45 protein-coding genes, 1 tRNA gene, 1 pseudogene and 1 riboswitch are annotated in these 46,625 nt (G+C 63.0%); of the genes and pseudogenes, 26 read left to right on the top strand and 21 right to left on the bottom strand.

Annotated elements, in window-relative coordinates; genetic code table 11:
* The 3 genes from IVB47_RS30040 to IVB47_RS30030 form a co-directional block, all read left to right on the top strand.
* A partial coding sequence (locus IVB47_RS30040) for a HAMP domain-containing sensor histidine kinase (protein ID WP_247466851.1) occupies positions 1-764 on the top strand: 764 nt, incomplete at its 5' end.
* Positions 761-1,150 carry a response regulator gene (locus IVB47_RS30035; RefSeq protein WP_247466848.1) on the top strand — a complete coding sequence of 130 codons (390 nt, stop codon included), beginning with the start codon at positions 761-763 and terminating at the stop codon, positions 1,148-1,150. The genes IVB47_RS30040 and IVB47_RS30035, both read left to right, overlap by 4 nt.
* Positions 1,147-2,397, top strand: coding sequence for an adenylate/guanylate cyclase domain-containing protein (locus IVB47_RS30030; protein ID WP_247466845.1), 1,251 nt, complete (start codon positions 1,147-1,149; stop codon positions 2,395-2,397). Before IVB47_RS30035 ends, IVB47_RS30030 begins: the two co-directional genes overlap by 4 nt.
* 220 nt (positions 2,398-2,617) lie before the next feature.
* Here IVB47_RS30030 and IVB47_RS30025 read toward each other — a convergent pair whose 3' ends face one another.
* Both IVB47_RS30025 and IVB47_RS30020 read right to left on the bottom strand, forming a co-directional pair.
* On the bottom strand, positions 2,618-3,280 hold the full coding sequence (locus IVB47_RS30025; RefSeq protein ID WP_247466842.1) for a LysE family transporter: 663 nt from the start codon (positions 3,278-3,280) through the stop codon (positions 2,618-2,620).
* Between the two features lie 536 nt (positions 3,281-3,816).
* A complete protein-coding gene (locus tag IVB47_RS30020; RefSeq protein ID WP_247466839.1) occupies positions 3,817-3,969 on the bottom strand; it encodes a helix-turn-helix transcriptional regulator in 153 nt (50 codons plus the stop codon).
* Between the two features lie 101 nt (positions 3,970-4,070).
* Here IVB47_RS30020 and IVB47_RS30015 point away from each other — a divergent pair, with 101 nt between their 5' ends.
* Together IVB47_RS30015 and IVB47_RS30010 are read left to right on the top strand one after the other, a co-directional pair.
* Positions 4,071-4,904 (top strand): patatin-like phospholipase family protein, encoded by an 834-nt coding sequence (locus IVB47_RS30015; protein WP_247466835.1) that lies wholly within the window; start codon positions 4,071-4,073, stop codon positions 4,902-4,904.
* Between the two features lie 13 nt (positions 4,905-4,917).
* Positions 4,918-5,808 carry a nucleotidyltransferase gene (locus tag IVB47_RS30010; protein ID WP_247466832.1) on the top strand — a complete coding sequence of 297 codons (891 nt, stop codon included), beginning with the start codon at positions 4,918-4,920 and terminating at the stop codon, positions 5,806-5,808.
* A gap of 792 nt (positions 5,809-6,600) precedes the next feature.
* Here IVB47_RS30010 and IVB47_RS30005 read toward each other — a convergent pair.
* From IVB47_RS30005 to IVB47_RS29980, 6 genes are all read right to left on the bottom strand, one after another.
* On the bottom strand, positions 6,601-7,269 hold the full coding sequence (locus IVB47_RS30005; RefSeq protein ID WP_247466829.1) for an ATP-binding cassette domain-containing protein: 669 nt from the start codon (positions 7,267-7,269) through the stop codon (positions 6,601-6,603).
* Complete coding sequence (locus IVB47_RS30000) at positions 7,266-8,009, bottom strand: ATP-binding cassette domain-containing protein (RefSeq protein WP_247466826.1); 744 nt, start codon at positions 8,007-8,009, stop codon at positions 7,266-7,268. The genes IVB47_RS30005 and IVB47_RS30000 overlap by 4 nt, the downstream gene beginning before the upstream one ends.
* Positions 8,009-8,965, bottom strand: a complete 957-nt coding sequence (locus IVB47_RS29995; protein WP_247466823.1) for a branched-chain amino acid ABC transporter permease — start codon at positions 8,963-8,965, stop codon at positions 8,009-8,011. Before IVB47_RS29995 ends, IVB47_RS30000 begins: the two co-directional genes overlap by 1 nt.
* Positions 8,965-9,843 carry a branched-chain amino acid ABC transporter permease gene (locus IVB47_RS29990; RefSeq protein ID WP_346730820.1) on the bottom strand — a complete coding sequence of 293 codons (879 nt, stop codon included), beginning with the start codon at positions 9,841-9,843 and terminating at the stop codon, positions 8,965-8,967. The genes IVB47_RS29995 and IVB47_RS29990 overlap by 1 nt, the downstream gene beginning before the upstream one ends.
* Before the next feature lie 76 nt (positions 9,844-9,919).
* Positions 9,920-11,263, bottom strand: a complete 1,344-nt coding sequence (locus tag IVB47_RS29985; RefSeq protein ID WP_247466817.1) for an ABC transporter substrate-binding protein — start codon at positions 11,261-11,263, stop codon at positions 9,920-9,922.
* A gap of 641 nt (positions 11,264-11,904) precedes the next feature.
* Positions 11,905-11,979: transfer RNA gene (locus IVB47_RS29980), tRNA-Gln, on the bottom strand.
* 255 nt (positions 11,980-12,234) lie between these two features.
* Between IVB47_RS29980 and IVB47_RS29975 the strand changes: the two genes are divergently transcribed.
* Positions 12,235-14,013, top strand: coding sequence for an acyl-CoA dehydrogenase (locus tag IVB47_RS29975; protein ID WP_247466814.1), 1,779 nt, complete (start codon positions 12,235-12,237; stop codon positions 14,011-14,013).
* A 91-nt stretch (positions 14,014-14,104) separates the two neighbouring features.
* Here the strand turns inward: IVB47_RS29975 and IVB47_RS29970 are convergent, their stop codons facing one another.
* Positions 14,105-15,346: an MFS transporter gene (locus IVB47_RS29970; RefSeq protein ID WP_247468125.1), complete on the bottom strand. Its 1,242-nt coding sequence runs from the start codon at positions 15,344-15,346 to the stop codon at positions 14,105-14,107.
* A 247-nt stretch (positions 15,347-15,593) separates the two neighbouring features.
* On the opposite strand from IVB47_RS29970, the gene IVB47_RS29965 reads away from it, so the two are divergent.
* From IVB47_RS29965 to IVB47_RS29930, 8 genes are all read left to right on the top strand, one after another.
* Positions 15,594-16,355: an enoyl-CoA hydratase-related protein gene (locus tag IVB47_RS29965; RefSeq protein WP_027516571.1), complete on the top strand. Its 762-nt coding sequence runs from the start codon at positions 15,594-15,596 to the stop codon at positions 16,353-16,355.
* A gap of 79 nt (positions 16,356-16,434) precedes the next feature.
* Positions 16,435-18,093 carry a bifunctional metallophosphatase/5'-nucleotidase gene (locus IVB47_RS29960; protein ID WP_247466811.1) on the top strand — a complete coding sequence of 553 codons (1,659 nt, stop codon included), beginning with the start codon at positions 16,435-16,437 and terminating at the stop codon, positions 18,091-18,093.
* Between the two features lie 134 nt (positions 18,094-18,227).
* Complete coding sequence (locus IVB47_RS29955; RefSeq protein WP_018456262.1) at positions 18,228-19,157, top strand: histone deacetylase family protein; 930 nt, start codon at positions 18,228-18,230, stop codon at positions 19,155-19,157.
* Positions 19,158-19,229: 72 nt separating this feature from the next.
* The gene (locus IVB47_RS29950; RefSeq protein ID WP_027516568.1) at positions 19,230-19,481 is read left to right on the top strand and encodes an exodeoxyribonuclease VII small subunit; all 252 of its coding nucleotides are present in this window, start codon (positions 19,230-19,232) and stop codon (positions 19,479-19,481) included.
* Between the two features lie 598 nt (positions 19,482-20,079).
* Positions 20,080-22,008, top strand: a complete 1,929-nt coding sequence (dxs, locus tag IVB47_RS29945) for a 1-deoxy-D-xylulose-5-phosphate synthase (protein ID WP_027568725.1) — start codon at positions 20,080-20,082, stop codon at positions 22,006-22,008.
* A gap of 32 nt (positions 22,009-22,040) precedes the next feature.
* Entirely contained in the window at positions 22,041-22,595 is a 555-nt protein-coding gene (locus IVB47_RS29940) for a nucleoside 2-deoxyribosyltransferase (protein WP_247466808.1), read from the top strand.
* Positions 22,596-22,622: 27 nt separating this feature from the next.
* Positions 22,623-23,357, top strand: coding sequence for a TlyA family RNA methyltransferase (locus IVB47_RS29935; RefSeq protein ID WP_247468123.1), 735 nt, complete (start codon positions 22,623-22,625; stop codon positions 23,355-23,357).
* Complete coding sequence (locus IVB47_RS29930) at positions 23,350-24,597, top strand: methyltransferase (protein ID WP_247466805.1); 1,248 nt, start codon at positions 23,350-23,352, stop codon at positions 24,595-24,597. The genes IVB47_RS29935 and IVB47_RS29930 overlap by 8 nt, the downstream gene beginning before the upstream one ends.
* Here the strand turns inward: IVB47_RS29930 and IVB47_RS29925 are convergent.
* From IVB47_RS29925 to IVB47_RS29915, 3 genes are all read right to left on the bottom strand, one after another.
* Complete coding sequence (locus IVB47_RS29925) at positions 24,594-25,196, bottom strand: hypothetical protein (RefSeq protein ID WP_247466802.1); 603 nt, start codon at positions 25,194-25,196, stop codon at positions 24,594-24,596. The two genes, IVB47_RS29930 and IVB47_RS29925, sit on opposite strands and share 4 nt — an antisense overlap.
* Positions 25,197-25,442: 246 nt before the next feature.
* Positions 25,443-26,075 (bottom strand): hypothetical protein, encoded by a 633-nt coding sequence (locus IVB47_RS29920; RefSeq protein WP_027568720.1) that lies wholly within the window; start codon positions 26,073-26,075, stop codon positions 25,443-25,445.
* 175 nt (positions 26,076-26,250) lie between these two features.
* Positions 26,251-27,135, bottom strand: coding sequence for a DUF1194 domain-containing protein (locus IVB47_RS29915; protein ID WP_247466797.1), 885 nt, complete (start codon positions 27,133-27,135; stop codon positions 26,251-26,253).
* A 269-nt stretch (positions 27,136-27,404) separates the two neighbouring features.
* Positions 27,405-27,482: riboswitch (Fluoride riboswitch) on the top strand.
* A gap of 136 nt (positions 27,483-27,618) precedes the next feature.
* On the opposite strand from IVB47_RS29915, the gene IVB47_RS29910 reads away from it, so the two are divergent.
* The 5 genes from IVB47_RS29910 to IVB47_RS29890 all read left to right on the top strand — a co-directional run bounded on the left by IVB47_RS29910 (position 27,619) and on the right by IVB47_RS29890 (position 31,716).
* Positions 27,619-28,827: an MFS transporter gene (locus IVB47_RS29910; protein ID WP_247466794.1), complete on the top strand. Its 1,209-nt coding sequence runs from the start codon at positions 27,619-27,621 to the stop codon at positions 28,825-28,827.
* A 28-nt stretch (positions 28,828-28,855) separates the two neighbouring features.
* Positions 28,856-29,239: a fluoride efflux transporter CrcB gene (crcB, locus tag IVB47_RS29905; RefSeq protein ID WP_247439028.1), complete on the top strand. Its 384-nt coding sequence runs from the start codon at positions 28,856-28,858 to the stop codon at positions 29,237-29,239.
* Positions 29,240-29,376: 137 nt separating this feature from the next.
* Positions 29,377-29,682 (top strand): ATP-dependent Clp protease adapter ClpS, encoded by a 306-nt coding sequence (clpS, locus tag IVB47_RS29900; protein ID WP_027568716.1) that lies wholly within the window; start codon positions 29,377-29,379, stop codon positions 29,680-29,682.
* 552 nt (positions 29,683-30,234) lie between these two features.
* Positions 30,235-30,486: a hypothetical protein gene (locus tag IVB47_RS29895; protein ID WP_247466791.1), complete on the top strand. Its 252-nt coding sequence runs from the start codon at positions 30,235-30,237 to the stop codon at positions 30,484-30,486.
* Positions 30,487-30,546: 60 nt separating this feature from the next.
* Complete coding sequence (locus tag IVB47_RS29890) at positions 30,547-31,716, top strand: HWE histidine kinase domain-containing protein (protein WP_027568714.1); 1,170 nt, start codon at positions 30,547-30,549, stop codon at positions 31,714-31,716.
* A gap of 44 nt (positions 31,717-31,760) precedes the next feature.
* On the opposite strand, the gene IVB47_RS29885 is transcribed toward IVB47_RS29890, so the two are convergent.
* The 4 genes from IVB47_RS29885 to fabI all read right to left on the bottom strand — a co-directional run bounded on the left by IVB47_RS29885 (position 31,761) and on the right by fabI (position 35,638).
* Entirely contained in the window at positions 31,761-32,951 is a 1,191-nt protein-coding gene (locus IVB47_RS29885) for an adenylate/guanylate cyclase domain-containing protein (protein ID WP_247466788.1), read from the bottom strand.
* 80 nt (positions 32,952-33,031) lie between these two features.
* Positions 33,032-34,120, bottom strand: coding sequence for a chorismate synthase (aroC, locus tag IVB47_RS29880; protein WP_247290978.1), 1,089 nt, complete (start codon positions 34,118-34,120; stop codon positions 33,032-33,034).
* Positions 34,121-34,208: 88 nt separating this feature from the next.
* Complete coding sequence (locus IVB47_RS29875; RefSeq protein ID WP_247439021.1) at positions 34,209-34,808, bottom strand: histidine phosphatase family protein; 600 nt, start codon at positions 34,806-34,808, stop codon at positions 34,209-34,211.
* A 14-nt stretch (positions 34,809-34,822) separates the two neighbouring features.
* Entirely contained in the window at positions 34,823-35,638 is an 816-nt protein-coding gene (fabI, locus tag IVB47_RS29870; protein WP_027568710.1) for an enoyl-ACP reductase FabI, read from the bottom strand.
* A gap of 172 nt (positions 35,639-35,810) precedes the next feature.
* On the opposite strand from fabI, the gene IVB47_RS29865 reads away from it, so the two are divergent.
* A complete protein-coding gene (locus IVB47_RS29865) occupies positions 35,811-36,299 on the top strand; it encodes a sigma-70 family RNA polymerase sigma factor (RefSeq protein WP_007594679.1) in 489 nt (162 codons plus the stop codon).
* 106 nt (positions 36,300-36,405) lie between these two features.
* Positions 36,406-37,176 (top strand): anti-sigma factor, encoded by a 771-nt coding sequence (locus IVB47_RS29860; protein WP_027568709.1) that lies wholly within the window; start codon positions 36,406-36,408, stop codon positions 37,174-37,176.
* 325 nt (positions 37,177-37,501) lie between these two features.
* On the opposite strand, the gene IVB47_RS29855 is transcribed toward IVB47_RS29860, so the two are convergent.
* Together IVB47_RS29855 and IVB47_RS29850 are read right to left on the bottom strand one after the other, a co-directional pair.
* A complete protein-coding gene (locus IVB47_RS29855) occupies positions 37,502-38,467 on the bottom strand; it encodes a J domain-containing protein (protein WP_247466784.1) in 966 nt (321 codons plus the stop codon).
* 109 nt (positions 38,468-38,576) lie between these two features.
* Positions 38,577-38,978, bottom strand: a complete 402-nt coding sequence (locus IVB47_RS29850; RefSeq protein ID WP_027516547.1) for an RT0821/Lpp0805 family surface protein — start codon at positions 38,976-38,978, stop codon at positions 38,577-38,579.
* 113 nt (positions 38,979-39,091) lie between these two features.
* Between IVB47_RS29850 and pdxH the strand changes: the two genes are divergently transcribed.
* Together pdxH and IVB47_RS29840 are read left to right on the top strand one after the other, a co-directional pair.
* Positions 39,092-39,733, top strand: coding sequence for a pyridoxamine 5'-phosphate oxidase (pdxH, locus tag IVB47_RS29845; protein ID WP_027568707.1), 642 nt, complete (start codon positions 39,092-39,094; stop codon positions 39,731-39,733).
* A gap of 72 nt (positions 39,734-39,805) precedes the next feature.
* Entirely contained in the window at positions 39,806-40,558 is a 753-nt protein-coding gene (locus IVB47_RS29840) for an SDR family oxidoreductase (protein ID WP_007607375.1), read from the top strand.
* A 121-nt stretch (positions 40,559-40,679) separates the two neighbouring features.
* Here IVB47_RS29840 and IVB47_RS29835 read toward each other — a convergent pair whose 3' ends face one another.
* Both IVB47_RS29835 and IVB47_RS29830 read right to left on the bottom strand, forming a co-directional pair.
* Positions 40,680-40,898, bottom strand: coding sequence for a hypothetical protein (locus IVB47_RS29835; protein WP_027568706.1), 219 nt, complete (start codon positions 40,896-40,898; stop codon positions 40,680-40,682).
* A 186-nt stretch (positions 40,899-41,084) separates the two neighbouring features.
* Positions 41,085-42,062 (bottom strand): magnesium transporter CorA family protein, encoded by a 978-nt coding sequence (locus tag IVB47_RS29830; protein WP_247466781.1) that lies wholly within the window; start codon positions 42,060-42,062, stop codon positions 41,085-41,087.
* 335 nt (positions 42,063-42,397) lie between these two features.
* On the opposite strand from IVB47_RS29830, the gene IVB47_RS29825 reads away from it, so the two are divergent.
* A complete protein-coding gene (locus tag IVB47_RS29825) occupies positions 42,398-43,084 on the top strand; it encodes a L,D-transpeptidase (protein WP_027568704.1) in 687 nt (228 codons plus the stop codon).
* A 37-nt stretch (positions 43,085-43,121) separates the two neighbouring features.
* On the opposite strand, the gene IVB47_RS29820 is transcribed toward IVB47_RS29825, so the two are convergent.
* On the bottom strand, positions 43,122-44,219 hold the full coding sequence (locus IVB47_RS29820; RefSeq protein ID WP_247466777.1) for an extensin family protein: 1,098 nt from the start codon (positions 44,217-44,219) through the stop codon (positions 43,122-43,124).
* 65 nt (positions 44,220-44,284) lie between these two features.
* Here IVB47_RS29820 and IVB47_RS29815 point away from each other — a divergent pair, with 65 nt between their 5' ends.
* Positions 44,285-45,913, top strand: coding sequence for a fatty-acid--CoA ligase (locus IVB47_RS29815; RefSeq protein ID WP_247466774.1), 1,629 nt, complete (start codon positions 44,285-44,287; stop codon positions 45,911-45,913).
* 170 nt (positions 45,914-46,083) lie between these two features.
* Positions 46,084-46,625 (top strand): annotated as a pseudogene (locus IVB47_RS29810) (DUF1499 domain-containing protein); the annotation flags it as partial.

Raw genomic sequence — 46,625 nt, 5'->3', positions numbered from 1 at the left:
TCGCGCACGAGATCAAGAACCCGCTCAACTTCGTCAACAATTTCGCGGCGTTGTCGGGGGAACTGATCGGCGAGTTGAACGACGTTCTGAAGCCGGCGGAGCTCGATGACAGGACACGCGAGGAGATCGACGAACTCACCCTTATGCTCAAGGGCAATCTGGAAAAGGTCGTGCAGCATGGCAAGCGTGCGGATTCCATCGTCAAGAACATGCTGCTGCATTCGCGCGAAGGCTCGGGTGAGCATCGGCCCGCCGATATCAACGCGATCGTCGAGGAAAGCCTCAATCTTGCCTATCACGGTGCGCGCGCCGAAACGTCCGGCTTCAATATCACGCTCAAGCGCGAGCTCGATCCGGCTGCCGGCCAGGTCGATCTCTATCCGCAAGAGATTACCCGTGTCTTCCTCAACCTGATCTCGAACGGATTCTACGCGGCGACCAAGCGCAAGGAAGCCGGCGACGAGGGCTTCGAGCCGGCCTTGAGCGCGGCCACCAAGAGTTTGGGCAACAAAGTGGAAATCCGGATTCGCGATAACGGCACCGGGATTCCGCCCGAGGTAAAGGAGAAGATGTTCAATCCCTTTTTCACCACCAAGCCGGCGGGCGAAGGCACCGGCCTCGGACTGTCGATGAGCCACGACATCATCGTGAAACAACACGGCGGCACCATCGACGTCGCGACCGAGCCCGGCGCATTTACCGAATTTATCATCACTCTGCCCCGAGGCGGAGCGGCACAAGCCAATTTTGGAGGCAAGAATTGAGCGTTTACATACTCGTCGTCGACGACGAGCCCGACGTCGAAGCCCTGTTTCGCCAGCAGTTCCGCCGCGATCTGAAATCCGGCCGCTTTACCATGGAATTCGCCCCGTCGGCGCCGGCGGCGCTGGAGCGTGCCGCGGAAATTAAGGACCCGTCGCTGATCCTGATCCTGTCCGACATCAACATGCCCGGCATGAGCGGGCTTGAGATGCTGCCGAAGGTACGCGCGGAGCGCCCCGACGTTCCCGTGATCATGATCACGGCCTATGGCGACACCGAGACACGCCGCAAGGCGATCGAGAACGGAGCCGTAGGCCTTTTGACCAAGCCGATCGATTTCGCGCTGCTGCGCCTTGAGATCGATAACCGCCTCGGCCAGGCCGCATGACTGCGACCGTCCTCGTTGTCGATGATGAGCCCGATCTCGAGGCCCTGGTCCTGCAGAAATTCCGACGGCAGATCCGCAACGGCGCAGTGGCGTTCGTATTCGCCCACGACGGCATCGAGGCTCTCGCCTCGATCGAGCAGCACCCGCATGTCGACATGGTGGTATCCGACATCAACATGCCCCGGATGGACGGACTGTCGCTGCTGGCCAAGCTGCAGGAAGCCGAGGACAAGAAATCGACCATCATCGTCTCGGCCTATGGCGACATGAGCAACATCCGCACCGCCATGAACCGCGGCGCATTCGATTTCCTGACCAAGCCGATCGATTTCGGCGATCTCGAAATGACGATCGAGAAGACCATCCGCCATGTCGAGGCGATGCGCGAGGCCCGCCGCCGCCAGGCCGAGGCCGAGCGCGCACATGCATCGCTGTCGCGGTATTTTTCGCCGCAGATCGCCAGCCGCCTGGCGGCGGTCGGCGACAGCGACGGCATGGAGGTGCACTGGCGGGAGGTCGCGACCATCTTCACCGACATCACCGGCTTTACGTCACTGGTGGAAACGGTGGCGCCGGATGTGCTCGGCGCACTGCTCAACGAATATGTCGGCGGCATGACCGACGTGGTGTTCGCCCATGAAGGTACGGTCGCCAAGATCATCGGCGATGCGATCCAGGTGCTATTCAACGCGCCGGGCGACCAGCCGGACTATGCCAGACGCGCCATTGCCTGCGCCCATGACCTGGACATCTGGGCCCAGGCGTTCCGCGACCGCTGGAAGGAGAAAGGCGTCAGTTTCGGCGCGACGCGAATCGGCGTCCACGCCGGGCCGGCACTGGTCGGCAATTTTGGCGGCAGTCGTTTTTTCGACTACACCGCGTACGGCGACACCATCAACACGGCTGCGAGGCTTGAGGCCGCCAACAAGCATCTCGGCACCCGCATTTGCGTGAGCGCCGCGGCGGCCGACAGCGCCGGCAATTTCCAAGGGCGGCCCGTCGGCAATATCTCGCTGCGCGGCCGCAGCGAGCCGCTTCGCGCGTTCGAACCGCTGCAAGACGCCCGCTTCAAGACGACCGCCAACGCGCAATATGGCGAGGCGTTCGCCAAGCTCGAGGCTGGCGACGCCGCGGCGATGCCAGCCTTCGCGGCGCTGGTCGGCTTACACGCCGACGACGCGCTGGCCGGATTTCATCTGAAGCGATTACTCAATGGTGCTAAAGGCGCTCGGATTCAACTAGACTAGAACCGGCCGTGTCGGTCTACGTGGGCTGAGACACATCGGATATGGCACGTTTGCCTATTTGCATCATGCAAGTTGGTCGGAGTTCACGCAAACGGGATATCGCCTTGATGTCCGCCGGGAGCCAAACTCAGAAGTCCGAGTGACTAGCCCTGAAGTCGCCTTTGTCCCACAACTAGACTCCTGCGCCGAAGCAATTTTGGCCTGTTATTCGATTACCTCATCAACGCGTGCCAGGCCGTGGGTCGGAGCGCGCACCACCTTTAGCCAAAGCCGCGCACCACGATCCGAGCCACGTGAAGGCACCGAGCGTGACGAGTGACAGCCCGGCCAGCCTGCCGCAGAGCGCGAGCAGGTTCGCGTTCAGTCGAGCCCGCGCCGCTGCCGCGAATCCGCTCAGGGTGATCCACCATGCGACCGAGCCCAGAAACACGCCAGCTACCATCATCGAAGAAGATTGGCTTCCAAAAGTCTGCAGTGCCGCGAAGAATAGTATCGGCGTCAGCGGGTTGGTCAGTCCAATGATGATCGTGCTCAGGTAGGCATGCGACAGCCGTATGCTGTCGAATTTTGAGCCCTTTTCCAGGGCGATTGTCGTTCGACCAGCTCTAGCTGCCAATCCCAGCAGGATAGCTGCCGAAATCAAGCCGAGGGCCACCGCATGGGCGTCCAACCAGGGCTTTGCAATGGCGCCGAGGCCGGCAACAGCCGCTGCACCATAGGCAACATGCACGGTTGCAGCACCCAGCCCTGTCAGCAGACCGGCCGCAAGGCCCGATGTCAGCGTGCGTTGGATGCACAATATGCCGATCGGCCCGATGGGTGCGGCGACCGAGAAACCTATGCCGGCGCCGGCGAGCAGCGTCGCAGCTGAACTGGACAGCATATGGACGTGCGATCAACGCATGGGTGTTGCGGCCATCTTAACCAGTCTATGCTTCAGGAGGACTGGCTCCCAGAAGAATCTGACCGCTTCGCTCCGCGCCTCGTATTCGCAAATTCCGATGTCGAACAGGTATTCCGGTCGTTCTCTCAGGTCAGCAGCGAGTTGCGCCCTGAGACGCGCGCGCCGGCACCACATCGCCAAGATCGAGAGTGGGGCCTGCAGTAGCCGGCCAAGATTGTAAAATGAAGCCTTCTCTGCAGTCACCACAGAGGAAATCAAGACATCAGACATGACAATACCTCACCGCAAACAGATGATTTCGAAATGAATGAATCCGTCTCACCTCGCAGTGAGCGGCTTCGGGACAACTGGGCTTACAAAACGCGTGACCAGCTTGGTCGGCTCGTTTCGCCGTTGGACATTGCCGCGTGTGGCGCTGATCGGCCGGCAACACATCAATGCTATCGGGCATTCGCTGCGCCCACATTATCAATTCTGATTATGCCGTTGAATTATTCGGGTCGCTGGTTCTGTCGCTATCGCGAACTCTCGCCACGCACGGCAGATATCCCGCCGAGCAGGGCAACAACGTCGGTCTGCCGCTGACAGCCGGTCTTTTCCAGCACGCCACGAACCTGCACGCGGACCGTATTGGGCGAAACGCCATTGTCGCCCGCCAGATCTTCCACGGTTTTCCCGGCAGCAAGGCCGCGGGCGACGCGGGCTTCGGCTCGATGGCGGCGGGGCCAAGGGCTTCTATTCGCTCGGCGCGCTCCGAGAGATTGAAGGCATGGTCGAGAGCACGCTCGACAAGCGCTTTGACCTGATATTCGGGACCAGTACCGGCGCCATCATTGCCGCGCTTCTCGCGCTCGGCAAAATCGTCGATGAGATCCACGCGCTCTACAAGTCGCATGTCGTCTCGGTGATGGCTGAGAAGTCGAGGGCGGCCAAAACAGCCGCGCTCGCAAAACTCGCCGTCGAGGTGTTCGGCGATAAGAAGTTTGATGCGGTCACTACCGGCGTTGGCATTGTCACGACGAAGTGGCTGAACGAACGGCCGATGATTTTCAAAGGCACCATCAAGCAGGCACATGGCCGGACCGGCACGTTCGTGCCTGGCTTCGGGTGCACCATCGCAGATGCGGTTCAGGCGTCCTGTTCGGCCTATCCGTTCTTCGAGAAGAAGACCGTGACGACCTCGCTCGGGGACTTCGAGCTCATCGACGGCGGATTCTGCGCGAACAATCCAGCGCTTTACGCTCTGGCCGACGCGACCATTCCGCTCAGCATCCCTAGGAAAAACATCCGCGTGGTGAGCGTTGGCGTCGGCGAGTATCCCGAGCCCAAGGCAAAGTTTTTTAGCAAGGGGAAGTGGTTGAAGTATGTGCCGAGTGTGACGCTCTTGCAAAAGACCCTGGAGATAAACACTCAATCGATGGATCAGCTCCGCGTCATTCTGTTCAAGGATGTCGAGACGGTCCGCATAAATGACGCATACACGACGCCGGAAATGGCGACCGACCTATTCGAACACGATTTGAAGAAGCTCAATATTTTGTGGCTTCGCGGGCGCGAATCGTTTGCTAAGCACGAAACGACGTTGCGAGATTATCTTCTTTGACAGGGGTAGTGTGATGGCGATACCGGAAGCCCAGCTCGACAGTTGGGACAGCCTTGGTGCTGTGAAGCAGTCTCGCGACACGTATGCTTCGTTAAAGGGCGCGCTAGAGGATTCGAAGGCACCATACTCGTCGCGAAGCTTCGAAACGTTTTTGCAGGGCTCATACGGCAACGACACAAATGTCTTTGCTGACAGTGACGTTGATATCGTGATGAAATTGACCTCAGTTTTCTATTACGACTTGTCGCGCATGACCGACCCTGAAAAGGCGACATACGATAAAGCATATGCAAACGGAGAGTACGACTTATCGACGTTTAAGAGCGAAACCGTCGCGTGGCTGAAAAAGAATTACGGAGAAAAGGTCACCCCTGGAAAGAAGGCCATCTTCATTCCGAGCTCCGGCAACCGGCGCGACTGCGACGTACTCGTGTGTGCCCAGTTCCGCCGCTATCACAAGTTCCTGAGCACGAGCGACCAGAAGTATGACGATGGCATTTGCTTCTTTCTACCGGGCAACGTGCGGATCGAGAACTTCCCGAAGCAACACTCGGCCAACTGCACCGAAAAAATGGACCAGACAAACCAGTGGTTCAAGCCGACCGTGCGCGTGTTTAAGAACATGCGGAACCGGATGATAGAGCGGGGCGAGCTCGCCGAAGGAATCGCCCCGTCGTATTACCTCGAGGGGATGCTCTACAATGTTCCCGCCGATAAATTCGGCGGTAGCTATCAAGACACGTTCACAAACTGCTTCAATTGGCTCGTCGAGGCAGACAGCACCAAGCTCGTCTGTGCGAGCTACATGCACTGGCTCGTGCGTGATGGGGAACAGACTTCATGGCCCGTTGCGAACTTCAAAGCCTATCTCGCCGCGGCTAAGAAGCACTGGGAAAAGGGTTAGGCTGTCGCGCGTCTTTTTTGCTCTCTACGCTTATCGCGCATCCACCCTTGTTGTACTCGTTGCGCCAAAAACGGAATGAAAAATCGGCGGATTTTAACGCGGCTTTTGGTCAACGTTTTCTACAATCCGGGCTCCGAAGGCACGAAGTTTGATTACGTCTGCCGTAGGTCGCCCGCATCCATCCCGCTCGGGTTTGACGCGTCGAAATCCCCACATCGGTTTGCGATCGAGTGGATCCTTGCGAGATCCGTTGGCTGGTCGATGGCGAACAGGTTCATCGTCGCGTCGTTTGGAATCCGACTCCTATTCCGCATCTCCCTATGGCGCTGCACGTCAATACCTAGCCTACGCGATCGGGACAGCTCGCCGGCCGACTTGCGCTGCGCCAACTTCCCGCGGCCGCGATAATTCGCGAGATCGCCGTGAATGCATTCGGCGCCAATGAAGACTTCATTGAGCGGCGGGCCACTCCTTCGGTCTCAGCTGCACTGGCGCCGGTAGCTTCCAGTTCCGTCCCATCATCGTAGCAGTCGTAGAAGCGATGGCAGACGCCACGCAGGACGCCGCCCGGAGACCCTATAGCGTTCCTTCGGCGACACCCAGAACGCGCACCGCCCCACCATTGCGACAGCGAAAGCAAACGCTGTGTCAAGGGCCAGATCAGATGCCCCGGTAAGCTTTCTCTCAAAGGCTTATCAGTTGTGACTCCCGCCCACACGTGGCAGAGCGGACGCTGTTTCAGTAAACCGCCGAGGTCTGCTTGGGCCGCCGGCTCCTCCACCGCGTCTTCAATTAGCTTGGCGCCCCCTCGATCTCACCTCTTTCAATGGTGAGCGTCACGTCGGCAAAGGTCTCGAGCAGCTTTGGATTCGACTCGGTGATCAGCAGCGTAATGTCCTTATCCTGCGAACGAAGCCGCCGGAGTGCTTCCGCATATCGCTGCGCTAACACAGGCGCGAGACCCTGAAATGGCTCATCCAGGATAAGCAGCCGGGTACCAAGCATGAGCGCCCGCCCAAGCGCCACCATCTTGCCTTGGCCGCCCGAGACCGATCCCGCCGGACGTTTGGCAAGCTCTTTGAGTTCCGGCAGCACCGAATACGCTCGCTCCAGCCGCCGCCGCGTCTCGTCCGGATTCAGCTTGGCGACACGACCGGGAAGCAAAATATTTTCTTCAACAGTGAAGGCGGAAAACAGACGCCGGTCCTCAGGCGCGTAGCCAAGACCCAGCGACGGCCGGCGATGCGGCGCGATCGGTCCAAGATCTTCGCCGCTTAGACGAACGGTGCCGCTCGCTTTTGTGAAGCCCATGATAGTGCGCACGGTCGTGGTCTTGCCCGCGCCGTTTCGCCCGATAAGCGCTGCGCTCACACCCCGCAGCAGCGAGAAACTCACATTTCGCAATACAGGCGCGTCCGCAATCGCCACGTTGACATTCTCGAAACTCAGCATCGGTGTCATAACCCGATCACCTGTTCCCGGACCTTCGGGTCCGCCAGAACCTCAGCCGGCGTCCCAACTTTCTGGATCTTGCCGACATTCCACACGGCGACTCGGTTGGCGTAGCGCTCCACCATATCCATGTCGTGCTCGACGAAAACCGAGGTGACTTTCTCCTTTGCCAGCGCCGAGGTGAGAATGTCCATGATGGCGAGTTTCTCTGATGACGCGACGCCCGAAGTCGGCTCATCCATCAGGAGGAGCTTTGGCTTCAGCGCGAGCGCGAGTGCAATATCGACCAGTTTGCGTTGCCCCTCGGGCAGTTCGCGCGCCGTTCGTTCCGCATACGATTTTACACCGACGAGATCCAGCAGCCGCTCCATTTCCGGCACTTCCGGCATGAGAGAAAGAGCCTGGAAACCAGACGGACGGCCTCGCAGGGAGGCGGCCGCGATCAACATGTTCTCCATCACGGTCTGGTCGAGGAACAGCTGTGGAATCTGGAACGCGCGGGCAATGCCGAGCCTGGTGATCGTACGCGGTAGCTGCGCGGTGATGTCGTGGCCAAGAAAGGTAACGGTGCCGGCTTGCGGCCGGAGATAACCAGTCGAGATGTTGAGGAACGTCGTCTTGCCGGCCCCGTTCGGCCCGATGATCGCAAGGTTTTCGCCTTCGAGGACGTCGAGGTCGATGCCATCGGCGGCGATGACGCCGCCGAACCGGATCTTGATATTCTTGGCGGAAAGCAGGACGTTGGCCATCAATGCCCTCCCCGCCCGGATTGACCGTAGCGCTGACGGAGGCCGATAAGGCCGTTCGGCGCGTAAAGAATGATGACGATCAGCACGACGCCGAGAATGAGCTGCCAAGAGTCCGCCAGATGCGCCGCGGCATAGAACCGTACGCATTCGAACATCGCCGCGCCTGCAAACGCACCGAAAGCATGGGCGCCGCCACCGAGGATCGCGATGAACACGAACTCGCCGGACTTGGTCCAGAAGCCGAATTCGGGGGTCGCGATCTGCTGAATGATCGACACCAGCGTGCCGCCTATACCGCCGAGAAATGCGGAAAACACGTAGCCAATGAGCAGCACGCGCCGCGCCGACATACCAAGATATTCAAGCCTGGTTTCGTTGGATTTCATTGCCCGCAACATGTGACCGAGCGGGCTGTCGAGATAGCGTTGCACGCCGTAGAAGGCAGCAATCGCGACCAAAAGGCTCACGTAGAGAATAACGTATTGGAACGTCTCCGGCGTGAACGAAAATCCAAACAATCCAGGACGGGCGACCCGGATGCCGTCCGCGCCGTTAGTATAGTGGAACATTTTCTCGAGCAGTGACCACAAGACCATGGAGAATGCCAGGTTCAGCATTCCAAAAAAAATCTCCCTGTAGCGAACCACGAACAGGCCGACGATCAGGCCAAAAACGGTGGAGGTTATTCCTCCCAGCGCGAGAAAGATCAGGATATCGCCGCCGCCGATGTACTTGCCCCAGAACGCCGCGGTGTAGGCGCCGGTGGCGAAGAACATGGCGTGTCCGAACGATACTTGCCCCGCCTGCAGCAACAGGACGATGCCGAGCACCACGATGCCCTTGGCGAGAATGAGCGCGAATAACGTCGCCCAGCTCGCGACGAAGAGCGGCAGTACCGCGCTGGCCAGAAAGAAGATGATCGCGACTGCCGTGATCGGTTTGATGCGGCCCGCCATCAGATTTTTCTCACCTGCACCGTACCGAACAGTCCGAACGGACGCACCAGAAGCACCAGCACCATCAGCAGATAGGGTACGAGAACTTCGAACTCCGGCTGCAGATAGATGACGAAGGCGCGCGTCAAACCGATCATGAGGGCCGTAAGGGCGGTGCCCTCGATCTGCCCCAGACCCGCAGTGGCTGCCACCGCGAACGAGAGCACGATCATGTCGGCCCCCATGCCGGGCACCAGCGAAGTGGTCGGCGAGGCAAGCGCGCCGCCGAGGGCCGCCAGGCTCGCCCCGATGATGAACGTAATAGAGTAGACGCGTTGGGCGTCGATGCCGATGGCGGTTGACGCCTCCCGATCCTCAGTGACCGCTAAAATCACGGCTCCCGCAAGAGTTTTCCGCAAGAAGTAACGCAGTCCGAACAGCGTCGCGACTGCCACGCCCGGAAGCAGGATGACCTGGTAGGACGTATAGTTCACGCCGAATACGCTGATGTTGGGCAACAGCTTCAAGGGCTCAGCAGCGAAGATTGGCTGCACGCCCCAGATCAGACGCTGCAGATTGTCCATGATCATGAAGGCCGCGAAGGTGATCAGGAGCTGCAGCACGTCGTCTCGTCCGTAAAGCGGCCGCAACAGGAAGCGCTCGATGAAACCGCCGCACACGACGCCTATGACGATGGAGGCAATCAGCAATGCGGGATAGGTAAGCCAGGGCGACACCTGCGCGATCACGAGGCTCAACGTCGCGGCGAGATACGCGCCAAAAGCGTAAAGCGACCCGTGCGCGACATTCACCACGCGCAGCACACCGAAAATCAGGCTCAGCCCGACGGAAACCAGGAACACCAGGGCGGCGTAACTGATCCCGTCAAGGACCGCCAATATGGCGAGAGTCGAATTCATGGAGACCTTCAGGAAAGCCGTCCTCCGGCTTTTGCCCGGAGGACGGTGATCTGGCCTACTGCTTGAAGGTCGGAACGTCCATTTTAACGAATTCCGGCTTGAGCGTCTTCAGCCACTCGACCGAGCGCACGCCCGCCGGATTGGTGATCACCTTCGGATCAAAGATCATCATGTTGTCGAGCAGCTTGAAGTCATAGCCCGGGAAAGACTTGGTGACGCCGACGAGCTGCGCTTCCAAACCTTGGTTGTCCTCGGGCCTCAGCGTGATCGGCCGGCCGAAACCGGTCGCGAACTCGGTGCCGGAAGTTGCGTCTACGACCTGCTCCCGTGTCGGCCAGTTGCCGCCATTGGCCTTGATCGCCTTGTCATAGGCAGCTTGCAGCGCCGTGAAAGCCTGCGCCATGTGGTAGACCGGGTAAATCGGCCAGGCGCCGGTCTTTGCCTTGAATGCCTCGGCAAAGGCCTTGAAGGCCGGATCGTTCTTCTTTTCAGGATGCAGGAACCAATGATCGCCACGCGCGCCGACGATCAGGCCTTCCGGCAGATCCTTGCCCAGTCGCTGGATCGAAGATTCGCCGATGCCCAACACGAAGGTCGACTGTTGCAGCAGGCCGCGTTGACCGGCCTGACGGACCAGCGTGTCGAGATCGCCGCCCCAGGAGGTGGTTAGAACGACATCCGGCCGCAATGCCAGTAAGCGCGAAACTTCGGTGGAATAGTCAGGCGCACCGAACTTCGGGAAAAGCTCCGCCACCACCTGAACGTCGGGTTTCATCGCCTTCAATGCGGTAGAGAAGATCTCCCAGCTTTCGCGGCCCCACGCGTAGTCCTGATTGACGACCGCGATGGTCTTGAAGTCGGGCTTTGTCTTAAGGAGATAGACGAGCACCGCCAGCATCTCCGGCGTGCCGTTAGCCTGCGTGCGGAAATTGTAGCGATACTTCTTCGTCTCCAGAATAGAAGCCGCACCGCAATCCCACATGAAGTTCATGACTTTGAGGTCTTCGGCGACCGGTACAAGCTGATTGCAGCTGCCGGAGGAGATGGAGGCGAAAGTCGCGTCGACCTTTTCGTCTTGCACCATGCGCCGGTAGTTCGAGACCAACGCCTCGCCCCCGGCGCCTTCGTCGATGAAAGACAGTTTTACCGGTACACCGCCGATCCCGCCCTTCTTGTTGAGGTCTTCTGCAATCATCTCGGCCGCGGCTTTTGCCGGTACGCCGAATACGGAAGCCGGTCCCGACAGGAAAGTGGTGATACCGATCTTGATTTCCGGCGGCTTGCTCTGCGCAAGCGCAGCGCCCGTAGAAGCTGTGATGGCTAGACCGGCTGCAACTGCGGCTTTCAGCAAACGCATTTGAATCTCCCCATTTTTAACTTGCGTTGACCGGGCGGCCATCGCGATTTTTCTTGCCGCGACGCTACTTATAATTCTGGAGTATTGCCAGCACTTACTAGTTGCTGGTGGGAAGGGCTTCTGCGGCTCGACAGTACATAATGAGATTGGTTCAGCATGCTCATGAACCTTACCGACCGTCCCACTTGCCCCCACTCGGAGCGGTTATCGGCTGCGAAGCGTCAATGCGCGTTTGGCTACGTATGCCTCTGGAGAGAGAAGCGATGAATTTAAAGGGTGTGGTTGCACGCGCTTTCAAAGCGAACGCGCTCGCATCACCACTGCCCCTGTGAGCCCTGCCGCGCATGCGATAGCGATCGTTCGACAGAGCCATTTAGCAATTTCGAGTTCCGTTTTCCGCTTCTGCAGAACAGCTGTCGCCATCGCATAGCCGATAGTCGTCGAGCGGTTTGACCGGTCAAAATTCACTGCCACCCCCACTGTCCAGTGGTGATCGAACCGGTCTCTGCCAATCGTCTCCAGGAAAAGGTAATTTCTGCGGTTTGGGCTGGAGACTTTCGACGACTTCTCGCCAAGGTTGCCGGTTTCCGAGGACCAGAGACTTTAGAGAGCCGCACGAAAAGCCTATAAAACGCGGCACTTTCAGCCAATACGGTCCCACTCTCTATAGTTGAGTGACTGCTTGGCTGGGGCGGGAGGGATCGAACCTCCGAATGGCGGAATCAAAATCCGCTGCCTTACCACTTGGCTACGCCCCATCAGGCCTTCGGGAACGGCGACGACACGAGCGTCCGCGGATTCCCTCGAGTGGTGCCGGTCTATAGGGAGAGGCGCGGCATTTCAACCGCCCGGAGGGGCAAAATACCACAGGCGCCGGTGACGCCGCGCCATGCCTTATATGGGCGCTACGCCCCCCGCTCCCGACAGGCGTTCCGCCACCCCCTCCCGACAGTTGAGACCTCCGCCGTTTCATGGGAATACGACGCCAAGACCTGTCTCTCCGGGAGTGAGCCATGACCTACCGCGCGCCGATCTCTGACATGCTGCTGTCGCTCAACCACGGCGCCGGCCTGAAGGCTGCCATGGAGGCCGGCCATTACGGCGATTTCGACGGCGATATCGTGAGCGCCGTGCTGGAGGAAGCCGGCAAGTTCGCAACCGACGTGCTGGCGCCGCTGAACAAGGTCGGCGACGAGCACGGCATCAAGCTCAGCGACGGCAAGGTCACGACCGCGCCGGGCTGGCCGGATGCCTACAAGCGCTGGACCGAGGGCGGCTGGAACGCGGTCTCCGGCCCCGAGGATTTTGGCGGCCAGGGCCTGCCGCTCGCCATCAACGCCGCCTGCACCGAGATCTGGAGTGCCGCCAACGTCGCCTTCGGTCTCTGCCCGCTGCTGACGGCGTCGGCGATGGAGGCGCTGGACGCGCACGGCAGCGACGAATTGAAGAAGATCTATCTCGAGAAGCTCGTCTCCGGCGAATGGACCGGCACGATGCAGCTGACCGAGCCGCAGGCCGGCTCCGATGTCGGCGCGCTCCGCACCCGCGCCGAGAAGCAGGCCGACGGCACCTATCGCATCAAGGGGACGAAGATCTTCATCACCTATGGCGAGCACGACATGACCGACAACATCGTGCATTTCGTGCTGGCGCGACTGCCGGACGCGCCCGCCGGCACCAAGGGGATATCGCTGTTCCTCGTTCCCAAATTCATGGTGAACGAAGACGGCTCGCTCGGTGCGCGCAACGACATTTTCGCAAGCGGCGTCGAGCACAAGCTCGGCATGCATGCCTCCCCCACCTGCACCATGACCATGGGCGACCATGGCGGCGCGATCGGCTTCCTGGTCGGCGAAGAGAACCAGGGCATGCGCTGCATGTTCACGATGATGAACCAGGCCCGCCTCGGCGTCGGCCTCGAAGGCGTCGGTGTCGCCGACCGCGCCTATCAGCAGGCATTATCGTACGCACAAGAGCGCAAGCAGGGCCGCGCCCTCGGCAACAAGGGTGACGGCTCCGATCCGATCTTCGTGCATCCCGACGTCAAGCGCATGCTGATGCGGATGCGGGCGCAGACCGCGGCGGCGCGCACCATCTGCTATGCGACCGCGGTCGCGATCGACGTCTCGACACGCGCCAGGGATCCGAAGGTCCGCGCCGACGCTGCCGCGCGCGCGGCGCTGCTGACGCCGATGGCCAAGGGCTATTCCACCGACATCGGCAACGAGGTCGCCTATCTCGGCGTGCAGGTGCATGGCGGCATGGGCTTCATCGAGGAGACCGGCGCGGCGCAGCACTATCGCGATGCCCGCATCACCGCGATCTACGAGGGCACCAACGGCATCCAGGCCATCGACCTCGTCACGCGAAAGCTCGCGGCCAACGGCGGCGCATCGGTGTGGGCGCTGCTCGACGAGCTCTCGGCCATCGTGAAGCAGGTCGAAGCCTCCAACGATCCCGCCTTCGGCACCACCGGCGTGAAATTGCGCGAGGCACTGGAGGCGCTGACGCGCACCAGCAAATGGCTGCTGGAGCGGGTTGCGTCCGCGCCGAACGAGGCGCTGGCCGGCGCGACGCCGTATCTGCAGCAGTTCGGCGCCACGCTCGGCGGCTGCATGCTGGCATCCGAAGCGCTCGCCGCGAAATCCCATGGTATCACGGACGCCGCGCGCTACGTCTCGCTGGCGCGCTTCTTCGCCGAGAACATTGCCGTGCAGGCCGGCGCGCTCGAGCGCACCGTGACGGAGAGCGCGGAGTCGGTCGCGGCGGCGGATGCGGTGCTGCTGGGATAGCTGCGATGCGTAGCCTGGATTGAGCGCAGCGCAATCCAGGATTCGTGCCACGAGCGATGACGGCCCCGGATTGCGCTGCGCTCCATCCGGGCTACGAAGCCGCGAGCTTCGTGCGTCTCCCCGGCCGCCACAGCACAACGGCCGTCGCCACCAGATCTAGCACCACGCACATCGCAAACGCGCTCGTGTAATCGCCGGTTACGCTGCGCACAAGACCGACGATGCCGGGGCCGAAGGCACTGACGATGCCGCTGATCGAGGTGCCCAGTCCCATCGCGGCGGCGAAGGCGCTGGCGCCGATCTCGCGCTGGATGATCAAAGGCGGGAACGTGATCATGTTGCCGATCGAGAAACCGTAGACGGCGCAGCACGCGAGCAGCACGGTCGGGTTCGTGGTTTGCAGAAGCACGAACAGAGCCGCCGCCTGGCTCGTCATCGATGCCGCGCAGGCGAGCCGCGGATCGAGCCGGTCCACGAACAGGCCGAGCGACAGGCGCCCGACCACCGCCATCGCCGCCATGATGGTGACGGCAAGGCCCGCACTGGCGCGGCCGATCAGCGGTTCGAGGAACGTCACCTGGTGGATGATGAATCCCATCTGCGCCAGCAGCGCGATCGCGATCGGCAGCACCATGGTCCAGAACGCCGCGTTGGCGAGCAGCGTCTTGCGCGAGTGAACCGCAGGCACGGCGGTGCCGCCATCGAATGAATCCCCGCCCGGCGTCGGCGGCATTTCCGTCGGCCAGCCTGTGAAGATGACCACCACCGGCAGCACCAGCACCACCATCGCCAGCGTGGCTGCCAGCATCGCGGAACGGAAGCCGATGCTGCCGCTCAGCGTCAGCAGCAGCGGCACGAGCACGATGCCGCCACAGGTCGCGCCGCTGTAGGCGAGGCTGAGCGCGAGCCCGCGGCGCCGTTCGAACCAGGAGTTCAGCACGGTCGCGATCACCACCGTGCCCATGCCGGTCCAGCCGACCGACATCAGCGCATAGGCGAGGTAGAGCTGCCAGGGCGTCTGCAGCAGCGCCAGCAGCACCGTCGAAGCGCCGAGCGCCGACAGTCCGCACAGGATCAGCGACCGCAGCCCGATGCGGGCGAGCAGATCGTCGGTGAAGATGACGAGCACGGCAGTCAGGAGAAAGGAGAAGGTGCTGGCTGCGGAGACCAGCGTGCCCGGCCAGCCATGGGCGCGCTGCAGTTCGGCGAGATAGACGCCCTGGCCGTACAGGCCGAAGCCGAACATGAAGAAAGCCATCAGGAAGCAGGCCAGCACGACGCGCCAACCGCGATAGTGCAGCGAGGATTCGTCAACACGCGTAGCGGCAATCATCAATCGGGCAATCGGCCAAATGGAACGGCGCGAGGCGATCGTGCACCACAACCAGGGGTTTTTCAAATGAAAAAGGTAGCCGATTGTTGCAACGCGCAGCACGGCGGGGAGCGTGATGCGCCCGTCTCACGCGAATTCGGTCTCCAAAAGGTCGAGCCAGCGCATTGGCACGCCTGCAAGATGATGTAGGCTGACGTTTCGCGAGTCTAGCCAATGTCAGTGTCGCGGCGACCGCAGGGGCCCCTTCATGCCGAATGGCAACATCATCGTCACCGAAGAGCGCGGAACGCGCGTGATCACCCTGCGTCGCCCGAGCAAGAAGAACGCGATCACGCAGGACATGTATCGGGAGATGAGCCGCGCGATCGACACCGCGCAGAACAATCCCGACATCCGCTGCATGATCATCACCGGCGGCTCCGGCGTGTTCACCGCCGGCGACGACATCGACGATTTCATGCACGCCGATACGTCGCGCCCCGAGACGCTGTCCGACGGCGCCAAGTTTCTCTATTCGCTCGCACTCAACGCCAAGCCGGTGATCGCGGCCGTGGACGGCGCGTCGATCGGCATGGGCACCGTGATGCTGTTCCATTGCGACTATGTGCTGGCCTCGAACGCGGCGACCTTCTCCGCGCCCTACATCCATCTCGGGCTCGTGCCGGTCGGCGCGTCCAGCCTCTTGATGCCGAATACGATGGGCTACCAGCGCGCCTTCGCCATGCTGGTGATGGGACGGACTTTTACGGCCGCCGAAGCGCATGCCGCCGGCTTCGTCAACACCGTGGTCTCGCCGGGGCATACCGAGGTCGAGGCGCGCAAGGTGGCGCGCGATATCTGCAGGCTCCCCGCCGAAGCGGTCGCGACCTCGCGCAAACTGCTGCGCGTCGCATCCGAGGAGCTCACCCGCCGCATCGATCAGGAGGCCCATTTGTTCGGCGAGCGGCTGAAGTCGGAAGAAGCCACCGCTGCCTTCAATGCGTTTGCGAACAGGAAGAAGAAAAAATAGGCTGTCGTCCGGCGCATCGCCGCGGAATGACGGCGAGAACTTTCGTGAAATCTTCGTGCGGAACGACTAGTCTGGTTCCATGCGACATGTTCTCCGCCTGACCGTCTTCTCGCTCGCGCTCGCCGCCCTGCCCGCGTCCGCCCAAACCGCCGCACCCGTCGAGCTGCGCATCCTCGCGATCAACGATTTCCACGGCAATCTGCGCCCGCCGCCGGGCGGCATCCGGATCAGCGATCCCGAGGACAAGTCCAGGAAGGTGATGGTGGCCGCCGGCGGTGCCGAATACATGGCGACGCTGGTGAAGCAGCTGCGCGAGGGCCACAAGAACACGATCTTCGTCGCCGCCGGCGACCTGATCGGCGCGAGCCCGTTCCTGTCGGCAATGTTCCACGACGAGCCTTCGATCGAGTCGCTCTCGATGATGGGGCTCGCGATCAGTTCGGTCGGCAATCACGAATTCGACGAGGGCAAGACCGAGCTGTTGCGGATGCAGAACGGGGGTTGTCATCCCGTCGACGGCTGTCAGGGGCCGCATCCCTTTACGGGCGCCAAATTCCACTATCTCGCGGCGTCCACCATCGAGACCACGACCGGCAGGAGCGTGCTGCCGCCTTACGAGATCAGGGAGTTCGAGGGCATCCCCATCGCCTTCATCGGGCTCACCTTGAAGGAGACCGCGGGCATCGTCTCGCCATCGGGCGTCACGGGCCTCGAATTCCGCGACGAAGCCGAGACGGTGAACGCGCTGGTGCCGCAGCTGAAGGCGCGCGGGGTCGAGGCGATCGTGGTGCTGATCCACCAGGGCGGCGAGCCGGCCGGTGACTACAATGAATGCCCTGCCATCACCGGGCCGGTCGTCGACATCGTGAAGAAATTCGATCGCGCCGTCGACGTCGTCGTCAGTGGCCACACCCATCGTGCTTATGTCTGCGATATTGACGGGCGGCTCGTCACCAGCGGCGACAAATACGGTACGCTGGTCACCGCGATCGATCTCAAGCTCGATCCGGCAACGCGCGACGTCGTCAGCGCCAAGGCCGAGAACGTCCTCGTCGCCAATGCCTCGCTGCCTAGGGATCCCGAGCAGACCGCACTGATCGATGCCTACGACAGACTTTCGGCGCCGATCGCCAATCGCCCGGCTGGATCGGTGACGCAGACGCTGTCACGCGTGCCGAACGAGGCCGGCGAAAGCGCGCTCGGCGACGTCATTGCGGACGCGCAGCTCGCCGCGACCCGGGACTCCAGGGATGGCGGTGCCGTCATCGCGCTCACCAATCCCGGCGGCATCCGCACCGACATCGTTCCAAAGGAGAACGGCGCGATCACCTTCGGCGACGTTTTCGCCAGCCAGCCGTTTCGCAATCGGCTCGTCACCATGACGCTCACGGGCAGCCAGCTCAAGGACATGCTGGAGCAGCAATGGCTCGATCCGAAGCGGCCGCGGATTCTCCAGGTCTCGAACGGGTTCAGTTACGCCTGGGATGCGGCGAAGCCGTACGGCGAGCGCGTGATCAACGAGAAGATGACGCTCAATGGCAGACCGATCGAAGCCGGAAGCGGCTACCGCGTCACCCTCAACGATTACCTCGCCGTCGGTGGCGACGGCTTTACGGTCGCCAAACAAGGCACGGGGCCGCAATATGGCGGCTACGACGCCGATGCGCTGTTCGCGTTCTTCAGGGCGCACGGACCGATCGGGCCGCTGCCGCTGAGCCGCATCCTGCGCGTGAATTGATCCGGATCAAACGGACCGGTCCGGGACCACCCTTTGCCATTCCCGGGGGAACGCATAGATTGGGTTTTGCATTTGCGTTTTGGCGCCGGATGCGCCAAGCGACGTCGAGAGCCCGCATCCCATGAGGCCGACTGATGAGTACGCTTCTCCTCTCCCACAAGGCCTGCCTCGACCACGTCACGCCGCCGGGACACCCTGAAAGGCCGGACCGCCTGCGCGCGGTGGAAGAGGCGCTGTCGCATGAGCGCTTCCAGTTCCTGGTGCGCGACCAGGCACCGGAGGGCGATCTCGACCTCGTCACGCTCTGCCACAACGAGCACTACGTCACGGAGCTGCGCCACATCGCGCCGACCAGCGGACAGGTGTATATCGATGGCGACACCTCGATGTCGCCGGGCACGTGGGAAGCGGTGATGCGCGGCGTCGGCGGCGCGGTCGCGGCGACCGAAGCGGTGATGGCCGGCGAGCATCGCAATGCCTTCGTCGCGGTGCGCCCGCCCGGCCACCACGCCGAGATCGGCAAGCCGATGGGCTTCTGCTTCTTCGACAACGTCGCCATCGCCGCGCGCCACGCGCAGCGCAAATACGGCATCAAGCGCGCGGCCATCGTCGATTTCGACGTGCATCACGGCAACGGCACACAGGACATCTTCTGGTCGGACCCGACCGTGATGTACTGCTCGACGCACCAGATGCCGCTGTTTCCGGGCACCGGTGCCAAGAGCGAGCGCGGCGACCACGACACCATCGTCAACGCGCCGCTCGCCTCCGAGGACGGCGGGCCGGAATTCCGTATCGCGTTCGAGAATTTGATCCTGCCGCAGCTCGAAAAATTCAGCCCGGAGCTGCTCGTCATCTCTGCCGGCTTCGACGCGCATTATCGCGATCCGCTGGCGTCGCTGAATTTGCGCGCGGAGGATTATGCCTGGGTGACGCGCAAGCTGATGGACCTCGCCGACAAGACCGCCGGGGGGCGCGTTGTTTCTGTGCTCGAAGGCGGCTACGACCTGCAAGGACTGAAAGAATCTGTTACGGCGCATGTCGGCGCCCTGATGGGCGCCTGACGCACCGCCACATTGCGCCCGCAAAACTTTGCTTTCTCCGACGTGAAGCGAATCGGGCAATCGGAAACTTATATGGCCGAAAATACCCAAATCGACGTCTCCAGGCTGACCTTCGAACGCGCCATCGAGGAGCTCGAAACGATCGTGAAGCGGCTCGAGGACGGCAAGGTGCCCCTCGAGGAATCCGTGACGATCTACGAGCGCGGCGAGGCCCTGAAGCGCCGCTGCGAGGAGTTGCTGCGCCAGGCTGAGGCGCGCGTCGACAAGATCACCACCGATGCCAGCGGCCAGGCCACCGGCACCGCGCCGCTCGACGTCCAGTAAGGGCCGCCTTCAAAGCCGCCCATCCCACGCATCGGCCACCCGCAATTTTTCATGATCGCACGCCCGTGTCGGGCCGCTGCGGCTGCTTTGATCCTGGGAACCGGGGCCCAGGAAGAACATGGAACTCCCTCAAGAGGGCCCGTCGTCTCCTGAACCCCGTCTAAAGCAGCTTCTCACACCCCAAAAACCTGCCGAGGAACCGAGCAAACTTGGAACTCTTGCGCTGGCGCCGGGATTAACCACTCTGGCCCGGGGGTTGCAGGTGCATGCCCGTAATCGGCCCAGCGGGTTGGCTTTGGCCCAAGCTTTGGTGTAAAGCTGCGCGGAGTGTGGCTTTTTGTAAGCCTTGCGTAGGCACTGATTGCCGACGACAAGCGCTTCAAACTGCTGATGAATTGGCTGGGATGGACGAAGCCGATCTAAGTGACAGGGATCACAGAGACTGAACCGGAGAGCACTTAAGCTCACCTAAGCTTGAAGACGGGGCTTTGCCCCATGCAGGTGGCTCCGACGGTTTAAGGACTCGCGCTGCGCCGATATTGAGCAAACCCATCGCGCACCGGAACGATCTTCCGGCGCTGACAAATTGGAAATCGCCGTGAACGCATATAGTAAAACGCCGCTTCTCGACACCATCCGGACGCCGGACGACCTGCGCAAGCTCAAGGTCGAGCAGGTTCGCCAGGTCGCCGACGAGCTGCGTCAGGAGACCATCGATGCCGTCTCGGTGACCGGCGGTCATTTCGGCGCAGGCCTCGGCGTGGTCGAGCTCACCACTGCGATCCATTACGTCTTCGACACCCCGCGCGACCGGCTGATCTGGGACGTCGGCCACCAAGCCTATCCGCACAAGATCCTCACCGGCCGGCGCGATCGCATCCGCACACTGCGCACCGGCGGCGGTCTGTCCGGCTTCACCAAGCGCAGCGAGAGCGATTACGATCCGTTCGGAGCCGCGCATTCCTCGACCTCGATCTCCGCCGGCCTCGGCATGGCGGTCGCGCGCGACCTCGCTGGCGGCAAGAACAACGTTATCGCCGTCATCGGTGACGGCGCGATGTCGGCGGGCATGGCCTATGAGGCCATGAACAATGCGGGTGCGATGAACTCGCGCCTGATCGTCATCCTCAACGACAACGACATGTCGATCGCGCCGCCGGTCGGCGCGATGAGCGCCTACCTGTCGCGGCTCTACTCGGGCAAGACCTACCGCACGCTGCGCGATGCGGCCAAGCAGATCAACAAGCGCTTGCCCAAGATCATCGCCAGCCGCGCCAACCGCGTCGAGGAATATTCCCGCGGCTTCATGATGGACGGCGGCACGCTGTTCGAGGAGCTCGGCTTCTACTATGTCGGCCCGATCGACGGTCATAACCTCGACCATCTCCTGCCCGTGCTGAAGAACGTGCGCGACATGGAGACCGGCCCGATCCTGGTTCACGTCGTGACGCAGAAGGGCAAGGGCTACGGCCCGGCGGAAGCCTCCGCCGACAAGTACCACGCTGTGGTCAAGTTCGACGTTGCGACCGGCACCCAGGCCAAGTCCAAGCCGAATGCACCGGCCTATCAGAACGTGTTCGGCCAGAGCCTCGTCAAGGAAGCGGAGAAGGACGACAAGATCGTCGCCATCACCGCGGCGATGCCCTCCGGCACCGGCGTCGACATCTTCAACAAGGCGTTCCCGGACCGCACCTTCGACGTCGGCATTGCCGAGCAGCACGCAGTGACGTTCGCCGCCGGCCTCGCCACCGAAGGCTACAAGCCGTTCTGCGCGATCTACTCGACCTTCCTGCAGCGCGGCTACGACCAGATCGTGCATGACGTCGCGATCCAGAGCCTGCCCGTGCGCTTCGCCATCGACCGCGCCGGCCTCGTCGGCGCCGACGGCGCCACCCATGCCGGCTCGTTCGACAACGCCTATCTCGGCTGTCTGCCGAACATGGTGATCATGGCCGCGGCCGACGAAGCCGAGCTGGTGCACATGGTTGCAACGCAGGTCGCGATCAACGATCGTCCGAGCTCGCTGCGCTATCCGCGCGGCGAAGGCCGCGGCATCGAGATGCCCGAAGTCGGCATTCCGCTCGAGATCGGCAAGGGCCGCATCGTCCGCCAGGGCAGCAAGATTGCCCTGCTCTCCTTCGGCACGCGCCTTGCCGAATGCGAGAAGGCCGCCGACGAGCTCGCAGCCCACGGCCTTTCGACCACGATCGCGGATGCGCGCTTCATGAAGCCGCTGGACACCGAGCTGGTGCTCAAGCTCGCGCGCGACCACGAGATCCTCATCACCATCGAGGAAGGCTCGGTCGGCGGTTTCGGCTCGCATGTCGCGCAGTACCTGAGCGATCAGGGCGCGCTCGACAGCGGCCTGGTGCGGTTCCGCACCATGGTGCTGCCCGACGTGTTCCAGGACCACGACACCCCGGCGGCGATGTACGGTCGTGCCGGTCTCGACGCCAAGGGCATCGTCGCCAAGGTGTTCGAGGCGCTCGGCAAGGACGTCAAGGCCGAGACGGTCAAGCTCGCCTGACAGCGAGCTTCGACCTTCCGCGAATCAGCTCGATGAAAATCTATCTGGCAGGCCCCGACGTGTTCCTGCCAGATGCGGTCGAGATTGGCCGGCAGAAGGCCGCGATCTGTGCTGCGCACGGCCTCACCGGCCTCTATCCCCTCGACAACGAGATCGACCTCGCCGCTCCCGACGCCTCGCGGCAGATCTTCTGCGGCAACGAGGCGATGATGGATGCGGCCGATACGATCATTGCCAACCTCACGCCGTTCCGCGGCGCTGGCGCCGATCCCGGCACCGTCTACGAGCTCGGCTACATGGCCGGCCGCCGCAAGTTCTGCCTCGCCTATTCCAATGACGGCGCCGCCTATGCCGACCGCCTCAGTCGCTTCATGGACGTGACGTCCGAGGACGGGCGGCTGGTCGACGCGCAGGGGCTGACGGTCGAGGATTTTGGCCTCGTCGACAATCTCATGATGATCCACGCGCTGGAGCTGCATGGTTGCCCGCTGGTGACGCCGGCGCAGATGCCGATCGACGTCTGGCACGATCTGGCCGCGTTCGAGGCTTGCGTCCGGATGGCGGCCGCGCGATTGATCGCTACATAAGCGCCTCAGGCGTCTTTCGGAGAGATGATGTCCCCTGCCCGCAAGCGCGCGGATGTTCTGCTGGTCGAGCGCGGCCTGTTCGAGAGCCGGGCGCGGGCGCGCGCGGCGATCGAGGCCGGGCTCGTCACGGCCGACGACAAGCAGGTCGCAAAGCCGTCAGAGACGATCGCCGAGGACGCCGTGATCCAGGCCGAGCCCGCGCACCCCTACGTCTCCCGCGGCGGGGTCAAGCTCGCCGACGCACTGGAGCGCTACCCGATCGAGATCGAGGACCATGTCTGCCTCGACGTCGGCGCGTCCACCGGCGGATTCACCGAGGTGCTGCTGGCGAATGGCGCAAGTCTCGTCTTTGCCGTCGATGTCGGCACCAGTCAGCTGCATCCCTCGCTGCGCGGTCACTCCAAGATCGTGTCGATGGAAGAGACCGACATCCGCGCCTATGACGGCAAGCGTTTGCCGGCGCGGCCGGATGTCGTCGTGATCGACGTCAGCTTCATCTCGCTCAAGACGGTGCTGCCCGTGGCGCTGTCGCTGGCGGCCGCGCCGATGAGCCTGCTGGCACTGATCAAGCCGCAATTCGAGGCGGACCGGAAGCACAACAAGAAGGGCATCGTCCGCGACGCCGCCGTGCACCGCGAGATCTGCGACGACATCGCCGCCTTTGCGGCCTCGCTCGGCTGCACCGATATCGAGGTGTTCCCGTCGGCGATCACCGGCGGCGACGGCAACATCGAATTCTTTATGGGCGCGCGCCGTGGTTGAGCGCGTGACGATCGATCACGTCGGCCATCGCGGCGACGGCGTCTCGCTCGACGCTGGGGAAGCCATCTATGTGCCTTACACGCTCGGCGGCGAGACTGTCGAAGTCGATCATGTCGTCGGCAATCATCCTGACCGCCGCAAGCTGCTCGCGGTGGATGTCGCCAGCCCCGAGCGCGTCACGCCGTTCTGCCCGCATTTCGGCGTCTGTGGCGGCTGCGCGATCCAGCACTGGGCGAGTGAACCGTATCACGCCTGGAAGCGCGGCATCGTGGTCGAGACCCTGGCCCAGGCCGGCATCGACTGCGAGGTGGCGTCGCTGGTCGATGCCCACGGTGCGGGACGCAGGCGCATCACGCTGCACGGGCGGTTCGGCACCCATGACATCCTCAAGGTCGGCTTCTCGGCTGCCAGCTCGCACGACGTCATCCCGATCGATCGCTGCCCGATCCTCGATCCCGGGCTCGCGGGTGCACTCGATGCCGGCTGGGCGCTCGCCGAGCTGCTGACGTCCAGAATGCCGGTGACGAAACCGCTGGACATCCAGGTCACCGCGACCGCCAACGGTCTCGACATCGACGTGCGCGGCTCCGGCCCGCTGCCAACGCCGCTCGTGACGGCGCTCTCAAGCGTCGCCGAGCAGCATCGCCTGGCGCGGCTGACACGGCACGGCGAGCTGGTGCTGCAACGCCTGCCGCCGACCGTGCAGATGGGCCGCGCCGAGGTGACGCTGCCGCCGGGCTCGTTCCTGCAGGCGACCGTCGCCGGTGAAGAGACGCTTGCGTCGCTGTTGGCCGAGCGCATCGGCAAGGCGAAGAACGTTCTCGACCTCTTCTGCGGCGTCGGTCCGTTCGCGTTGCGCCTCGCCGAAAAGGCCCGCGTCACCGCCCATGACAATGACGCCGGCGCCATTGCAGCGCTTGAAAAAGCCGCGCGCACACCGGGCCTCAAGCCGATCAAGGCCGAGCCGCGCGATCTGTTTCGCCGTCCCATGGTGGCGCCGGAGCTGCGCGATTTCGACGCCGTCGTGTTCGACCCGCCGCGCCAGGGCGCGCAGGCGCAGGCCTTGAAGCTCGCCGCGAGCAAGGTGCCTGTGGTGGTCGCGGTCTCCTGCAACGTCGCGACCTTTGCCCGCGACGCGCGGCTGCTGATCGACGGCGGCTACAAGATGGATGCCGTGGTGCCGGTCGACCAGTTCCGGCATACGCCGCATGTCGAACTGGTGGCGAAGTTCACGCGCTAACGGCGAAGACCGCCCAGCGCCGGTGACTCGCCGGGCAGTATCGACGAGTTGATGTCGCTGTCCATGCGTCCCGATTGCTGCTGGGTAAAACCGGCGCCGAACGACAGACTGAGGTTCGAGGTCGGCTTGAACTCGACACCCGCAAATGCGCCATAGCCGGGCGAGGCGCTGGAGGTGAGCGGCGCAAGCGAGCTGCCAATGCCGCCGCCGTATTTCAGCGTGTCGAAACCGGCAAAGAACGTGACGGGCATGCCGCCCGCGGTCTTGGTGTTGTAACCAAATTGCGTGCCATCGTAGGAGAGCGCGCTGAAATTGCCGACGGGCCCGCTCTGGCTGAAACCGTTCAAACCGAGATTGCCGCGCTCGCTTCCGACAAAGAACCCGGGACGAAAACTGTGGCTTCCGTCGGCATCGCCGGCCTTCAAGCTTGGAAAGTTGCCGTAGGCGTCGGCACTCTGGCCGACACTGCCGCCCCAGCCGAAAGGACCGCCCGGTATCCAATACCTCACGGGCGCCACTTGCGCATGAGCCGATGCTCCGCCGAGGCAAAGCACGGCGAAGAGAATTGCGAAGGCGCGGGAATCTGTGAGGCTGGACATTGAGATGACCGTCAAGGAAGTGCGGAAATTATACGCGACGGATGCCCCGAAGGCCAGTGGAGCCGGCCCGGAGCGTCGTTTCAATCAACTCCCGCACGCATTTCCGAGGTCTTGCACGGTTCCCACGGCGACAAAAAGGTCGAGAGCGTTCCGCCGCCGCCACCGCTCGTGCCAGGTAACTCGAAGCGTTCGATTGCGGTACTGTGGCGGCGCCGACATCAGGCCGCGGCAAACGACGGCGCGACGTTATGCCGTTCTGTCCACCGAGGACGATGTATCCGACGGCGGATATTTCGTCACGGGCACGACGAAGGACTTGTTGCGGACCTGGTAGATGATCTTGCCGTTCTGCCCGTCGTCGGTCGCAATCTGGGCCTGCCCGAACATGATGACGTTCTTGTAGACGGTGCCGGTGCCCTGACGGGTGACGCCATCGGTGGTGACGCTGACCTGCGCTTCGTTGCCGTTGACAGCGAGCACCCTGAAGCTCGCGCTCTTGCCATTGTCACTGGAATAGCCGCCCCAGCTTCCCATCAGGCGGCTGTCGGAGGCCGGCGGCGCCTGCTTCTCGAGAGTCGCGGTCTGCTTGCCCGCGCCCGCAGATGACAACAGCACCAGACTCTTGCCGTCCTTGGTGCCGACCGTGACCGTGCCGAAGGTGAGAAGCGAACCGGCGACCTCGCCAAAACCGCGCTCCGTGCGCCCGTTATGGGTGTACTCGACCTGCGCCCGGGCACCGCGGATGTTCACGACCTTGAAGCTGACGGGCTGGTTGTTGCCAGCCCAATTGCCTTTCCACTCACCGAGCAGGGAGCTCTGGTGATACACCCGCTCGAGAGCGGGAGAAATCTGGCTGGTGCTCGATGAGACGATGGCCATTGGATTGCTCGGCGGATTTGTCTGACGGGCCCGCTTGGTTCGCGCCCCGACAGGAACGTCAGAACAGTATCCGGAAACAATTGGAAGCAGCCGATTAGGGCCACGCAACAGTTAACGCATAGTTAAAATTCCATCGCGGGCAAATAGGGCAAAAGGTCTCGTTCAGGTGCAGCGCTCAGCGACCCCAGCGGTCCGACCAGATCTTCTCGCCGATCATGCAGTTCACACGCGGCTCCTTGTCCTTCTCCGCAACCCGCATCACGGGGCGCTCCGGCATACGGCCCGCAACCTCCATCAAGAGCTTGGTGCGGATGGCTTCCTTGAACTTGTCGCGGTCCTTGATCGTGATGACGAAGGAACCGGGACCGCCGATGACGCAATCCTCATAGTAGAAATCGAGATTGTCGATATCCATGGTCGAATAGGAGGGCTCCTTGACCATGATCGGCAGGCCGTTGATAACGATGCCCTTCTCGATCGCCGCGTCGCGCGCGATCGTGACCGGAGTGCCATTGTTGTTGGGACCGTCGCCGGAAATGTCGATCACGCGGCGCAGCCCCCGATAGGGATCCTCATCGAACAGCGGCATCGCGAAACTGATCGCGCCGGAGATCGAGGTGCGCGAGGCGCGCCGGATCGGCGTCTTCATGATTTCGGCGGCGACGGCATCGGCGGTCTCCGGTCCGTCGATCAGGCGCCAGGGAATGATGATCTTCTGGTCGGTCGAGGCGGCCCACTCGAAATAGGTCACCGCGATGCGGCCGTTCGGACCCAGCTTCAGCGCCTGCAGGAATTCCTTCGACTGGATCGCCTGCGCATAGCCTTCGCGCTGGATCGCGAGTTCGTCCATGTCCATGGAGTAGGAGACGTCGACAGCGAGGATCAGCTCGACATCGACTGTCTGCGCGTCCCTGTCGGCTGCTTGCCGCTGCGGCTGATTTTTGAGCAGCGCCAGTGTGGGCGACTCAAACTTGGGTCCTGGTGCCGCGATGCCCGCGACGTCCCCTCCGGCGAACATGCCGGTCACCAGCACAGCCCCGATCGAGAACAGCAAGCGCATCGCAGCCTCCCGTCGTATGATGTGATGGTGACATGCAATCGCCTTGCCGCAAAGTCCGAAGATCGCTCGCGCTTCACATTCCAGTTAGGCATTTGCCAGTCAGGCATTTGCGGGCGGGAATTGCGAAGCATTGCGCAAAGCTGCCGCGATGTTGCCGCGCTCGCGCCGCCGGACTGGCGCCGTCACGCGCGGTGCGCTCCCGGACCGAGGGGCCACTGGACAGTGCACCCTCGCCCACTTGTCCGGCGCGATTTCCATGTTAGGCTGGCCGGACAGATGGGGATGGAGTCCCCCGACAACCGCCCGGCGGCCTGTGACCGTAGTGGGCTGATGACTCCTGCTTGAGGAGGGGCAATTTTCAGGCCTCTGCCTTCGGCGGGAGCATGGACAAACCCGCCGCTGGCGGGTTTTTTGTTGCCTGGATGCGAAGGCCGAGGAGAGGTCAAGCAGAGATCAAGCAGAGGCCGAGGAGAAGTCCTGGACGTGACGACGACAACACCGAATGCTGCACGTGCGGGCCTGCCCAGGGGGATCTGGGTGCTCGGCTTCGTCTCGATGCTGATGGACGTCTCTTCCGAGATGATCCACGCGCTGCTGCCGGTCTATCTCGTCACCGTGCTCGGCGCCTCCACGCTTACCGTCGGCTTCATCGAGGGCATTGCCGAGGCGACCGCCTCGATCACGAAAATCTTCTCCGGCGCGTTGTCCGACTGGCTCGGCCGGCGCAAATTGCTCGCCGCGCTCGGCTACGGGCTCGCCGCGCTGACAAAACCGCTGTTCCCGCTTGCCCCGAGCGTCGGATGGCTGGTTGCCGCGCGCTTCATCGACCGCGTCGGCAAGGGCATTCGCGGCGCGCCGCGCGATGCACTGATCGCCGATATCGCACCCATCGGCCTGCGCGGCGCGAGCTTCGGCCTGCGGCAGTCGCTCGACACCATCGGTGCGTTCGTCGGGCCGCTCATGGCGATCGGCCTGATGTGGTGGACGGCGGACAATTTTACGATGGTGTTCTGGGTGGCGGTGCTGCCGGCGTTCCTGTCGTTCGGACTGATCGTGTTCGCGGTGAGCGAGCCGGAGCCTGACCCAGGCCGGGAGCCGTCAAAGAATCCGCTCAACATGGCCGCGATGCGCCAGCTCGGGTCCGTGTACTGGCGTGTCGTCGCGGTTGGCGTCGTGTTCACGCTAGCGCGTTTCAGCGAGGCCTTCCTGATTCTGCGCGCGCAGAACATCGGGCTCAATGCGATGTGGGTGCCGGCCGTGCTGGTGCTGATGAACATCGTCTATGCATTGTCGGCCTATCCGGCCGGCGTGCTCTCGGACCGGATCAACCGCACCGGCCTGCTCGCGCTCGGCCTCGTCTTCCTCGCCGGCGCCGATCTCGCGCTCGCACTGCTGCCAAACCTTGGCGGCCTCGCCCTCGGCGTCGCGCTGTGGGGACTGCATATGGGATTGACGCAAGGCCTGCTCTCGGCCCTCGTCGCCGACGCAGCGCCACCGAGCCTGCGCGGCACCGCGTTCGGCTATTTCAACCTGTTCACCGGTCTTGCCTTGCTGGCCGCAAGCGTGATCGCCGGCGCGCTGTGGGATAGTTATGGTCCGGCCGGCACCTTCCTGGCCGGACTCGGCTTTGCGCTAATCGCGCTGATGGGACTATTTGCCGTCGGCGGCGGGCTGGTAACGGAGGATACATGATGGAAATGGCAAACGGGGGAACGAGACGTTGAACGTCCAATTCATTCTGGCGGTCGCCGCTGGTGGAGCGCTTGGCGCAGTCGTGCGCTATCTCGTTGCGATCGGTTCAGGCCGAGCGTTCGGCACCGATTTCCCCTGGGGCACCCTGATCATTAACGTGACGGGATCGTTCCTGATCGGGGTTTTCACCGCGATGTTCGCGACGAGGTGGAACCTGCCGCAAGCCGTCCGGATATTTCTGACGGTGGGGATTTGTGGCGGATACACCACATTCTCGACGTTCTCGCTGGATGCCTGGTCCCTGGTCGAGCGTGGACAGACATGGGCCTCGGCCGCCTACATGATTGGATCGGTAGTGTTGTCCGTTGCAGCCCTCATCGCCGCAATGCAACTCGTCCGCGCGCTTCCGTAAGAGCCGAGCGCAGCGGCGCATTCCTGCTCATCCAGAGCCGCATATGACAAGCGCGCCTAGCATCTTGGAGAAGGACGGCGTCCTGCAATATGATCGGTTGGCTGGAAGCTCAACTGCACCAAGGCGTTTCAGAAGCGATGGCCGACACTGTTGCCAAACCGAAAACCAGGACGAAGACCAAGGTCGAGCGACCGAAGCTGCACAAGGTCATCCTGATCAACGACGACTTTACGCCCCGCGAATTCGTCACGATGATCCTCAAAGCCGAATTCCGCATGACCGAGGATCAGGCCTACAAGGTGATGATCACCGCCCACAAGCTCGGCGCCTGCGTGGTCGCCGTTTTCACCAAGGACGTCGCCGAGACCAAGGCTACCCGCGCAACGGATGCCGGCCGCACGAAGGGCTATCCGCTGCTGTTCACGACGGAGCCGGAGGAGTAGCGGCACCGGTCCGGCTTTGGTGCTTTGGCGCCCTCTTTCGATTTCGGCGCCGAATCTGCCCTGCCGAATAATGTATCTATTGGCCGTCAACAGGCGCATGGTAAGCCATCACCGGCCCGTCACGGCATCCGTCGGTGACTGAGAGAGTCTTTGCGCTCCCGCCCAATGCGGAGCGTCCTGTGCAAGACACCACCAAGAGAACCATCCCGCTGAGCAATCGCCTTGCCCAATTGGCAGCCGAGGCTCGTCGTCGCGCAGAGATTGCCCCGCCCGGCGTCCAGCGGGAAGCGCTGCTCAGAGCGGCGCGATTGAGCGAAACGGCCTCGCACATTCATGACTGGATAAGCCTGCCTGGTCCCAAAACACCGAGGTAGTGGCAAGCCAACCTGGTCGGCGGCCTGTTCACGTCGAGTGACGATCCGGGCCGAGGGCGGCATCCGCCTGCAAATCACACCTCAAATATAAGTTGTATGAAATGAACTATATTTCATTTTGGTTGTTGTAACAGCGTCCCCAAACGAAACGGGGCGGTCAACAGCCAAAGCAGCCCCCATGATGAAATCTTTTATCGCGTTCGCGATGTTCGCGCTCCTCGGAGTGTCCGTAATGGCGTTGCCCGGCTTCGCTCCGCAAGTGAAAGCGCGCGAAACCGTTGCTTTGGCGAAGGCGGACCGGCTGGCGAGCCACCCGGTGACCCGGAACTGCCTGGGCCAGGTCTGGCCGGACTTCGAAGCGTCGTGTCTGCGCCGAGGTGAATCCGATGTCAGGGTTCATGAAGCTCGTTTGGTGACGGCGCGCCGCTAAACCAACAATCGCAAAGCGCCGGCCGAGTTTGTCGGATGTCCAGGAAAGTATCGTGCACAGATGTCAACACCTCCAACCTCCTTGCCGAATGTTCTCGTCGTCGAAGACGAGATGATCCTGCGCATGCGCGCGGTCGATATCGTGGAGGATGCAGGCTTCTGCCCTGTGCAGGCCGTCAACGCCGACGAAGCCATCGCGATCCTCGAGTCGCGGTCAGACATCTCGCTTCTGTTCAGCGACATCCAGATGCCCGGGACCATGGACGGCTTGAAGCTGGCCCACGCGGTGCACGATCGCTGGCCTGCCATCAAGATCGTGCTGGTTTCCGGTCAGGTAAAGCCGTCTGAAAACGAAACGCCGGCCGACAGCCGCTTCTTTCGCAAGCCGCTCGCCGTCGACGAAATGATCTCGCAGTTGCAAACCATGATCGGAGCGGGCGCGCTAAAAATCCTTCCGACCACAACGACGGATCCTGGGGACAACCTTGAGGTTGCTCGATCGCCACAGGAATCGGTTCTGGTAGCGGAAAACGACAATCTGCGCCTGTTGCTGGAACAGGCCGACACCGACGCCAAGGTCCTGCTCGCTCAAGCCGGCATCGAAGCCCACGAACGCGAGGCTGCCGACAAGTTGCAAAAGCTCATCCTCGGAGAGCTGCATCATCGCATCAAGAATACGCTTGCGACGGTGAGCGCAATCGCAGCCCAGAGCTTCCGGACCGCAATCAGTCTGGAGCAAGGCCAAAAAGCCATGGATGGCCGCTTGCTGGCGTTAGGGCGTGCCCACGACCTGTTGATACAGGTCAGCTGGTCAAATGCGAGCCTCACTCATACCCTGAGCGGCGCCACCGATCCCTATGACAGTCAGGGGGGCCGACGATTCCATTTCAATGGGCCGGACCTCAGGATCACATCCGGTGCCGTGATAGCGCTCGCGATGACATTCAACGAGCTCTGCACCAACACGACGAAGTTCGGCGCGCTGTCCAGTTCCTCCGGCCATGTCGAGATCGTATGGACGGTCGACGAGATCGAGCAAAGGCTGCGCCTGAAGTGGAGCGAAAGCGGCGGCCCTGCGGTGGCGCCGCCGACACGACGGAGCTACGGCACCCGGATGATCGAGTCGCTCGGCCAGCAACTGAACGGACAGGTGCGGCTGGCCTACGAACCGTCCGGATTTGTCTATCAGCTGGATGTACCGCTGAAGTCGGTGATGGCGTCGAACGCCTGAATTCTGCTCACCGGGTTGGCGGCGGCGGACCTCCGAGGACGACCTCAGGCCATCGCCACCGGCCTCTCCTCCGTCAGCCCGTACACGCGCTGCGCCTTTGAAAAGCCCGCGATCGGGAATTCGCCGAGCTCGTGCCAGTCGTGGCGGCAGACATTGGCGAACATTTCCGAGGCCACGACGGTCCGCCCCAGGCGACCCGTTATCTTCTCGAGCCTGGCGGCAAGGTTCACGGCCGGGCCGATGCAGGTGAAGTCGAGGCGGTTGCCGCCACCGATATTACCGTAGAGGATATTCCCGACGTGGAGCGCCACGCCGAAACGGAAGCGCTCGATGACGTCGCCGACAGGATACGCGAGCGCCTCGACGCTGGCGCGGGATTCGCGCGCCGCCTCCAGCACGCGCGTGCAGACATGCGCGGCATCGCCGACATATTCGTCGATCGGGAACACCGCGAGCAGGCCATCGCCCATGAATTTCAGCACCTCGCCGCCATGGCCGCGGATCGCGGCGACCTGGCAGTCGAAATAATGGTTGAGGATCTCGACCACAGTCTCGGCCGGCAGCCGGTCCGACAGTGCGGTGAAGCCGCGCAGATCGGAGAGCCAGATCGCAGCCTGCATGGTGTCGTTGTGGCCGCGGCGGATCTGACCGCCAAGGATGCGCGCGCCGGCACGATTGCCGACATAGGTGTCGAGCAGCATCTCGGCGGTGCGGCGCAGGCTGATGATCTCGGTGATGCGCGCGAGCGGCTTGACGATAGCGTGAATCGCCGCGATGTGGTCATCGGTGAAGCCGCCTGGATGGCGCGTGGTCCAGCTCGTCGCGTGGACCGAGCCGTCGAGAAACGGCATTGGCATCGCGACGTAGTCGGTTACGCCTTCGGCACGCATGTCGTCGAGAAACGGAAAATGCTTGCTGCCGGGATCGTCCATGCGTCCCCGCACCTCAAGTCCCTGCTCGAACACGACCCGCAGCGGACTTCTGGCGAATTCCGGCGTCGCCAGTATCTCGAAATCGACCGTGCCGATCTCGACCTCCTCGCCCTCCCGCCAGATGAAGTTGCGACCGAAAATTTCGGGATGCAGCGTGCGGATGAAGATGCCGAACCGCCATAGCGGCAGACCGGCTGCGACCATCCGTTCGCAGGCTTCCGCCGTCATCTCGGCCGGGGCCTTGGACGACCAGGCGCCGTCGATCAGCCAGCTGGTGATACGTTGGAGATCGGAGCTTTCCATGGCTGCATTTGCCGACGAAGTTGTGGGATCGTCAAGCTGCGCGGTGGGCCAGTAGCGCGGTACAAGCGCCTCGCGCAACGCTAGCGCCCGACTTGGCCGCGGTCGCGCAGGAAATGATCCGCCAGCACACAGGCCATCATGGCTTCGCCGACGGGGACGGCGCGGATGCCGACGCAGGGATCGTGGCGGCCCTTGGTCATGATCTCGGTGTCGGCACCGTTGCGATCGACGGTGAGACGCGGCTGCAGGATCGACGAGGTCGGCTTGACCGCGAAACGCACCACCACCGGCTGCCCCGTGGAGATGCCGCCCAGCACGCCGCCGGCGTGATTGGACAGAAAACGCGTGCCGTCATTGCCGGTGCGCATCTCGTCGGCGTTCTCTTCGCCGGTGAGTTCGGCCGCGGCAAAGCCGGCGCCGATCTCGACGCCCTTCACCGCATTGATGCTCATCATTGCGGCGGCGAGCTCGGCGTCGAGCTTGGCGTAGATTGGCGCGCCAAGGCCTGCCGGCACACCTTCGGCGACGACCTCGATCACCGCGCCGATCGAGGAGCCGCTCTTACGGATGCCGTCGAGATAGGTCTCGAAGAACGCGGCCTTGTCCTTGTCGGGACAGAAGAACGGATTTTTCGCAATCTCGTCCCAGTCCCACTTCGCGCGGTCGATCTTGTGCGGGCCCATCTGCACCAGCGCGCCGCGCACCTTCACGTCGGGCAGCACCTTTCGCGCGATCGCGCCGGCGGCGACGCGAGTGGCGGTCTCGCGCGCCGACGAGCGGCCGCCGCCGCGATAGTCGCGCAGGCCGTACTTCGCTTCATAGGTGAAGTCGGCATGACCAGGGCGAAACTTGTCCTTGATCTCGGAATAGTCCTTCGAGCGCTGGTCGGTGTTCTCGATCAGGAGCCCGATCGGCGTGCCCGTCGTCACCTGCACGCCGGTCTCCGGATGCGCCATCACGCCGGAGAGGATCTTGACCTGGTCCGGCTCCTGACGCTGGGTCGTGAAGCGCGACTGGCCGGGCCGGCGGCGATCAAGATCACCCTGGATGTCGGCTTCGACGAGCGGGATCATGGGCGGGCAGCCGTCGACCACGCAGCCAATCGCCACCCCATGGCTCTCGCCGAAGGTCGTGACGCGGAACATGTGGCCGAAGGTGTTGAAGGACATCGCTGCTCGCAGGCTCGGTTCCCGCGTGTGGTAACGCGCGGGGCGCCGGGGGTCAAACCCGCAGCCGCCACGGAGACGGCGAGCCGGCTTAACTAAACTTCTCCAGCCGCCCGTCGCGGAACACGTAGACGGCGCCCTGCTCGATGTAGAGTTCGGCGGCGCTCGCCGGCGTCTCCAGGCCGAGTGAAACCATCAGGGCCCGGCAGGTCCCGCCATGGGCGACCGCGACGGTGTCGGTCCGAAGCTGGTCGTACCAGGCGCGCGCGCGGACCTGGACATCGGCGTAGGTCTCCCCGCCCGCGGGGCCCACCGTCCATTTGTCGGCGAGGCGCCGGGCGTAGATGTCGGGATCGGAGGCCTCGCTCTCGGCCAGCGTCAGTCCCTCCCAGGTGCCGTAGCCGATCTCACGCAGGCGATCGTCGAGCGTATAGTCCGCAGTCGGCAGTTCGAGCTTGCTCCGCGCCAGTTCCATGGTCTCTCGCGCGCGGCCAAGCGGACTCGACACGTAGGGTAATGCAGCCTTGTCGCGGCCCTCGCGCTTGAACAGATCGGCGAGAATGCCGCCGGCCTGCACGGCCTGACCGCGACCGCGCGCGTTCAGCGGAATGTCCTTGATGCCCTGAAGCCTCCCGAGCGCGTTCCACTCGGTCTCGCCGTGGCGCAGATAATAGATCGTGGGCACGGGCATTGCTGGCTGAAAAATTAGTCCTTCCCGCCGAACGAAATGTCCGGCGCGTCCGGGCGCTTCATGCCGAGCACGTGATAGCCGGAATCGACGTGGTGCACCTCGCCGGTGACGCCGCGCGAGAGGTCGGAGAGGAAATACAGCGCGCTGCCGCCGACGTCTTCCGTGGAGACGTTGCGCCGCAGTGGTGCGTTGGCTTCGTTCCACTTCAGGATATATCTGAAATCGCCGATGCCGGACGCCGCGAGGGTCTTGATCGGCCCCGCCGAGATCGCGTTGACGCGGATGTTCTTCTCGCCGAGATCGGCGGCGAGATAACGCACGCTTGCTTCGAGCGCCGCTTTCGCGACGCCCATGACGTTGTAATGCGGCATCCACTTCTCGGCGCCGTAATAGCTGAGCGTGATGAGCGAGCCGCCGTCGGTCATCAGCTTCTCGGCGCGCTGCGCCACGGCCGTGAACGAATAGCAGGAGATCAGCAGGGACTTCGAAAAATTCTCCTGCGTGGTGTCGACGTAGCGGCCGTCGAGTTGCTCGCCATAGGCGATCGCATGCACCAGGAAGTCGATCTTGCCCCACTTCTCCTTCAGCACCGCGAAGGCCGCATCGATGGTTGCGGCATCGGTGACGTCGCAATGGCCGAGCACGAGCCCGCCGATCTCGGCGGCGAGCGGCTCGACGCGCTTCTTCAGCGCATCGCCCTGGTAGGTGAAGGCAAGCTCGGCGCCGGCCGCGTGGCATGCCTTGGCAATGCCCCAGGCGATCGAGCGGTTGTTGGCAACGCCGAGGACCACGCCCCTCTTGCCCTGCATCAGACCTGAATTCTGCGCCATTTTGCTAACGTCCCGTCGAGCTCCGGTGAGGTTTGGAGGTACACCAGCCCTCCGTTGCGGTACAGTCCTAATACGCGGCGTTAACGCTGTTTCAAGCGCCGGAATAGCCGTTCCGCTCGGGTGTTATGATCGTTGTGGCGCTCGCGCCGAACATCAGGACGTCAAGACCGCAATGAGTGCGTTTCGCCAAAGCGTTGAAGCCATGATCCCGGCATTGCGCCGCTACGCCCGCGCGCTCACGCGCGAGGCGGATGCGGCCGACGATCTGGTGCAGGATACGCTGGTGCGGGCGCTGCGTTCGGAGCGCCTGTTTCTCGGGGGCGACGTCAGGAGCTGGCTTTATACGATCCTGACCAACCTCAACAAGAACCGGCGGCGCTCGCTGGCACGGCGGCCGCAATTCATGCAGCTGACGGAGAACAATCCGGATGCCAGCGGGACCGAAGCCGAAGGGCGCGATATCGAGAGGGCGCTGGCGACGCTCGTCGAGGAGCAACGCTCGGTGCTGCTCCTGGTGATGCTGGAGGGCATGAGCTACCGCGAGGTCGCCGACATCCAGGGCGTGCCGATCGGCACGGTGATGTCGCGCCTGGCACGCGCCCGCGCCCACGTCAAAGCCTCGCTGGAGGGTGAGCGCCCGGCGCTCAGGCGGGTGAAATGATGGCAGGATTGATGCATCGCGCCGGTCGTTCCTCCTGCATGGCATGGGAAGCGGCGCAGTTGAACCACGAAGAACATTTTGGGCCGCAGAGCCAGAGACGATCGATATGAACGACCGCAAGATCCCAGTGACCGAGGACGAACTGCACGCCTATGTCGACGGCGAGCTGCCGGCCGAACGCCGCGCCGACGTCGAGGCCTGGCTTGCCGCGCAGCCTGAGGATGGCGAGCGCGTGCAGTCCTGGCGCGCCATGGCCGAGATGCTGCACGCCCGCTACGATTCGGTCGCCCAGGAGCCGGTGCCGGCGCGGCTCGAGCTCGAACGGCTGGAGCGCCGCCCGCGGCACTGGCTCTATGGCGCAGCCGCGGCCGTGCTGGTGGCCTTCGTCGCCGGCGGCGCCGCCGGCTGGCTGGGGCATGGCGCCGCCAACGCGCCGTCGACCTTCCAGAGTTTTACGACTGACGCGCTCGACGCCCACCGGCTCTATGTCGTCGAGGTCCGCCATCCGGTCGAGGTCGGCGGCAACGAGCGCGACCACCTCCAGGCCTGGCTGACCAGACGCTGCGGCTGGACCGTGTTTGCACCGAACCTGGAGGCGAGTGGACTGAAGCTCGTCGGTGGCCGGCTTTTGCCGGGGCCGAACGGGCCGGCGTCGTTCCTGATGTATGAGGGCGCCTCGGGCGAGCGGTACACGATCTACACCGCCAAGACCGAGAATGGCGCGACGCAGATGCGCTACGCCAGAACGGACAAGGACGGGGCGCTGTTCTGGTCGGAGCGCGGCGTCGGCTACGTCGTCAGCGGTGGCGGCGACCGGGATCGGCTGACCAAAGTGGCGCAGGCGGTCTACGACCAGGCAGAGAAAAGCGGCACCTAGACAACCACGCAAACGCGGTGCCTCGATTCCGACATTGAAAATTTGGAATGAAGACATCGGCGCGTCTCATTATCGCACCGGATGATCACGCGAAAATGAGCAGCGTTCGATCCGCCGATCGACGCGGGCGGCCTCGATTGGGGTTTTTGGTACCGCGCTGGTCCCCCTCTCGAGGCCGCACCTTTTTATCGGCTGCCCCGCCGGACAGCCGACACGTCGAGCACGCCAAGAAGGGCTACCACGCCTCGGGCATATGATGAGCATCATCTCGATGGACGACGCTCTCAGTCTTTAGGAGAACCCCTTCACACTTTCCGGATCACGCTTAACCAAGCCCGCTACGCGGATTGTAGGGGCGCTGGTCCCGCCACTTCTCCATCAATGCTTCAAGCTCGGCGTCGTTCCCGTCCGGTAGCATAATCCTGATGGTGACGAAGAGATCCCCGGTTCCGCCAGCTTTTGGCAGTCCCTTGCCCTTAAGGCGGAAGGTCCGGCCGCTGGAGGTGTTTTGCGGGACCGACAGTTCCACGGCATTGCCGAGGGTGGGCACGCGGACCTTGCCGCCAAGCACCGCCTCGTAAAGCGTGACCGGCAGGTCGATCCTGAGATCGGCGCCCTCGATCTTGAAGAACGGATGCTGGGCGATGCCGATCGTGATCAGGAGATCGCCCGGCGGATGGCCCTGAGCGCTCTCGCCCTGTCCCCGCAACCGGATCTGCTGGCCCTCGGTGACGCCGGCCGGAATCTTGACGTTGAGTTCCTTGCCATTCGGCAGCCGAACGCGCTTCTCGCCGCCCTTGACCGCCTCCTCCAGCGAGACGGTCATGGCGACATTAACGTCGAGATCGAGCCCGATCCCGCCGGTGTCGAATTCGAATTGGGCACCGCCGCCGGCCCCGGGCCGCGGACGCGGACCACCGCCGAACATGCTGTTGAGGATGTCCTCGAACGCGCCGCCGCCCGGACCCGGGCCCGCGCCGCCGCCGCGGAACGTATAGCTCTCGAACCCGCCGGGACCCGCGCGCCCGCGCGGCCCACCGCCGCCGCCCGGAAAACCCTGGAAGCGCGGCTTGCCGTCGGCGTCGATCTCGCCGCGGTCAAATTGCTTGCGCTTGTCCTCGTCGCCGAGGATCTCGTTGGCCGTATTGAGCTCAGCGAAGCGCTCGGCCGCCTTCGGGTCGTTCTTGTTGCTGTCGGGATGGTGCTTCTTGGCAAGCTTGCGATAGGCGCTCTTGATCGCGGCAGCGTTGGCGCTCCGCGGCACCCCCAAGACCTCATAGGGGTCGCGCATCCGTCACGTCTCCTTCAAGAAATCGAATTGTTCAAAGGGCTCCCCGCCCCACTTGAGCCTCATGTGGGGGGCGAGTGGCATTTTTGCAACTAGCCTGGTGAAGCGATTCCTAGCTCCGCCACGGCTTTAGCGTATGAATCTCCCAACTGCCACGGCTGCTTTGGCAGCCCGCACCCTGGAGCCAGCTTTCGGTGCTGCCGTTGACGTAGCTCGCCAGGAAGTCGCGGCACTTGCGGCCGTCTTCAGCGGCATAGGATTGCGCGATCGGCGTGACCGAACCGCGCGCCCCGGTTTCCGGGTTCTCCCAATGCTGGCTGGAATCCTTGTCGTTCTTGCTGAGGACGTCGGAGGCAGCGTTGCGGGCGAAGGCGAGATCGGTGTCGGTCGGCGCCTTGGCCGGCATTGCGATCGAGCCGGTGAGGTCGCTGTCGTCGGCCTTGGCGTAGGCACTCTTGTCATTGCGGGAAAAGCTGCAACCGCCGGTGCCGAGCCCGATCAGAATGATCGTCATGACGAAGCCGGATGGTCGGATCGCCGATAGGCCAACGCGTCCCCATACCCTATATAGGGCGGTAGCAGACAACAACGCGTTTTGGACCGCAGGACGCAACTCGGACCCCAGACATGACCGACACGACCTCGATGAAACACCAGACACCCTTAACATCCGGTGATTTCACCGCCGCCGACGAGCCCTTTGCGCTGTTCGAGGCCTGGCTGAACGAAGCCATCAAGAGCGAGCCGAACGATCCGAACGCCATGGCGCTCGCCACCGTCGATGCCGATGGCCTGCCGGACGTGCGCATGGTGCTGATGAAGGGCTTCGATACCGATGGTTTCGTCTTCTACAGCCACATCGCCAGCCAGAAGGGCCGCGAACTCGCCGCAAATCCTAAGGCGGCGTTACTTTTTCACTGGAAGTCGCTGCGCCGTCAGGTCCGCATCCGCGGCAACGTGACGCCGGTGACCGAGGCCGAGGCCGACGCCTATTTCGCCACCCGCCCGAAGCAGGCGCAGATCGGCGCCTGGGCGAGCAAGCAGTCGCAAGAGCTCGAGAGCCGCTTCGCCTTCGAGCAGGCGATCGCCAAGGTCGCCGCCAAGCACGTCATCGGCGAGGTGCCGCGTCCGCCGGGCTGGAGCGGCTGGCGTATCACGCCGGCGCGTATCGAGTTCTGGCACGACCGCCCATTCCGCCTGCACGACCGCATCGAATTTCGCCGTGACGCGGCCGGCCAGAAATGGTCCAAGACGCGGATGTATCCTTAGTATTTTGTTCGAGCATGATCCTTTCGGAAAGCCCCTCCGGGTCCGGATCATGCTCCAACCTGAAAGACCTTCATGCCGCAGCCTTCCAATGCGCCGCGCCGCACGCTGCTCCTGACCGGGGCTAGCCGCGGCATCGGCCATGCCACCGTGATCCGTTTCTCCTCGGCCGGCTGGCGCGTGATCACCTGCTCGCGACATCCGTTCCCGGAGGATTGTCCGTGGGACGCAGGCCCTGAGGACCATATCCAGGTCGATCTTGCCACGCCCGCCGATACCACCCGCGCGATCTCCGACATCCGCGACCGGCTCGAAGGCGGCATGCTGCATGCGCTGGTCAACAACGCCGCGATCTCACCGAAGGGCGCCGGCGGCTCCAGGCTTGGCTCGATCGACACCGACCTCGACACCTGGACGCACGTGTTCAACGTCAACTTCTTCGCGCCGATCATGATGGCGCGCGGGCTGATCGAGGAACTGAAGACGGCCAAGGGCTCTGTCGTGAACGTCACCTCGATCGCGGGCTCGCGCGTGCATCCCTTCGCGGGCGCGGCCTACGCCACCTCGAAGGCTGCGCTCGCATCCCTGACCCGCGAGATGGCCTCCGATTTCGGCCGCGTCGGCGTGCGCGTCAACGCGATCGCACCCGGCGAGATCGACACCTCGATCCTGTCGCCGGGCACCGAGAAGATCGTCGACCAGCAGATCCCGATGCACCGGCTCGGCACGCCCGACGAGGTCGCCAAGATCATCTACGTGCTGTGCACGGACACCAGTTCTTACGTCAACGGCGCGGAGATCCACATCAACGGCGGCCAGCACGTGTAGGCTACCTCGTCATTGCGATCGCAAGCGCTCCTCGCAATGAGATGTTGGAAACAACGCCGGAGAAGCAAGGCGATCCAGACAACGCCGCCGCAAGACCTGGATCGCCCTTAGCTTCCGTTCCTCAATCGAGTCGAATCCGACGTGACCTCTCGCGTGGCTGCGGAGCGGCCGTGCTGATTGCAGTCGAGCAATCGTCGTCGTTCTCGCCGTCGAGCAGCGGAGCACCACAGTGCCGGCACATGCGCGCCGACATCGACGACGCCTTGCCGCTCGCCAGGACCTGACGATAGTTCGCCAGATTGATGACGTTGCGGGGCGACGTTATTTGTTTTTCAACCATGGCTGTTCCTCGCGGCTAACACTCTGCTTATCGCAGACAAGTTTCGCGCAAACGTTCAGCCCACCGCTCAAATTTTACCGGAGGAATTGGGGCGGCGAGCATACATCGCGGTGCGGCCGCAATCCCGCTCTATTCTGCGACACCAGACACCGTGTCTCTGCGTCCGGCGTAAGGTCTCGGTAGCTATTACAGCCACTTCTTCCACTTGAAGATCCAGTAGGGAACGATCGCCGCGATCAGCATCAAGACCAGCGCGAACGGATAGCCGTGCGCCCATTCGAATTCCGGCATCGACTTGAAGTTCATGCCGTAGATCGAGGCGATCAGCGTCGGCGGCATCAGGACGACCGCCATGACCGAAAACAGCTTGATGATGTTGTTCTGCTCGAGATTGACGACGCCGAGCATGGCGTCGAGCACGAAGGTGATCTTGCTGGAGAGGTAGGAGGCGTGGTCGGTCAGCGAGACGACGTCGCGCTGCATGGTCTTGAGCTGCTCACGCATGTCCTTCGACCATTTCACGCCCTCCACCACCGCCGAGAGGAAGGCGACGACGCGGCCGATCGAGACCAGGCTCTCGCGAACCTTGGAGGTCAGATCGCCCTTGCGGCCGATCGAGATCAGGATTTGCGAATATTGCTTGGCGTGACCGTGGCGCTCGCTCTCCGGCTCAAAGATGTCATGCGAGACCTGATCGATCTCGGCGCCGCAGCGCTCCAGGATGTCGGCGCAGCGGTCGATCACGGCATCGAGCAGCTCCATCAGCACCATCTCGCCGGTGATGGCCGGCGTGCAGGAACGCGCCAGCTTGGCCTCGACCAGCGCAAAGGGCTTGGGCTGGTCATAGCGCACCGTTACCAGGCGGTGGTCGCCGAGAATGAAGGTCACCGCGGTGGTCCGGGGCATATCGGTGTCGGAGTGGCACATCAGCGTCGCGGTCATGTAGCGCGCGCCGTTCTCCATATAGAGGCGGCTGGAGATCTCGATCTCCTGCATGTCTTCCCGGGTCGGGATCGCAATCCCCGAGAGCCTCTCGACGGCTTTGTCTTCGGCCGCGGTCGGGTTGACGAGGTCGATCCAGACCGCATGCTCCGGGACTGCCGCGAGATCCTCGACGATGGCCTTCTTGAGGGAGGACTCGGAGGGAACAAATACAGAAAACATGCACAACTCCAGCAGGGCCTGCGACAGACTGACAGCCCTTAGCGCGATTCTGACAAGTTGATGATGACAAGCACATTAACGGAGCGTTTGCATTTGTGGCGACGCCGTGGCCCAACTGTGGCACGGAATCGACACTTACGACCGTTTTGCCTAGAAACCGACTCTGGCCCGCAAAACTTGCGGCAGAAAAGCCACAGGTAAGGTCTTGCAGCGCGGGAGAAGCTTCGAAAGGCTGGAATTGTGGCAGATTTCAACGATAATGGAGCCAACGGAATCGTGGAATTGGGCTTGCTCAAGCCCTGCGAAAGCTTGTTGTTGTTGATTGGAACCAAATCATGTCGTCGCTGAAAGTTACGCTTGGTATTTTGGCCGCTGGCCTGATGCTGTCGGGCTGCATGCAGGCCACACATTACGAGGCGACCGACACCAAGGCGTTCAAGCCGAAAGACAAGGAACTCCTCGCCAAGGTCAGGTACGAGAAAACTGCGGTCGCAGAGCCGTTCCGCCGCGCTATCGTCGATTACCACCGCAAGGAATCGCCGGGCTCGATCGTGGTCGATTCCGACAACCATTACCTCTACTACGTCATGGATGGCGGCAAGGCGATCCGCTACGGCATCACCGTCGGTGAAGAAGCCATGGCCTGGTCGGGCATCGCCAAGGTAGGCAGCAAGACCGAGTGGCCGGCCTGGCACCCCACCCCCGGCGAAATTTCGCGCCTGGGCGTGCCCACCTTCGTCGCCCCCGGTCCCGACAATCCGATGGGCTCCCGCGCGATGTATCTCTACTCCGGCGGCAAGGACACATTGTTCCGCATTCACGGCACCAACCAGCCGGAATATATCGGCGCCTCGATCTCGTCGGGCTGCATCCGCCTGACCAACGAGGACGCGATCGACCTCTATGATCGCGTCAAGGTCGGCACCCTCGTTGTGGTGCTCGAGCCCAAGCACGGCGACTCGCCCTACAATTCGCGTCTCGCACTCGGCGGCAGCCAAACCGGCCAGGCTGGCAGCTACTGATCAGGTACCTGATCTCAGACATTCAAAAGCGCCGGTTTCACCGGCGCTTTTTTGTTGCCGGCTTGTGCGGCTGGGTTTTATTGCCATCGGCCGCGGGCTTGTCCGCGGGCGCAGGAGATTTCTCCGCCGCCTCGTCATCAACTCCATGCTTCGCTTCGGGTTTGGCCGCGACCTCACGCGGCGGCGCCTCCTCGGGCCGTTCCGCCGGCAGGAGCGGGGCAACCTGCGGCAGGGGATCCCAGACGTTCCACTGACATATCCGATAGTCGTTGCGCCGCTGCGCGAGGTCGAGATGGATATGGTCCTCGTGGTACCAATCCGAGCCGGGGCCGAGTACGGTCGAAAAGCGCGAGCAAACCGAATGCAGCACGCGCTCGCGCACCTCGCGCGACATGGTGCGGTCGGTCAGGCCGATCGACTGCCCGTTAGCGAGCTTGATGGCGCGGACATCGATCGCATTGGCCTTGCCGTGCTCGGACAGCATGGCGCCGACAACGCGGTTGCGGCCGCGGCACTCGAAGCTGTCGAAATTGTCGAGATCGCTGATGGTCGAGCCGAGGCTCGCGGCCAGCGGCACCACGTCCTTGCGCACCCAATCGGCGATTGCGGACGCCATGGTGCAGCGGAGGATCGCCGCCGGCTTGACCGCCACCTTGCGCTTGTCCGGCAGCACGATAGCTTCGAGCCGCACGAGATCCTCGCCGCCGCAAGCGCCAGGGCCGCGGATATCCGGAATCGAGGGCGCGATCGCGATCTCCTCGGTCAGCGCGAGGCGACAGGCGGAGGCCTGCTTCTCGGGCGGCGGCGCCGCCTCGGCGGGCTTCGGGGTGCCAGGTTTGTCCGCGGAAGGCTTGTCGTCGGTCTCCGAAGGAGACTCGTCCGATGCCTTGGCTGAGGCCTTGGGGGCCTCCTCGGGGCGAGGCCTCGGGAGCGGGATCTTGCCAGAGACATTTTCGGAATGAACCGTCGCGCGCGGCCGTGGTGCAGCAATACCAAAGATGTCCAGCGGGGACCCATATTTGCGCGCCTCCGCCCCATCCGCGAACCCGAGCACGACGGTAACCATTGCCGCGCCGACGGACATATAGCCGCGACAAGACCATTTGCGGCGAAAGGCGGGCAGGCTAAGACTCATGACAATTCTTTGGCCCAACGCTGAGAGCGACAATCCGCCCAGCGGCTTCTCGGAGGAACGACGGAATGCTTGGTTTGATGCAAGACTGGCCCCTGCTCTGCCACCGGATCATCGAACACGCCGCCAAGATTCATGGCAAGCAGGAGGTCGTGACGCGATCGGTCGAGGGACCGATCCATCGCACCACCTATGCCGATATCCACAAGCGGGCGCTCAAGGTCTCGCAGATGCTGGAGCGCGACGGCATCAAGCTCGGTGACCGTGTCGCAACGATTGCCTGGAACACCTGGCGCCATCTCGAGGTCTGGTACGGCATCATGGGGATCGGCGCCATCTGCCATACCGTCAATCCCCGCCTTTTCCCCGAGCAGATTGCCTGGATCATCAACCATGCGCAGGACCGCATCGTGATGACCGACATCACGTTCATTCCGGTCCTGGAGAAGATCGCCGACAAGCTGACAAGCGTGGAACGCTATGTCGTGCTCACCGACAAGGCGCACATGCCGCAGACGACGCTGAAGAACGTGGTCGCCTACGAGGACTGGATTGCGGAGGCCGACGGCAAGTTTAAATGGAAGGACTTTGACGAGAACACGGCGGCCGCGATGTGCTACACATCAGGCACCACCGGCGACCCCAAGGGCGTGCTGTATTCGCATCGTTCCAACGTGCTGCACGCGCTGATGGCCAACAATGTCGACGCGCTCGGTACCAGCGCCTCCGAGACCATGCTTCCCGTGGTGCCGCTCTTCCACGCCAACAGCTGGGGCATCGCCTTCTCCGCGCCCTCGCAGGGTACCAAGCTCGTCATGCCCGGCGCCAAGCTCGACGGCGCCTCGGTCTATGAGCTGCTCTCGACCGAGAGGGTGACGCATACCGCCGGCGTGCCCACGGTGTGGCTGATGCTGCTCCAGCACATGAACGCCAACAATCTGAAGCTGCCGGACCTGAAGATGGTGATCTGCGGCGGCTCGGCGATGCCGCGCTCGATGATCAAGGCCTTCCTCGAGATGGGCTCGAACGTCCGCCACGCCTGGGGCATGACCGAGATGAGCCCGATCGGCAGCGTCGCGGCGCTGAAGCCGCCGTTCCAGAACGCGACCGGCGAGGCCCGGCTCGACGTGCTCCAGATGCAGGGCTACGCGCCGTTCGCCGTCGAGATGAAGATCACCGACGATGCCGGCAAGGAATTGCCGTGGGACGGCACGACCTTCGGCCGCCTCAAGGTCGCCGGCCCGGCCGTCGCCAAGGCTTATTACCGGGTCGACACTGATATTCTCGACGAGGACGGCTTCTTCGACACCGGAGACGTCGCGACCATCGACGAAGCCGGCTACATGCGGATCACCGACCGCTCCAAAGACGTGATCAAGTCCGGGGGCGAGTGGATCTCTTCGATCGAGCTGGAAAACCTCGCCGTCGGCCATCCAGCCGTGGCGGAAGCCGCCGTGATCGGCGTGTTCCATCCCAAATGGGACGAGCGTCCGCTGCTGATCGTGCAGCTCAAGCAGGGCCAGCAGGCCAGCCGCGAGGACATTCTGAAGTTCATGGACGGCAAGATCGCCAAATGGTGGATGCCCGACGACGTTGCCTTCGTCGAAGGCATACCCCACACGGCGACGGGCAAGATCCTGAAGACCGCGCTGCGCGACCAGTTCAAAGAATACCGCTTCCCGAACGCGGCGGCGTAGGCGGCCAAACGAAACCGTCATTCCGGGCGATGCCAACGGCATCGAACCCGGAATGACCGGCCGTAACATCCCGGGAACCCTTGAATTTGCCTCGGGGCCGTGGTCTCAACGGCCCATCGCCGTGCCCGACCGGCCGGCATCGCCCTCAAGACCCCGGCAGAGCTCACCCGATGGCCCGCAGGTTTTCCGCTCCCTATCAGTCGGAGCCCGTGTCCAGTCTCGCGAGCTGGGCGCGCAATCTGGCCGTGTTCGCGGTGGTGGCGGTGGTGGTCTCGATCATCATCGTCCGGTTCGGCTTCCTGGAGATGAAGCCGGCACTCGCGACCTTCTTCGGCGGGCTCGGGATTGCGGCGCTCTCGATCCTGTTCGGGCTCGCCGGCTTTGCCGCGATCTGGCAGAACGGCTCGCGCGGCATGGCGCGCATCCTGCTTGCCTTCCTGATCGACGGCGCGATCCTCGCCTATCCCGCTTATCTCGGCCTGCAATACCGCAAGCTGCCGGCGATCCACGACATCACCACCGACCCGATCGACCCGCCGCGCTTCGACGCGCTGGCCCGCCTGCGCACCGGCGATGGTGCTAATACCGCGGTGTATGCCGGCCTCTATTCGGCCGAACAGCAGCGTCAGTTCTATCCTGATATCGAGCCGATCGAGCTCGAGATTTCAGTCGACCGCGCCTATGCGATCGCGCTTCAGCTGGTCAACAAGCG

The sequence above is a fragment of the Bradyrhizobium sp. 62 genome (genome assembly GCF_023073035.1).
Taxonomy (GTDB): Bacteria; Pseudomonadota; Alphaproteobacteria; order Rhizobiales; family Xanthobacteraceae; genus Bradyrhizobium.
This window is presented reverse-complemented; position numbering and strand designations above follow the sequence as displayed.

What these genes read in the sequence shown, in the direction of transcription:
- IVB47_RS30030 (WP_247466845.1), top strand. Translation starts at nt 1,147, where the DNA reads ATGACTGCGACCGTCCTCGTTGTCGATGATGAGCCCGATCTCGAGGCC.
- IVB47_RS30025 (WP_247466842.1), bottom strand. Translation starts at nt 3,280, where the DNA reads ATGCTGTCCAGTTCAGCTGCGACGCTGCTCGCCGGCGCCGGCATAGGT.
- IVB47_RS30015 (WP_247466835.1), top strand. Translation starts at nt 4,071, where the DNA reads ATGGTCGAGAGCACGCTCGACAAGCGCTTTGACCTGATATTCGGGACC.
- IVB47_RS30010 (WP_247466832.1), top strand. Translation starts at nt 4,918, where the DNA reads ATGGCGATACCGGAAGCCCAGCTCGACAGTTGGGACAGCCTTGGTGCT.
- IVB47_RS30005 (WP_247466829.1), bottom strand. Translation starts at nt 7,269, where the DNA reads ATGACACCGATGCTGAGTTTCGAGAATGTCAACGTGGCGATTGCGGAC.
- IVB47_RS30000 (WP_247466826.1), bottom strand. Translation starts at nt 8,009, where the DNA reads ATGGCCAACGTCCTGCTTTCCGCCAAGAATATCAAGATCCGGTTCGGC.
- IVB47_RS29995 (WP_247466823.1), bottom strand. Translation starts at nt 8,965, where the DNA reads ATGGCGGGCCGCATCAAACCGATCACGGCAGTCGCGATCATCTTCTTT.
- IVB47_RS29985 (WP_247466817.1), bottom strand. Translation starts at nt 11,263, where the DNA reads ATGGCCGCCCGGTCAACGCAAGTTAAAAATGGGGAGATTCAAATGCGT.
- IVB47_RS29975 (WP_247466814.1), top strand. Translation starts at nt 12,235, where the DNA reads ATGACCTACCGCGCGCCGATCTCTGACATGCTGCTGTCGCTCAACCAC.
- IVB47_RS29970 (WP_247468125.1), bottom strand. Translation starts at nt 15,346, where the DNA reads ATGATTGCCGCTACGCGTGTTGACGAATCCTCGCTGCACTATCGCGGT.
- IVB47_RS29965 (WP_027516571.1), top strand. Translation starts at nt 15,594, where the DNA reads ATGCCGAATGGCAACATCATCGTCACCGAAGAGCGCGGAACGCGCGTG.
- IVB47_RS29960 (WP_247466811.1), top strand. Translation starts at nt 16,435, where the DNA reads ATGCGACATGTTCTCCGCCTGACCGTCTTCTCGCTCGCGCTCGCCGCC.
- IVB47_RS29955 (WP_018456262.1), top strand. Translation starts at nt 18,228, where the DNA reads ATGAGTACGCTTCTCCTCTCCCACAAGGCCTGCCTCGACCACGTCACG.
- IVB47_RS29950 (WP_027516568.1), top strand. Translation starts at nt 19,230, where the DNA reads ATGGCCGAAAATACCCAAATCGACGTCTCCAGGCTGACCTTCGAACGC.
- IVB47_RS29940 (WP_247466808.1), top strand. Translation starts at nt 22,041, where the DNA reads ATGAAAATCTATCTGGCAGGCCCCGACGTGTTCCTGCCAGATGCGGTC.
- IVB47_RS29935 (WP_247468123.1), top strand. Translation starts at nt 22,623, where the DNA reads ATGTCCCCTGCCCGCAAGCGCGCGGATGTTCTGCTGGTCGAGCGCGGC.
- IVB47_RS29925 (WP_247466802.1), bottom strand. Translation starts at nt 25,196, where the DNA reads ATGTCCAGCCTCACAGATTCCCGCGCCTTCGCAATTCTCTTCGCCGTG.
- IVB47_RS29920 (WP_027568720.1), bottom strand. Translation starts at nt 26,075, where the DNA reads ATGGCCATCGTCTCATCGAGCACCAGCCAGATTTCTCCCGCTCTCGAG.
- IVB47_RS29915 (WP_247466797.1), bottom strand. Translation starts at nt 27,135, where the DNA reads ATGCGCTTGCTGTTCTCGATCGGGGCTGTGCTGGTGACCGGCATGTTC.
- clpS (WP_027568716.1), top strand. Translation starts at nt 29,377, where the DNA reads ATGGCCGACACTGTTGCCAAACCGAAAACCAGGACGAAGACCAAGGTC.
- IVB47_RS29895 (WP_247466791.1), top strand. Translation starts at nt 30,235, where the DNA reads ATGATGAAATCTTTTATCGCGTTCGCGATGTTCGCGCTCCTCGGAGTG.
- IVB47_RS29890 (WP_027568714.1), top strand. Translation starts at nt 30,547, where the DNA reads ATGTCAACACCTCCAACCTCCTTGCCGAATGTTCTCGTCGTCGAAGAC.
- IVB47_RS29885 (WP_247466788.1), bottom strand. Translation starts at nt 32,951, where the DNA reads ATGGAAAGCTCCGATCTCCAACGTATCACCAGCTGGCTGATCGACGGC.
- aroC (WP_247290978.1), bottom strand. Translation starts at nt 34,120, where the DNA reads ATGTCCTTCAACACCTTCGGCCACATGTTCCGCGTCACGACCTTCGGC.
- IVB47_RS29875 (WP_247439021.1), bottom strand. Translation starts at nt 34,808, where the DNA reads ATGCCCGTGCCCACGATCTATTATCTGCGCCACGGCGAGACCGAGTGG.
- fabI (WP_027568710.1), bottom strand. Translation starts at nt 35,638, where the DNA reads ATGGCGCAGAATTCAGGTCTGATGCAGGGCAAGAGGGGCGTGGTCCTC.
- IVB47_RS29865 (WP_007594679.1), top strand. Translation starts at nt 35,811, where the DNA reads ATGAGTGCGTTTCGCCAAAGCGTTGAAGCCATGATCCCGGCATTGCGC.
- IVB47_RS29860 (WP_027568709.1), top strand. Translation starts at nt 36,406, where the DNA reads ATGAACGACCGCAAGATCCCAGTGACCGAGGACGAACTGCACGCCTAT.
- IVB47_RS29855 (WP_247466784.1), bottom strand. Translation starts at nt 38,467, where the DNA reads ATGCGCGACCCCTATGAGGTCTTGGGGGTGCCGCGGAGCGCCAACGCT.
- IVB47_RS29850 (WP_027516547.1), bottom strand. Translation starts at nt 38,978, where the DNA reads ATGACGATCATTCTGATCGGGCTCGGCACCGGCGGTTGCAGCTTTTCC.
- pdxH (WP_027568707.1), top strand. Translation starts at nt 39,092, where the DNA reads ATGACCGACACGACCTCGATGAAACACCAGACACCCTTAACATCCGGT.
- IVB47_RS29840 (WP_007607375.1), top strand. Translation starts at nt 39,806, where the DNA reads ATGCCGCAGCCTTCCAATGCGCCGCGCCGCACGCTGCTCCTGACCGGG.
- IVB47_RS29835 (WP_027568706.1), bottom strand. Translation starts at nt 40,898, where the DNA reads ATGGTTGAAAAACAAATAACGTCGCCCCGCAACGTCATCAATCTGGCG.
- IVB47_RS29830 (WP_247466781.1), bottom strand. Translation starts at nt 42,062, where the DNA reads ATGTTTTCTGTATTTGTTCCCTCCGAGTCCTCCCTCAAGAAGGCCATC.
- IVB47_RS29825 (WP_027568704.1), top strand. Translation starts at nt 42,398, where the DNA reads ATGTCGTCGCTGAAAGTTACGCTTGGTATTTTGGCCGCTGGCCTGATG.
- IVB47_RS29820 (WP_247466777.1), bottom strand. Translation starts at nt 44,219, where the DNA reads ATGAGTCTTAGCCTGCCCGCCTTTCGCCGCAAATGGTCTTGTCGCGGC.
- IVB47_RS29815 (WP_247466774.1), top strand. Translation starts at nt 44,285, where the DNA reads ATGCTTGGTTTGATGCAAGACTGGCCCCTGCTCTGCCACCGGATCATC.